Origin of the sequence: Streptomyces sp. NPDC058145 (assembly GCF_042884245.1) — a bacterium.
In the GTDB taxonomy this organism is placed as follows: Bacteria; Actinomycetota; Actinomycetes; order Streptomycetales; family Streptomycetaceae; genus Streptomyces.
In genome coordinates this window covers 1-42,040 of the sequence record NZ_JBHVUH010000011.1, presented here as the reverse complement: position 1 = coordinate 42,040, position 42,040 = coordinate 1, and the positions used below count along the sequence as shown (strand labels likewise).

The 42,040-nt window shown below is 71.7% G+C and carries 32 protein-coding genes; 18 read left to right on the top strand and 14 right to left on the bottom strand.

Features of this window, described 5'->3' with window-relative positions; genetic code table 11:
• Positions 1-152 precede the first annotated feature (152 nt).
• The 3 genes from ACFVVO_RS24770 to ACFVVO_RS24760 form a co-directional block, all read right to left on the bottom strand.
• On the bottom strand, positions 153-422 hold the full coding sequence (locus ACFVVO_RS24770; RefSeq protein ID WP_390057787.1) for a hypothetical protein: 270 nt from the start codon (positions 420-422) through the stop codon (positions 153-155).
• 135 nt (positions 423-557) lie between these two features.
• A complete protein-coding gene (locus tag ACFVVO_RS24765) occupies positions 558-2,318 on the bottom strand; it encodes a M28 family peptidase (protein ID WP_390057786.1) in 1,761 nt (586 codons plus the stop codon).
• Positions 2,319-2,392: 74 nt separating this feature from the next.
• The gene (locus ACFVVO_RS24760; protein ID WP_390057785.1) at positions 2,393-4,726 is read right to left on the bottom strand and encodes a M4 family metallopeptidase; all 2,334 of its coding nucleotides are present in this window, start codon (positions 4,724-4,726) and stop codon (positions 2,393-2,395) included.
• A 332-nt stretch (positions 4,727-5,058) separates the two neighbouring features.
• On the opposite strand from ACFVVO_RS24760, the gene ACFVVO_RS24755 reads away from it, so the two are divergent.
• Complete coding sequence (locus ACFVVO_RS24755) at positions 5,059-6,066, top strand: LuxR C-terminal-related transcriptional regulator (protein ID WP_390057784.1); 1,008 nt, start codon at positions 5,059-5,061, stop codon at positions 6,064-6,066.
• Positions 6,067-6,166: 100 nt separating this feature from the next.
• Here the strand turns inward: ACFVVO_RS24755 and ACFVVO_RS24750 are convergent, their stop codons facing one another.
• Complete coding sequence (locus ACFVVO_RS24750) at positions 6,167-6,652, bottom strand: DUF3293 domain-containing protein (protein ID WP_390057783.1); 486 nt, start codon at positions 6,650-6,652, stop codon at positions 6,167-6,169.
• 246 nt (positions 6,653-6,898) lie between these two features.
• On the opposite strand from ACFVVO_RS24750, the gene ACFVVO_RS24745 reads away from it, so the two are divergent.
• Positions 6,899-7,930: a phosphatidylinositol-specific phospholipase C domain-containing protein gene (locus tag ACFVVO_RS24745; RefSeq protein ID WP_390057782.1), complete on the top strand. Its 1,032-nt coding sequence runs from the start codon at positions 6,899-6,901 to the stop codon at positions 7,928-7,930.
• A 92-nt stretch (positions 7,931-8,022) separates the two neighbouring features.
• The gene (locus ACFVVO_RS24740) at positions 8,023-8,577 is read left to right on the top strand and encodes a GH25 family lysozyme (protein WP_390057781.1); all 555 of its coding nucleotides are present in this window, start codon (positions 8,023-8,025) and stop codon (positions 8,575-8,577) included.
• A gap of 16 nt (positions 8,578-8,593) precedes the next feature.
• Here the strand turns inward: ACFVVO_RS24740 and ACFVVO_RS24735 are convergent, their stop codons facing one another.
• The 3 genes from ACFVVO_RS24735 to ACFVVO_RS24725 all read right to left on the bottom strand — a co-directional run bounded on the left by ACFVVO_RS24735 (position 8,594) and on the right by ACFVVO_RS24725 (position 10,615).
• Positions 8,594-9,280 (bottom strand): NADPH-dependent F420 reductase, encoded by a 687-nt coding sequence (locus tag ACFVVO_RS24735; protein ID WP_390057780.1) that lies wholly within the window; start codon positions 9,278-9,280, stop codon positions 8,594-8,596.
• Positions 9,281-9,431: 151 nt separating this feature from the next.
• On the bottom strand, positions 9,432-9,644 hold the full coding sequence (locus ACFVVO_RS24730; protein WP_390058014.1) for an EF-hand domain-containing protein: 213 nt from the start codon (positions 9,642-9,644) through the stop codon (positions 9,432-9,434).
• A 59-nt stretch (positions 9,645-9,703) separates the two neighbouring features.
• Positions 9,704-10,615, bottom strand: coding sequence for a MerR family transcriptional regulator (locus ACFVVO_RS24725; protein ID WP_390057779.1), 912 nt, complete (start codon positions 10,613-10,615; stop codon positions 9,704-9,706).
• A 49-nt stretch (positions 10,616-10,664) separates the two neighbouring features.
• On the opposite strand from ACFVVO_RS24725, the gene ACFVVO_RS24720 reads away from it, so the two are divergent.
• On the top strand, positions 10,665-11,297 hold the full coding sequence (locus ACFVVO_RS24720) for a GNAT family N-acetyltransferase (protein ID WP_390057778.1): 633 nt from the start codon (positions 10,665-10,667) through the stop codon (positions 11,295-11,297).
• 11 nt (positions 11,298-11,308) lie between these two features.
• Here the strand turns inward: ACFVVO_RS24720 and ACFVVO_RS24715 are convergent, their stop codons facing one another.
• The 6 genes from ACFVVO_RS24715 to ACFVVO_RS24690 all read right to left on the bottom strand — a co-directional run bounded on the left by ACFVVO_RS24715 (position 11,309) and on the right by ACFVVO_RS24690 (position 17,742).
• A complete protein-coding gene (locus ACFVVO_RS24715) occupies positions 11,309-12,493 on the bottom strand; it encodes a beta-propeller fold lactonase family protein (protein ID WP_390057777.1) in 1,185 nt (394 codons plus the stop codon).
• Positions 12,493-13,293 carry a polysaccharide deacetylase family protein gene (locus tag ACFVVO_RS24710; RefSeq protein WP_390057776.1) on the bottom strand — a complete coding sequence of 267 codons (801 nt, stop codon included), beginning with the start codon at positions 13,291-13,293 and terminating at the stop codon, positions 12,493-12,495. Before ACFVVO_RS24710 ends, ACFVVO_RS24715 begins: the two co-directional genes overlap by 1 nt.
• Before the next feature lie 95 nt (positions 13,294-13,388).
• Entirely contained in the window at positions 13,389-14,009 is a 621-nt protein-coding gene (locus tag ACFVVO_RS24705; protein WP_390057775.1) for an ATP-binding protein, read from the bottom strand.
• A 182-nt stretch (positions 14,010-14,191) separates the two neighbouring features.
• The gene (locus tag ACFVVO_RS24700; protein ID WP_390057774.1) at positions 14,192-14,959 is read right to left on the bottom strand and encodes an enoyl-CoA hydratase/isomerase family protein; all 768 of its coding nucleotides are present in this window, start codon (positions 14,957-14,959) and stop codon (positions 14,192-14,194) included.
• A gap of 157 nt (positions 14,960-15,116) precedes the next feature.
• Positions 15,117-16,361 carry an Ig-like domain-containing protein gene (locus tag ACFVVO_RS24695; RefSeq protein WP_390057773.1) on the bottom strand — a complete coding sequence of 415 codons (1,245 nt, stop codon included), beginning with the start codon at positions 16,359-16,361 and terminating at the stop codon, positions 15,117-15,119.
• 157 nt (positions 16,362-16,518) lie between these two features.
• Positions 16,519-17,742: an Ig-like domain-containing protein gene (locus ACFVVO_RS24690; protein WP_390057772.1), complete on the bottom strand. Its 1,224-nt coding sequence runs from the start codon at positions 17,740-17,742 to the stop codon at positions 16,519-16,521.
• A 240-nt stretch (positions 17,743-17,982) separates the two neighbouring features.
• Between ACFVVO_RS24690 and glgX the strand changes: the two genes are divergently transcribed.
• From glgX to ACFVVO_RS24625, 13 genes are all read left to right on the top strand, one after another.
• Positions 17,983-20,229 (top strand): glycogen debranching protein GlgX, encoded by a 2,247-nt coding sequence (gene glgX / locus ACFVVO_RS24685; protein WP_390057771.1) that lies wholly within the window; start codon positions 17,983-17,985, stop codon positions 20,227-20,229.
• Between the two features lie 110 nt (positions 20,230-20,339).
• The gene (locus tag ACFVVO_RS24680; protein WP_390057770.1) at positions 20,340-20,846 is read left to right on the top strand and encodes a SigE family RNA polymerase sigma factor; all 507 of its coding nucleotides are present in this window, start codon (positions 20,340-20,342) and stop codon (positions 20,844-20,846) included.
• Between the two features lie 11 nt (positions 20,847-20,857).
• Positions 20,858-21,352 carry a hypothetical protein gene (locus ACFVVO_RS24675; protein WP_390057769.1) on the top strand — a complete coding sequence of 165 codons (495 nt, stop codon included), beginning with the start codon at positions 20,858-20,860 and terminating at the stop codon, positions 21,350-21,352.
• Between the two features lie 71 nt (positions 21,353-21,423).
• On the top strand, positions 21,424-22,236 hold the full coding sequence (locus tag ACFVVO_RS24670) for a dolichyl-phosphate beta-glucosyltransferase (RefSeq protein ID WP_390057768.1): 813 nt from the start codon (positions 21,424-21,426) through the stop codon (positions 22,234-22,236).
• The gene (locus ACFVVO_RS24665; protein ID WP_390057767.1) at positions 22,233-23,477 is read left to right on the top strand and encodes a hypothetical protein; all 1,245 of its coding nucleotides are present in this window, start codon (positions 22,233-22,235) and stop codon (positions 23,475-23,477) included. The genes ACFVVO_RS24670 and ACFVVO_RS24665 overlap by 4 nt, the downstream gene beginning before the upstream one ends.
• 124 nt (positions 23,478-23,601) lie before the next feature.
• Positions 23,602-25,392: an ABC transporter ATP-binding protein gene (locus ACFVVO_RS24660; protein ID WP_390057766.1), complete on the top strand. Its 1,791-nt coding sequence runs from the start codon at positions 23,602-23,604 to the stop codon at positions 25,390-25,392.
• The gene (locus ACFVVO_RS24655; protein WP_390057765.1) at positions 25,389-27,254 is read left to right on the top strand and encodes an ABC transporter ATP-binding protein; all 1,866 of its coding nucleotides are present in this window, start codon (positions 25,389-25,391) and stop codon (positions 27,252-27,254) included. The genes ACFVVO_RS24660 and ACFVVO_RS24655 overlap by 4 nt, the downstream gene beginning before the upstream one ends.
• Positions 27,255-27,281: 27 nt before the next feature.
• The gene (locus tag ACFVVO_RS24650; protein ID WP_390057764.1) at positions 27,282-29,024 is read left to right on the top strand and encodes an ABC transporter transmembrane domain-containing protein; all 1,743 of its coding nucleotides are present in this window, start codon (positions 27,282-27,284) and stop codon (positions 29,022-29,024) included.
• Positions 29,021-30,784 (top strand): ABC transporter ATP-binding protein, encoded by a 1,764-nt coding sequence (locus tag ACFVVO_RS24645; protein WP_390057763.1) that lies wholly within the window; start codon positions 29,021-29,023, stop codon positions 30,782-30,784. Before ACFVVO_RS24650 ends, ACFVVO_RS24645 begins: the two co-directional genes overlap by 4 nt.
• A 353-nt stretch (positions 30,785-31,137) precedes the next feature.
• Entirely contained in the window at positions 31,138-33,177 is a 2,040-nt protein-coding gene (locus tag ACFVVO_RS24640) for a M4 family metallopeptidase (protein WP_390057762.1), read from the top strand.
• A 246-nt stretch (positions 33,178-33,423) separates the two neighbouring features.
• A complete protein-coding gene (locus ACFVVO_RS24635; protein ID WP_390057761.1) occupies positions 33,424-35,085 on the top strand; it encodes a M4 family metallopeptidase in 1,662 nt (553 codons plus the stop codon).
• 343 nt (positions 35,086-35,428) lie between these two features.
• Positions 35,429-37,087, top strand: a complete 1,659-nt coding sequence (locus tag ACFVVO_RS24630) for a M4 family metallopeptidase (protein ID WP_390057760.1) — start codon at positions 35,429-35,431, stop codon at positions 37,085-37,087.
• Positions 37,088-37,157: 70 nt separating this feature from the next.
• The gene (locus ACFVVO_RS24625; RefSeq protein ID WP_390057759.1) at positions 37,158-37,679 is read left to right on the top strand and encodes a DUF1990 domain-containing protein; all 522 of its coding nucleotides are present in this window, start codon (positions 37,158-37,160) and stop codon (positions 37,677-37,679) included.
• A gap of 31 nt (positions 37,680-37,710) precedes the next feature.
• Here the strand turns inward: ACFVVO_RS24625 and ACFVVO_RS24620 are convergent, their stop codons facing one another.
• Complete coding sequence (locus ACFVVO_RS24620) at positions 37,711-40,329, bottom strand: glycosyltransferase family 1 protein (protein WP_390057758.1); 2,619 nt, start codon at positions 40,327-40,329, stop codon at positions 37,711-37,713.
• A 362-nt stretch (positions 40,330-40,691) separates the two neighbouring features.
• On the opposite strand from ACFVVO_RS24620, the gene ACFVVO_RS24615 reads away from it, so the two are divergent.
• Positions 40,692-42,040: maltotransferase domain-containing protein (locus ACFVVO_RS24615; protein ID WP_390057757.1), on the top strand; the 1,349-nt coding region annotated here is incomplete at its 3' end.

Sequence of the window (42,040 nt, the reverse complement as noted above, 5' to 3'; positions counted from 1 at the left end):
ATCTCTTGCTTCTTGCAGCGGTGCGGGGGGGGGGGGGGGTGGCCGTCTAACCTCTCCTGCCCCCCCCCCCCCGGGGGGGGGGGGCCGCGGGCCCCCCCCCCCCCCCCACGACGGGTTCGTGGCCCGTCAGGGCCACTGACTGAGCTCGTCCGTCACTTGCCGCTGAGCTCCCGGTATTCCTTCATGCCGCGAACGAAGCGGCACTCCCCCGATTTCTCGTCGACCAGGATGGGCATGTTTCCGCCCACTCTCATCGGCCTCCCGAGGGAATCCAGCACCGTGGGTCGCCACGAGAACGCGAAGCACCCACTGAGGTTGGGCGGCGTCCAGTTCCTGAGTTCGCACCGCCACTCACCCCATTGCCGGACCATGGAGCTGCCGAACTCCTCGGCCAGGACTTTCGCCTCTGTCTCTCCGAGCATTGAACCTGCCTCCGCACATCCCGGTGACATCGCAGCTCAGGCCAGACGTAGCGGCGTGGCGTCATTATTCATGAACAGAGGAAGGGGGAGGCGGGCTGGAGCGCCGCCTCCCCCTCGGGTCCTTTCGTGCGGTACTCAGCCGGTCGTCAGGGTGACGTCGTCGACGACGAAGCTGGTCTGGAGGCTGGAGTCCTCGGAGCCCGTGAAGGTCAGCGTGATCTGCTGGCCGATGTACTGGCTCAGGTCCAGGGTGCGTTCGGTGTAACCCGTGGCCGCGTTGGCGTTGGAGTACGTCTGCTTCGCGGTCCCGTTGACCTTGACCTGGAAGGTGTCGTACGCCGTGGAGCCGGACTCGCTGGTGTCGATGTGCAGCCAGTACTTCAGGGTCGCCCTGGTGCAGCCGGCCGGGATCGTCACCGTCTGGCTGACCGTGTCGGTGGCCGTGGAGCCGTAACCCGCCAGCCACGCGTACCGGGTGCCGGAGTGCGCGGACTGGCCGCTGAACGCGCCGATCGCGCCGGTGTCCCCGGTCCACGGCGAAGTGCCGCTCTCGAAGCCGCCGTTGGTGACCGCCTGCGAGGCCGTGCAGCCGCCCGCGCCGGTGACGGTCAGCGTGTACTGCGCGGTGTGCGTGGTGGAACCGGCGCCGGTGATGGCCAGGTTGTACGTGCCCGGCGCCACGGAGGAGCCGACGGAGACCGTCGCCGTGGACGAGCCGCCGGAGGTCACCGAGGCCGGGCTGAAGGAGACCGTGACCCCGGCGGGGGCGCCCGAGGCGGACAGGTTGACCGTCTGGGCCGAGCCGTTGGTCGTGGCGGTGGACACGGTGGTGGTCAGCGAGGTGCCCGGGGCGGTGCTGCCCGTGGCGGGGCTCGCCGAGAGGGAGAAGTCGTCGGCCGGGACGGTGGCCGAGACCGCCTGCGACCACAGGGTGTAGGCGACGCCGTCGGCGCTGCGGTTCAGCCCGGTGGCGTTGATGTTGCTCGTGGTGTCGCAGGCGGAGTGGTAGCAGCTGTCGTACGCGGCGCCTGACGTGCCGCCCCACTTGGTCGCCTGCGCCGAGGTCTTGCGGGCGCTGGCGCCCATGGCGTAGCCGGAGGTGGGGATGCCGTAGTTCTCGAAGGAGTAGTCGTCGGAGCGGCCCGCGCCCTCGGTGTTCTCCTCGGGCTGCAGGTTCAGCGAGTCCCAGTACGCCTTCATCGGAGCGGCGGCGGCCGAGGTGATGTGGTTGATGAAGTAGCCGCCGTTGGGCGAGGCGACCATGTCGAAGTTGTAGTACGCCTTGATCGCCGAGCGCTGGGCGGAGGTGAGTGAACGGACGTAGAAGTCGGAGCCGTTGAGGCCCTGCTCCTCGTCCGTCCACCAGCCGAAGCGGACGCGTCCCGCCATCGACGGGTTGGTCTCGGCGAGTTTCAGCGCCACCTCCAGGAGGGTGGCGCTGCCGGAGCCGTTGTCGTTGATGCCGGGTCCGGCGGAGACGCTGTCGAGGTGCGAGCCGAACATGTACACCTTCGACGCGTCGCCGTGCGGCCACTCGGCGATCAGGTTGGGTCCGGCGCCGCTGGCACAGCCGGAGGTGCATGCCTGCTCGGTGACCGTGTAGCCGGCCGCCTGGAGCTTGCCCTTCACATAGGCGACCGAGTCGCGGTAGCCCTGTCCGGACGACTTGCGGGTGCCGCCGTTGCGGGTCGCTATGGCGTTCAGTTCGGTCAGGTGCGCCTGGACCTTGGTGACGTCGATGTCAGGCGCGGCCGCGGTGAGGGTGGCCGGAGCGGCCGCGGTACCGGTGCCGGCGGGGGCCGGCGCGGCGCTCGCGGGGAGCGCCACCAGGCCCAGTGCGGCGGCCAGGGTGACACCGGTCAGGGACAGGCCGGTGGGGGAGATTCTTCGAAGCACCGTGTCTCCTTTGTGGGGTGGGAGGAAACGGGAGGCGGGGCGTGGTGGTGCCGCGCCTCCCGGTCGATGCGGTGTCAGCTCGTGGTGAGCGTGGCGTCGTCGACGACGAAGCTGGTCTGGAGGCTGGAGTCCTCGGTGGCCGTGAAGGTCAGCGTGATCTGCTGGCCGATGTACTGGCTCAGGTCGAGCGTGCGCTGGGTGTAACCCGTGCCGGCGCTGACGTTGGAGTACGTCTGCTTCGCGGTCCCGTTGACCTTGACCTGGAAGGTGTCGTAGGCCGTGGCGCCGGACTCGTCGGTGTCGATGTGCAGCCAGTACTTCAGCGTCGCGGTCGTGCAGCCGGACGGGACCGTCACCGTCTGGCTGAGCGTGTCGGTGGCCGCGGAGCCGTAACCCGCCAGCCACGCGTACCGGGTGCCGGAGTGCGCGGACTGGCCGGCGAACGAGCCGATGGCACCGGTGTCACCGGTCCAGGGCGAAGTCCCGCTCTCGAAACCGCCGTTGGTGACCGCCTGCGAGGCCGTGCAGCCGCCGGCGCCGTTGACCGTCAGCGTGTACTGCGCGGTGTGGTGTGCCACACCGTCACCCTGCACGGTGATCGTGTAGGTGCCGGGGGTGGCCGACGACGTGGTGGTGACGGTCATGGTCGAGCTGCTGCCGGAGGTGACCGAGGCGGGGCTGAAGGAGACCGTGACACCCGACGGGGCGCCGGTGGCGGTCAGGTTGACCGTCTGGGCGCTGCCGCCGGTGGTCGTGGTGGCGACCGTGGCGGTCGCCGAGGCACCCGGGTCGACGCTGCCCGTGGCGGGGCTGACCGACATGGAGAAGTCCTGGCCCGGGGTGCCGGAGCAGGTGGGGTCGCCGGTCTGCGCGGGCACGCTCACCGCGTCCCAGGCGGCCTTGGTCTTGTTGAACAGACCGCAGGTGGCGTCGAGGTTCTTCGCCGCGGTCAGGGTCGCGGTGCGGTACTTCTTGTACGTCATGCCGCTGGTCTTCAGCAGCATGCCGCCGTAGAAGACCTTGCCCGCGCTCTGGATGCCCATGCCGGTGACCGTGGAGCTGTTGCAGGTCGGGCTGGACGGCTTGCCGCCGCCGGGGCTGGAGCCCTCGGACATCAGGTAGAACCAGTGGTTCAGCGGACCGGCGGCCGCGTGCACCTCGGTGCTCGGGATGGAGGAGGAGTAGCAGTTCGGGTCGCCGAGCTTCGAGGGGTCGTACATGTTGCGGATCGGGCCCTGGCCGACGAGGTTGATCATCTCGCCGACGAGGTAGTCGCCCGGGGTGTCGTACGGGGAGGGCTCGTTGGCGTAGGCCTCGGTCAGTGCGCCGAAGATGTCGCCGGTGCCTTCGCCCAGGCCGTTCTCGTTGTTGGAGCCGCCGGGTGTGTACTGGTCGATGCCGTGGCCGAACTCGTGGGCCACGACGTCCATCGCGGCGATCCACTCGTTGGCATTGTTGTGGCCGATGGAGATGCTGGAGCCGTCCCAGTAGGCGTTGACGTCGCCCAGCCCGACCTTGACCGGCCAGCTGCGGCCGTTGCCGTCATGGCCGTTGCGCCCGAGCCAGTTCTTGAGCATGTCCCACTCTTTTTGCGCCCCCCACATGGCGTCGACGCAGCCGGTCTCCTTGCTGGTCGGGTTGCCCGTGCCCCAGGAGTCCGTGGACTTGCTCATGACGGTGCCGGTGCTGAAGTCGGCGCAGGTCAGACCGGGGCGGTTCGGGTCACGCAGGGAGTACGAGCCACCCGACGCGGTGGTGTCGATGCTGAGCGGGCCGGGGCCGTTCCACTTGCTGTTGCCGGTGCCGGCCGCCACGTCGTCGTGGGTCGCCAGGACCTTGCCGTCGACGGCGTCCACCCAGACGTGCAGGTGGCTCGGCGCCTTCCTGGTGGCACCGGTCAGCACGGTCTCCCAGGCCAGGCGCGCCTTGTTGCCGGCCACGTGGACGACGAGGCGCGGTGCCTCGGCCTTCTCGACCGTCTTCAGCCGCGCCCGGCTGGTCTTGGCGGCCGTCGCCTTGCTGACGCGGGCCCTGGTCGGAACCGCGATCTTCGCCCTGGTGGCCGACGAGGTGGCGCGCACCCGGCCCTTGCCGTCGGCGAGGACGACGGCGTCGCCGCCGACGACCGGCAGGCCGCGGTAGGTCCGCTCGTAGGCGATCGAGTAGAGGCCGTCGACCCAGGGTGTGACCTGCTTGCGGTCGTACTGCTCCGAGGGGCCCTTGGCCAGGGCGTCGAAGCCGCTGGTGGCCGCCTTGTCGGCGGCGGATATCGCCTGGCTGCGGGGGCTGGGCGCGGGATCGGCCTCGGCCGGTGCGGATGAACCGGCCGCGGCGGCGGTGGCGGGCAGGGCCGCCACACCGAGGGTCACCGCCAGCGCGACGCCGGCGATGGTGAGTCTTTGGGGCACCGTGGCTCCTAGTGGGGTTGGAATCCAGGTGGGCGGGTCCGCATCGCCGAGATAAGCATGCGCATGTCAAGCGCACGTCAAGCCTCGACGGGCGAAACCGGCCGGAACTGTGAGCTGCGCCCGCCCCCTCGACAGCCGTCGGCGCAGTGCGGACAGGGAGGCGCACCGTGACCGCGAGGAGTAGGGCGGGCGGCGACGAGATTAACCACAGGGTGGTCCGTCCGTTCCTGTCCGATTCCGGCACGTCCGCTTTCGGCCAGTGCGGTTCCGGTGCATATGCGACTGAAGTGACCTCTCTGGCCTCCTGGGAGAGCTGCCCGTATCGTGCGCGCATGCATTCGGCAGAGAACCCCCCGCACGGCCGGCGACTGAGAGCCTCCAAGGCAAGAGAGGCCTATCTGGCCCTCGTTGAGCGGATCGCCGCGTCGGGAGCAGGGGACCTCACCGCCGAGCGGGAAGAACTCAAAGGCATGTCCGCCGAGTTGTTCCGATGGCTGGAGGAGCGGCGGCTACTGGACCCGAGCGGTGAGCGGCTCAGCCCGCCGGAACAGGCTCTGCGGCACATCGTTCTGGAGCACGGGCGCCGTCTGCGGGAGGCGGCCGAGGGACTCAGCCGGGACGCCGAGACGCTGGAGGACGTGGTGTCCGTGCTGGCGGCCCCGCGATCCGAAGAACGGGAAGCCGTGGAGATCGAGTACTTCACGGACCGCTCGCGCACCCGGCAGCGGCTCGAGGAACTGGACTCGCTCGGCATGGACGAGTTCCTGGTGATGCGCAACGGCTTTCCCGACGCGCAGATCCTCGAGGCCAGCCTCGCCGGGGACCTGGACATGCTGGCGAACGGCGTCCAGATGCGCATGCTGACGTCCCAGCAGGCCGTCCGCTCACAGGCGTCGGCCCGCTACCTGAACGCGCTGACCGACGCCGGGGTCGAGGTGCGGGTCGCTCCGACGGTGCCGCTCCACATGAACATCCTGGACCGGGCGATCGTCATCATCGGGGCGGGGCCCGGGCCGCAGGGAGAGGGCGGCGACGTCATCCTGCACAGCACGCCCGTCGCGCAGTGCTTCTGCAAGGTCTTCACCCACGCCTGGGACCTCGCCCGGCCGCACACCGAACGCCAGCCCGGGCGCGGGCGCACCGGCTGCGAACTGTCCGCGCAGGAACGCGAGGTGCTGGCCCTGCTGGCCACCGGCGCCAAGGACGAGACCATCGCCCGCCGGCTGGCCTGCTCGGACCGCACCCTGCGCCGCCTGATGAACCAGATCATGGAGAAACTCGGCACCTCCAGCCGCTTCGAGGCCGGAGTCACCGCCGCCCGCCTGGGCCTGGTGAACTGACCCGGAACCCGTCGGCGTCGGCCCGCCCGGAGCCTCGCGGCAGACGGCCGAGATCACGCGCGGCCACGCGGTACGCGCCGGTGCACCGGTGGGGAGCCGCTCACCGCCGGACCCGATCCGAGGCGTGCCACCCGCCTACGACCACGTCGGGGACCGCGTCCTCGCAGGCCAGCAGCCGCCAGGAGGCCGACGACCACGCGAACACGGCGTCCTGGCCGAACCGCCGTCCCAGCGAGCGGACCTGAGTGTCGCTCAGGCCGGTCAGGGCCACGCTGATCTCGGCATGGGCACCGGCCGGGTCACGCCCGACGGCCGGCCACCACCGCAGACCGCGCCGGGCGACGATCCGCAGCAACTCCTCCTGCGCCCGCAGATTGGCCCGCACGCCGGCCTCGCGGCCGCCGGGGTTGAAGGCCGTGACGATGTGGATCGTGCGCCCGCTGCCGAGCGGGTGGGGAAGGCTGGGCACGTCGCCCTGACAGCCCGGCACGACATGGACGCCGCGCGCGGTGAGGGCGATGTCCACGACTGCGCCCAGATAGTGCGGCCACTGCGCGGACTTGGGGAAATGGACGACGGCAGGCACAGGCGTCTCCTTCGAAAGGGGACCCCCTTACCTGCCGGCAGGGAGATCTCGGGCCCGCTGGGCGGGCCGGCTGCTATTCCGGGTGCCGAGCACCGGACGCCGCGATGCTGCCACACGACCGGGCTCCAAGTCGAGCGCCCGCACGACCGCCCCTCGCGGGGATGATGTTCCTCCGGGGGCTACCCAGCGGTAACCGCTCACTTCTACGCTTCCGCCAACTTGACCGCACTACACGGGAGTTGACGGATGCGCGGAGTGAGACGGGTGGCGGCGTCCATCGGGGCCGCCGCTGTGCTGGCGGTGGGGGCGGGCAACGCGGGGGCGGCGGCGCCGAAATTCTCCGGGGTCACGGCGATCGGGACGCACAACGCGTACGAGAAGGACAAGTACCCGTACTTCGCGCAGGCGCTGGACTCGGGGGCCTCGCTGCTCGAGCTGGACGTGTACGTGGACAGCCTGAGTCACCGGTGGCGGGTCAGCCACAGCAACCCGTTCGGCAACGACAACAACTGCGAGGCCGCGAAGAGCCCGGACGAGCTGTACGGCAAGAGCCGCAACCAGGATCTCGGCAGTTGCCTGGACAACATCGCGGCCTGGAACCGGCTCCACCCCGACCACCCGCCGATCGTCTTCAAGGTGGAGATGAAGGTGGGCTTCAACGACCGGGCCGGGATGGGTGCGGACGAGTTCGACACGCTGGTGTCGCGCAAGCTCGGCGGCAGCGTGTTCCGGCCGGCCGACCTGCTGGGCGGCACCCACTCCACCCTGGACGCGGCCGCCAGGGCGGACGCCTGGCCCTCCCGGGACGCCATGCAGGGCAAGTTCCTGTTCGAGCTGATCCCGGGCACGGTGGAGCAGTCCAACCCGTTCGACCACTACTGGACGGACAAGGAGTACGGCGACCACTTGCGGGACCTGTCCGCGGCCGGGCAGATCTCCGAGGCCCAGGCGTTCCCGGCGGTGCTGGGCGCCGAGAACGGAGACCCGCGCACCGGCCGGTACGACGCCTCGATCCGGCCGTGGTTCGTGTTCTTCGACGGGGACGCGGCGACGTACGTGAACAAGGGCTACGACACCTCGTTCTACTCCGCGAACCACTACATCCTGATCGCCACGGGCGCCGACGGGGTGTCCCCCGCGATCTCCTCGACCGACCCCGCGGACGCCGAAGTCGCCGCCCGGCTCGCCCTGCTGGCCAGGAATCACGCCAGCGTCATCACCTCGGACTGGGCCGCCAAGCCGGCCTCGGTACTGGGCTCGGTGACGACCCGGGGCTGATGCGGCACGGCGGACCCGTGGATCTCTCGTGCCGGACGGGGCATATATGAGTCGACTCCTGTAACCCCACGGCACCCCAGGGGGGTCCCCCCATGCTGCACGGCATCGACGTGAGCGCGTACCAGTCCTCGACCTACGGTACGGACGGCCTCTCCTTCGTCTTCATCAAGGCGACGGAGGGTCGTTCGTACGTCAACCCCCGGCTCTCCGCGCAGACCAAGCACGGCCGCGACGCGGGTCTGGTCGTCGGTTACTACCACTTCCTGTGGCCGGGGCACATCACCGCCCAGGCCGAGTACTTCGTCCGGCACGCCCCGGAGAAGGCGGGCGAACTGCTCGCCGTCGACTGGGAGACCACCAGCGAGGGGAATCACGCGAGCAACGCGGAGAAGGACCTGTTCATCCGGACGGTGAAGCAACTGCGCCCGCACCACAGGGTGCTGCTGTACACCAACCGGGACTACTGGCTGAACAAGGACCACACCTCGTACGCCGGTGACGGCCTGTGGATCGCCGACTACGTGAGCGCGGGCCACCCCCGCATCAAGGCCAAGTGGCGCTTCCACCAGTACAGCAGCGAGCCCCACGACAAGGACGTGGCCGCCTTCGCGGACAAGGCCGCCCTGCGGAAGTGGGCCACGCCCTGACGATGCCGCCGGCGGGTCAGCCGCGGAAGGCCGCCGGCCGCTCCGGGGAGGCCTCCGCGAGGGCCTTGCGGACCGCCTCGGCGCCCGCCCGCAGGCCGTAGACCGGGGTGTCCGGCTGCTGGCGCCAGGAGTCGTCGATGCCGCCCGCGTCGACCGTGTCGAAGCCCAGCTCGTCGATGAGGTCGCGGACGACCCGCTTGGCGGCCTCGTCGTCACCGGCGACCGGCAGCGCCATCCGCTCCGGGTCACCGGCCGGGCGGGGGCGGTCCAGGATGTCCTGGGCGTAGGTGCCGTTGAACGCCTTGATCACGGGGTGCCCGAGGTGCCGCTCGGTCCAGCGGCTCTCGGTCAGGCCCTCGTCCTCGATCCCGGCGATCCGGCCGTCCCGCTGCTGCGGGTAGTAGTTGCCGGTGTCGATCACGGCCACGCCCTCGGCGGCGCCGGACAGCAGGCCGGAGGAGAGGCCGGGGACCGCCTTCAGGGGGACGGTGACCACGACGACCTGGGCGCCCTCGGCGGCCTCCGCCGCCCGTACCGCCATCGCGCCGGTCTCCTCGGCCAGTGCCTTCAGGGTCTCGGGGCCCCGGGAGTTGGCCACGGACACGTCGTGCCCGAGTGCGGTGAGCCGCCGGGTCAGATTGCCGCCGATGTTGCCCGCGCCGATGATGCCGATCTTCATGACAGACCTTCCCAGTCCATGCATGTGCATGCTTCTGACCTGGGCGACAACCCCGGGCGGCGCCGGGCTATTCCGGCCGGTAGGGCGAATGGGGGACGCGGGCGCCCGGGGGCCGGTGGCGCTCATGACGAAGGGGGTGCCGTCCCGCTGCGGGACGGCACCCCCTTCGGGCACGTCACTTGCTCAGGTAGGCCCAGAACTCGTCGAACGACAGGACCTTGTCGCCGTTGATGTCACGGGTCCGGATGACGGCCTCCGCCACCGTGTCGGTGACGTTCCAGTCACCCCCCTGGGCGAGGGCGGACTTGAACTCCGCCGCGGTGATGAAACCGTCACCGTCCGCGTCGATCCGCTGGAACTGCTTGCGTGCTTCCTCGATGTCCGCCACCGATCCGCCCCTTATGTTCGCGTTACTCATGCCGTGCTGGCGTACTGACGCTGGTCAGATTAACGGTCCGTGTGCGCCTCCAGTGCGGCGACCACCCAGGCGAAGTCCTCCTCGTGGGCGGAGACGGGCGCTCCCTTCAGCACGCCGAGCAGTTCCCGGTAGCGGGCGAGCCTGGGATTGTGGGAGGCCTTCATGCGTTCGAGGACGGCCGCCCGGTCGGCGTTGCCGAGCAGATCCCGCAGCACCTGCCCGGCCTCCGGCGCCTCGGGGGCGACACCGCGCTCGCGCGCCTGCCCCACCAACTGGACGAGCCGCTTGAAGAACCACATGGACGCCCCGCGCGGTGCGTCCTGTCCCCGGTCCGCGGCGTTGAACTCGGCGGCGCCGCGCATCTGCGCCCGGAACCGGGGGTCCTGGACCATCTCGGCCAGCTCCACCCAGGCGTCCACCTGCTCCGGCGTCGGGTCGTCCGGCAGGTTCAGCGCGGTGTCCCGCATCCGCTCACGGATCTCCGGGTCCGCGGTGTCGAGCCCGTGGAACGTCTCCTCCACGAACTCCGCCATGATCCGCCTCCGCTCGCCCGCCGAGAGCCGGGCCAGTCTGTTCATCAGGGTCGTCTCCTCCGCACCAGAACCGCGCCTCGCCACGGACGACAGCACCGCGCGGGTCACCTTCAGCGACCGGATCTGCGCGTCCAGGGCCGCCGCGTGGGTGGCCGCGACCTCGGCCACGGTCCGCTCCCCGGACAGCACCCGGTGCACGTCCCCGAGGCCGAGCCCCAGCTCGCGCAGGGTGCGGATCAGCTCGAGGCGGGCGGCCGAGGCGGCGTCGTAGAGCCGGTAGCCGCCCGCTGACCGGGCCACCGGGGGCAGGACGCCCTCGTCGGACCAGTAGCGGATGGTGCGAACCGAGAGGCCGGTGGTCCGCGCCGGCTCGCCGATGGTGAGAAGTCCGGTGCCGTCGTCGATCACGTCTGCGAGTCTGGGCCTTCCAGTCGGTGGAGACTCAAGGAGCGGTGGGTTGGAGACCCTGCGGAACATACTGGACGCGGTGGCGCGCGGGGTGTTCCCGCCGGCCGACGGCCGTACGACGGTCGTACCGCAGCACCGGGCGCGGGACGCGGGGGTGCTGGCCTTCACCGCGCACTCCGTCGTCTTCACGGACGAGGACCCGCGGTGGGTGCGCGAGACGCTGGACGCCGTGGACTGCGATCCGCTGTCCGCCGCGCTGAACCCCGTCTTCCTGGCCTCCCTCCTGGCCCGGACCGGGCGCCGGGCCGAGACCGTCGACGCGCTGCTGGTCGGATCACCCCTGCCCGGCGCGCCGCCGCTCGCGCTGACCGAGATCGAGGACGCCGGCCACCCTCGCATCGCCTACGCCCGCCGCCGGCGCGACGAGGTGCGGGCGTGGACGGCGGACGGCGGGGTGCTGGTCATGGGGCGCGGGGTCGGCGGGCGGCTGGAGGTGAGCGTCGAGGTGGACGAGGGGGCGCGGCACCGGGGGCTGGGCCGGGCCCTGGTGACGACGGCCCGGCATCTGACGGCGGAGCCGCTGTGGGCGCAGACGGCGCCGGGGAACGCCCGCAGCTTGCGGGCGTTCCAGGCGGCCGGCTATCGCGTGGTGGGCGCGGAGGCGCTGCTGCTGGCTTCCTGAGCCCCTGCGGCTCAGCGGAAGACGCCGGTGTGGCCGAGGGAGTAGCGGCCCGGCTGGGGGTAGACGGCGAGTCCGTGCGGGCCGCTGCCGACCTTGATGCGGGCCAGTTCGGTTCCGGTGCGGGTGTCGATGGCGTACACCTCGGCGTTGTAGCGGCCGGAGAGCCACAGCACCTTGCCGTCGGCCGAGACGCCGCCCATGTCGGGGCTGCCACCGCCGGGCAGGTGCCACTTCCTGGTGAGCCGGTTCTGGGCGAAGTCGAAGACGGAGATGGAGCCCTCGCCGCGGTTGGAGACGTACATCTCGCGGGAGTCGCGGCTGACGTACAGGCCGTGCGCCCCCTTGCCGGTGGCGAGGAACGTCGGTTTGCCGAAGGTGTCGCCGTCCAGGATCCACAGGCCGTTGGCCATCATGTCGGCGATGTAGAACCGCTTGCCGTCGGGCGAGATCTTCACGTCCTGCGGCATGGCGCCGCGCACGTCCAGCTTCTGCCGGCCGAGGACCTCCATCTTCGCGGTGTCGACCTTGAGCAGTTCGCCGCTGAACTCGCAGGAGACGATGAAGTAGCGGCCGTCGATGGAGAAGTCGGCGTGGTTGACGCCGGCGCAGTCGACCGGGACGGCCTTGACCTGCTTCATGGTGTGCGCGTCGCGGAAGACCAGCCGGCGGTCCTTGGAGGCCATGACGACGGCGTACTTGCCGTCGGGCGTGAAGTAGAGGTTGTACGGGTCGTGCACGTCGACCGGCTTGCCGGCCTTGCCGGTCCCCGGATCGATGGGGGTGAGGGAGTTGCCGAGGTCGTTGTTGACCCACAGCGTCCTCAGGTCCCAGGAGGGCACGACGTGCTGCGGCTGGCGGCCCACCGGGATGGTCTCGATGATCTTGTACGTCTTGGGGTCGATGACCGTGACGGTGTCGGAGTTGGTGTTGGGGACGTAGATCCGGGAGGGGAAGCCCTCGACCACCGGGGAGAGCTTGCCCGGGCGGTCGGCGGCGTAGATGTCGGTGGGGTCCTCCACCGGCGGCATCCCCGGCAGCACGTCCACCTGTGGCTTCCTCACCTGCGGTGCGACCGGCGCCTTGCTGCCGATGGCCTCGTTCTCGCGGTGCTGGGAGCCGCCGCACGCGGACAGCAGGGTCAGGGCGGTGAGGGCGGCTCCGGCGGCCAGGAGGCGGGCGGCTTTCGTGGTTCGCATCAGCTGAGCAGCTCCGTGGTGGTGACCGCGCGCAGTCCGCGGCGGTCGAGTTCGTGGAGTACGGCGGGGAGGGCGGTGACCGTGCCGGGGTAGCCGAAGTGCAGGCTCACCACCGAGCCGGGGCGCACCTCGGCCGCGACCTTTCGGGTGATGGCGTCGGCGCCGGGCCGGGTGTAGTCGAGCGAGTCGACGTCGTACGACAGCACGTGCGGGTAGCCCGCGGCGCGGGCCAGTGCGGCGACCTCCGGGGAGGCGGTCGGGGAACGGGAGGGCCGGAACCAGGTGCCGATGGATCCGGTGAGCCGCTGGAGCCGGTCCGCGCAGTCGGTGATCTCCTTGCGGGCGGCGGCCGGTGACATGGCGTTGACGGCGACGTGCCGCTGGGTGTGGTTGCCGAGGTCATGGCCGCCGTCGAGGATGCGGCGGGCGAGGTCCGGGTGCTCGTCCAGCCAGGTGCCGACGGCCAGCACGGTCAGCCGGGCACCGTGCCGTTCGGCCGCGCCGAGCAGGGAGGTGGCGAGTTCCGGATCGCCCTGCCCGTGGAAGGTGAGGGCGACCCGGGGGCGGCCGCGCGGGCCGTGGGTGATCTGGGCGGGCTGCCCGGGATAGGAGCGGGGGGCGGGGACGGTACGGGAGGTGGCCGCGGGGTGGCCGGACGCGCGGGCGGACGGGTCGGCGGAGGCGGTGGCGTTCGGTTCGGCCGGAGCGCCCGCGCAACCGGCGGCGAACGCGCCCCCGGCGACGAGCCCGGCGCCCGCACGCAGCACCTCGCGACGGTTGGTCGTGGTCACCCGCACCATTTAAGGGGTGAAGGGTAAGAAAACGCCCGATTGGCCCGATCGGAGGAAGATGTCGGGTCGCGTCGGCCGGGAGGGGGGTGGCGGTCGCGGTGGTCTCAGCGGCCGGTCTCGCGCTCGGCGACGCGCATCTCGAACCAGGTGGTCTTGCCGCGCGGCAGCAGGTCCACGCCCCAGCGGTCGGCCAGTTTGTCCACCAGGAACAGGCCCCGGCCGCTGACGTCCATCTCCTGAACCGGCATCAGACAGGGCAGTCCGCGGGAGGGATCACGGACCTCCACGCGGATCCAGCCGCGACGCCGGCGCATCCGCAGGCCGAAGACCCGGGCCCCGGTGTGCCGTACGGCGTTGCCGACGAGTTCGGAGACGAGCAGGACCGCGTCCTCGGTCATCTTGGGGGTGAGCCCCCAGTGCCGCAGGACGACGACCTGGGCCAGCCGGCGCGCGGTGGCCGCGGACTCGGGGCGGGACGGCAGCGGGACCTCCGCCTCCGTCGGGTTGCCGAACAGTTCGAGCGCCTTGAGCGCCCGTTCGTCCTCGACCGCGGGCGACCAACGCGCCGCGGCCGCACGGCTGTGTCCCCGCGGCTGTCCGATGCCCTCCAGCCCCGCCATGCCCCCATGATGGCCGTCCGGAGCCGCCTCCGTGGGCGTTCCCGAGGAATACGCCCCCTGCGCGCTCCCGTCCCGCTCCAGCCCTCCGGCATATGCCGAAGGCATTACAGGGTCGACGACAGCCCGTCCGAGCTGCGGAGACGACTCACTTCCGGGCAATCGTCAGGCTCCCTCGACGAGGCAGGCTTAAGGTTGATTTAAGGCTCCCATAAACCGCCCCATCGAGGGACCCGGATCAGACAACGCGTCAATTGCAAGAGCCTGTGCGGCAGTTCATACTTCCGAGGTCACAGGAACTTGGCCTTGCCCGGCCCCTCCTCCACGAAGCTGCGCATGCCGCGCTCGCGGTCCTCGGTGGCGAACAGGCCCGCGAACCAGTTGCGTTCGACGGCGAGACCGGTGTCGATGTCGGTCTCCAGGCCGGTGTCGACGGACTCCTTCGCCGCGCGCAGCGCGATCGCCGGCCCCTGCGCGAGCCTCGCCGCCCACGCGTGCGCCTGCTCGTACACCTCGGCGGCCGGGACGACCCGGTCCACCAGGCCGATGGCGAGCGCCTCGTCGGCCTTCACCTGGCGGCCGGTGAAGATCAGGTCCTTCGCCTTGGAGGGGCCGACCAGCCGGGGCAGGCGCTGGGTGCCGCCGGCGCCCGGGATCAGGCCGAGCAGGATCTCGGGCTGGCCCAGCTTGGCGTTGTCGGCGGCGATGCGGTAGTCGGCGCAGAGGGCCAGTTCGCAGCCGCCGCCGAGCGCGTAGCCGGTGATGGCCGCGACGACGGGCTTGGGGATGCGGGCGACGGCGGTGAAGGAGTCCTGCAGGGCGCGGGCGCGCAGGACCATCGCGGTGTGGTCCATGGCCTGCATCTCCTTGATGTCCGCGCCCGCCGCGAACACCCGCTCGCCGCCGTAGATCACCACGGCGCGCACGTCCTCGCGGCGCGTGGCCTCCTCGGCGAGCTCCTTCAGCCGGTCCTGCGTGGCCACGTCCAGCGCGTTCATCGGCGGCCGGTCCAGGCGGATGGTTCCGACACCTTCGGCGACTTCGAGATTCACGGTCATGCCGAGCAGGTTAACGGGGACTAACGGCACCCATGGCGGTGCCGTCCGTCACATGCGCCCCGAAGGGGCGCGGGGAACTGCGCGACCAGCCACAGCGCACCCGCGCCCGGGAGCGGACCGGTGGCCCCGGGCTCTCACGGTGACGAAGAGCGGGGGCTCACTTCTTCCAGTCCTCCCACGACATGTTCCAGCCGTTGAGCCCGTTGTCCGGGGCCACCGTCCGGTCGTGGGAGCGCTTCACGACGACCACGTCGCCGATCATCGAGTGGTTGAAGAACCAGGCCGCCGGCACGCCCTTGTCGTAGCCGCCGCGCACGTCGCGCAGGCCGACACAGCCGTGGCTGGCGTTGTAGTTGCCGAAGGCGCCGCCGCCCCAGTAGTTACCGTGGATGAAGGTGCCGGAGTTGGTCAGGCGGATGGCGTGCGGGACGTCCTTGATGTCGTACTCGCCGCCGTAGCCCACGGTCTCGCCGTTCATGCGGGTCACGGCGAGCTTCTCGCTCATGACCATCTGGCCGTTCCAGGTGTCGTAGCCGGGCTTGCCGGTGGTGACCGGGATGGTCTTGACGACCTTGCCGTCCTGGGTGACCTTCATCGTGTGCTTCTTGGCGTCCACGACGGAGACCTGGTCGCGGCCGATGGTGAACTTCACGGTCTTGCGCTGCTTGCCGTAGACGCCGTCGCGGCCCTCGACGCCGTCGAGGTTGAGGTCGACGGTGACCTTGGTGCCTTCCTTCCAGTACTTCTCCGGGCGGAAGTCCAGGCGGTCGTTGCCGAACCAGTGACCCTCGACGTCGACGGCCGGCTCCGTCTTGATGCTGACGGCCTTCTCGACGTCCGCCGGGTTGGTGATGCCCCGGGTGAAGCGGACGGAGAACGGCATGCCCACCCCGACGGTCGAACCGTCCTCGGGGGTGAAGTAACCGACGAAGGTGTTCCGCGGGGTGAGCGTGGTGAAGCTGGAGTCCTCGGCGGCCTCACGGCCCGCGGAGTCCTTCGCGACCGCGTGCACGCTGTACTTGGTGCCGGCGGACAGGTGGGTCGACGGCTTCCAGGCGGCACCGTCGCCCGTGACGGCGCCGTCGATCTTCGCACCCTTGGCGTCCTTGACGGTCACCTCGGTCAGCTTGCCCTTGGTGACGCTCACCTTCAGGGCGCCGCTGGTGTCGACGCCGGTGGCACCGGACTTGGGCGAGATGCTGACGGCGGCCGTGGACTGCTTGCCCTGCCGCGTGCCGGAGTCCGGGCCCTTTCCGTTCCCGGATCCGGACCCGGACTCCGAGTCACCGCCCCCACCGCACGCGGTGACGGCCACGAGCAGAGCGCCGGATATCAGCACCAACCCCTTACGGCCGAACCTTCGGCCCCCCACCGATGCCCCCGATATCGGCCGCACGTTCACCTTGCACTCCCCTCGCCGGGCCAGGTCAGGCCCGCTCCCCACCACATTTGGTGTGCGCATGGTAACCGCAGGATTTCGAGCGGGGAGTCGGCCGAAGGTCACCGTTCCGTCGCAAATTCAACCGACCGCCGCGACCCGAACCCCCCGTCCGTTCCACTCACTTGCGGGAGCTGCCCGCTTTCCACTCCTTCCATGCCATGTTCCACCCTCCGAGCCCGTTGTCGGGAGCGACGGTTTTGTCCTTGCTGTTGACGACCTCGACGACGTCACCGATGAGGCTGCGGTCGAAGAACCAGCCCGCGGGCGTGTCCGAACCGCCGCCCTTGACGTCCCTGAGCCCGACGCAGCCGTGACTGACGTTCACGTTCCCCGGGGCGTCCGGTGACCAGTAGTTGCCGTGCAGGAAGGTGCCGGAGTCGGTGAGCCGCATGGCGTGCGGGACGTCGGGGATGTCGTACTCGCCGCCGAAGCCGACCGTCCGGCTGTTCATGCGGGTGACCTCGAGCATCTCCATCACCACCATCTTCCCGTTGTAGGTGGTGGTCTTCGGGGCGCCCGCGGTGATCGGCACGGTGGCCAGCAGCTGCCCGTCGCGCCGCACCTCCATCATGTGCCGGGCCGCGTCCACCAGGGAGACCTGGCCGCGCCCGACGGTGAAGGTGAACGTCTTGTCCTGCAGGCCGTAGACGCCGGGCGCACCCACCACGTCCCTGAGGCCGAGGTCGACGGTGACCTCGGTGCCGGGCTTCCAGTAGCGCTCGGGACGGAAGTCGAGCCGGTCCTTGCCGAACCAGTGCGGGCGGATCTCCACCGGCGGGTTCGCGGTCACGCGCACGGCGCGCTCCACGGCCGCGCGGTCGGTGATCTCCCGGTTGAAGGAGAGGGAGACGATCATCCCGATGCCGACGGTGGCCCGGTTCTCGGGGGTGACGTAGCCGATGAACCGCTCATCGGGCACATACGTCGTGAACGTGGTGTGCCGGGCCGAGCGGCGGCCTTCGGAGTCGAGGGCGACCGCGTCGACGGTGTACTTGGCGGCCAGCGCCAGCCGTCCGCCGTCCGGTTCCCAGCCCAGCCCGTCGGCGGTGATGTGCCCGGGAACCGGGGCGTCCTGTGCGTCCTGGGACATCACGACGCTCACCTTCTCCAGGCGCCCGTCGGAAACCCGGACCCGTAGCCGCTCACCGGGCCGGACGGCCGTGCTGCCGTCCCCCGGGGTGACCCGGATGGCGTCCTTCGGGGCCGGCGGTCCGCCGAGCATCCGGTCGATGTCCAGACCACCGGAGCCGCCCGCGGTGCAGCCGGCCAGTAGTCCCACCCATGTCAGTACGGCGGCCAGCGCGGCCCCCGCGCGCCGTGCGCGTCCTTGTGCGTGCCTCACGTGGGACTCAACGAGCGTGCACGCTCCGGGGAAACGTGAGTGCGACGCCCGTGCTGGGCAGAACAGTGGGGAGGACGACACGAAGGGCAGCCTTCCCCCCGCGGGGGAGGCTCCCCCAGCCCGCGTCGGAGCCGTCGGGGCGCGGCCGTACCGGGCGGCCGGGCGTGCGCCTGCGCGCGCCCGGCAGTTCGGCGCGGCGCGGTGCGCCCCGCGGGCGAGCCACGAAAGAGGGGCCGACTGGTGACGAGCGCAGCCGAGCAGCGGGCACGGGCCGAGGAGCCGGCCGCCGGGGGCGGGCCGGCGGCGGCCGCGGTGAGCGGCGCCCGTCGCGGCGTGCCGCCCGCGCCGCCCGTGTGGCCGGGTGCGCCGACCCCGCTGGGGGCCCGGTTCCGGGTCGGCCCGGACGGGGTCGCGGGCACCAACTTCGCGTTGTGGGCGGCCGGGGCGGAGGCGGTCCGGCTGTGCCTGTTCGACGAGCGGGGCCGGGAGACCCAGGTTCCGCTGACCGAACTGACGCACGAGATCTGGCACGGCTTCGTGCCCGGCGTGATGCCCGGGCAGCGCTACGGCTACCGCGTGCACGGCCGCTGGGATCCGTGGACCGGCGCGCGCTGGAACCCGGCCAAGCTGCTGCTCGACCCGTACGCGCGCGCGGTGGACGGGGAGTTCCGCCTGCCGCCGGAGGTCTACGGGCACGTCCGGGACTGGCCGGAGCAGCATGTCGCCGACACCGTCCGGGACGACCGGGACTCCGCGCCGCACGTCCCCAAGGGCGTTGTCGTCCATGACGACGACGACTGGTCCGACGACCGCCGCCCCAAGACGCCGTGGGCGGACTCGGTCATCTACGAGCTGCACGTGCGCGGCTTCACCAGGCTGCACCCCGGCATCCCCGAGGAGCTGCGCGGCACCTACGCCGGGCTCGCCCACCCAGCGGCGATCGAGCACCTCACCGGGCTGGGCGTCACGGCCGTGGAACTGCTCCCCGTGCACCAGTTCGCGCACGAGGACCACCTGCTGCGCCGGGGCCTGAGGAACTACTGGGGCTACAACTCCATCGGCTACTTCGCCCCGCACGCCGCCTACGCGGCCTCGGGGACGACGGGCGGTCAGGTCGGCGAGTTCAAGCGGATGGTCCGCGCGCTGCACGCGGCCGGCGTCGAGGTCATCCTCGACGTGGTCTACAACCACACCGCGGAGGCGGGTGAACTGGGGCCCACGCTCTCTCTGAAGGGCATCGACAACCGGGGCTACTACCGGCTCCAGCACGACGCCCGCCGGTACGCCGACTACACCGGCTGCGGCAACACCCTGCACGTGGTCCAGCCCCAGGTGCTGCGCCTGATCACGGACTCGCTGCGCTACTGGGTGACCGAGATGGGCGTGGACGGCTTCCGCTTCGACCTCGCGGCGGCGCTCGCCCGCTCGATGCACGACGTCGACATGCTGTCCCCCTTTCTGGCGGTTATCGCCCAGGACCCGGTGCTGCGCCGGGTGAAGCTGATCGCCGAACCCTGGGACATCGGCTCGGGCGGCTACCAGGTGGGCGCCTTCCCGCCGCTGTGGACCGAGTGGAACGACCGCTACCGGGACACCGTGCGGGACTTCTGGCGCCATGCGCTGCCCGACGTGAGGGAGATGGGCTACCGCCTGTCCGGCTCAAGCGACCTGTACGCCTGGGGCGGCCGGCGGCCCTACGCCTCCGTCAACTTCGTCACCGCGCACGACGGTTTCACCCTGCGCGACCTGGTCTCGTACGGCGGCAAGCACAACGCGGCCAACGGCGAGAGCAACCGGGACGGCACCGACGACAACCGCTCCTGGAACTGCGGGACCGAGGGGGAGACGAACGACGAGCGGGTACGGGCGCTGCGGCGCAGGCAGTCACGGAACCTGATGACGACCCTGCTGCTGTCCACCGGTGTGCCGATGCTGGTCGCCGGTGACGAACTGGGCCGCACACAGCGCGGCAACAACAACGCCTACTGCCAGGACAACGAGGTCAGCTGGCTGGACTGGTCCCTCCTGGACGACCCGTCCTGGCGCTCCCTGTCCGAGCTGACCTCCCGGCTGATCGCCCTGCGCCACCACCATCCGGTGCTGCGCCGCCGGGCCTTCTTCTCCGGGCGCGCCCACTCGGCGGCCGGGCTGCGCGATCTGGCCTGGTTCACCCCGCGGGGCGAGGAGATGACCGAGGGCGACTGGTACGCCCCTGCCGCCACGCTTGGCATGTATCTGTCCGGTCAGGACATCCCGGGCCGGGACGAGCGGGGCGCGCCGGTCCTGGACGACAGCTTTCTCGCGGTGCTGCACGCCGGCGACCGCCCGACGGCCTTCGTGCTGCCGGGGCCGCCGTGGGCCGAGCGCTACGAGGTGGTGGTCGACACCTCGCGCGAGGAGCAGTCCGAGGCGCCGGGCACGGTCCACCCGGCGGGTGCGCGGATCACCGTACCGGCGCGGACCGTGCTGCTCCTGAGGGCCGGCTGACGCGGTGTGACGTTCGCGCGTGACGCGGATCACGTGCGCCGGGTGCAGCGCGCGAGGGGGGCCAGGGCCTTTCCCCTTGTGTGGACAGCCGGCGAGGACGGGACCGTGGGATGGAGCAGGCTCGGGCCGGTGAGTACGACGCGTTCGTGGCGGCCCGCTGGTCGGTGTTGTTCCATCTGGCCCGTCTGCTCACCGGAGGGGATCGGCATCGGGCCGAGGATCTGTTGCAGGAGTCCTTGGTCAAGCTGTGGTTCGTCTGGCCGAAGGTCGCCGACGGGGCGCCGGAGGCGTATGTGCGCAAGGTGCTGGCCCGGGCCGCGGCCCGCTCGGCCCGCCGGCGCTGGTGGGGCGAGCGGCCCGTGGAGGAGCTGCCCGAGACGGCGGCGGCCGGTGACCTGTCGGCGGCCGTCGCGGAGCGGTCCCGGCTGGAGTCGGCGCTCGCCCAGCTGCCCCCCCGGCAGCGGGCCGCGGTCGTCCTGCGCTACTACCAGGACCTGCCCGACCACCAGGTCGCGACGACTCTGGGCTGCCCGGTGGGCACGGCCCGGTCGCACGCCGCGCGCGGGGTGGCCCGGCTGCGCCGGCTCCTGGCCGACGTCATCGAGCCGGTGGGGTGAGGGAAGAAGCCATGGATCACTTTGAGCGGCAGCTGGCGCAGCTGATGCACAGCACCCAGGAGCACCGCGCCTTCGAGGCCGGGCACCGGGAACGGCTGCGCGCGGGCGTGCGGACCCGGCGACGGGTCCGCACGGCGCGCAGGGCGGCCGGCTCCGTGCTGGCCGTCGCGGGGATCGGCCTCGGGCTGTTCCTGTGGCCGCACGCGCCGGGCCCGGAACGGCCGAGCGCTCCCCGCCCCCGACCCGTGATCAGCCCGGCGCCGACGCCGAGCTCCTCCCCGGGACCGGACGACTCGCCGAGCGCGCCGCCCAGTTCGCCACCGGCGACGCGAACCCCGAGCCCGCGCGGCACGACGGAGACCTCCCTGCCGCCGTCGGCGTCCGGAAGTTCCACTCCGGGCGGGCCGCCCACCGGCACGGCGACGGCCACCTTCCCCGGCACGGCCACCACAGAGCCGGTCACCGGGTCGGCGAGCCCGTCGTACACCTCCCCGGCGGCCGGCTAGCCCGCCGCCCCCCCTTCCGCCATCGGGTGCCTTCGGCACGCCTCGAACCAGAGAACACAAGGGATATAGTGATGAATCCCCACCCGGACCGGACGGCACCGGCCGGCACCCCGCTGTACCGGCGCGCGCCACTGCCCGCCCGGCACGTGGAGCCCGTGCTGGACGTGGCCGTGCCGGTGTTCAACGAGCAGACGGATCTGGAGCCGAACGTACGGCGGCTGCACGCGCACCTGCGGGACACCTTCCCCTACCCGTTCCGCATCACCGTCGCCGACAACGCCAGCACGGACCGCACCCCGCACATCGCCGCCCGCCTCGCCGACGGGCTGGCGGAGGTGGATTGGATACGGCTGCCCGAGAAGGGACGCGGGCGGGCGCTGCGCGCGGTCTGGTCGGGCTCCCGGGCGCCGGTGCTGGCGTACACCGACGTGGACCTGTCCACCGGGCTCGCGGCGCTGCTGCCGCTCGTGGCGCCGCTCATCTCGGGCCACTCCGACCTGGCCATCGGCACCCGGCTGGCGCCCGGTTCACGGGTGGTTCGCGGCCCCAAGCGGGAGGTCGTCTCACGCTGCTACAACATGCTGCTGCGCCATACGCTGGCGGTGGGCTTCTCCGACGCGCAGTGTGGGTTCAAGGCCGTGCGGCGCGATGTCGCCCAGCGGCTGCTGCCCCTGGTGCGGGACGGGGGGTGGTTCTTCGACACCGAGCTGCTGGTGCTCGCCGAGCGGGCCGGGCTGCGTATCCACGAGGTGCCGGTGGACTGGGTCGACGACCTCGACAGCCGGGTCGACATCCTGGCCACCGCGCTGGCCGACCTGCGCGGGATCGCCCGGCTGCGGCGCGAACCGGGCCGCCGTCGCCGCACCCGGGCCGGCGCCGTATGAGCACGACCCTGCACCTCGTTCCGGCGCCGGCGCGGAACCGCGTCCCCGTGCTCCGGCGGCGCCTGCGCGCCGCCGCCCACCGCCACGGACCGGTTCTCGTCTGCTACGGCACCCTGAAACTCGTCGGCTTCTGCTCGTTCATGTACCTGCTCGACTCGGCCGGCGACTTCCGCAGGAAGCACCCCCGGTTCGGCGGCGGAGCACACGCGTGGGACGTCCTGGCCACCTGGGACGGCTGGTGGTACCAGCAGATAGCGGTGCACGGCTACGACCCCAGGCTCGTGCACATCCCCGGCGCCACCGGCCTGATCACGCTGGAGGGCAACTCGGCGGCGTTCTTCCCGCTCTACCCGGCGCTTATGCGGCTGGCCTCCGGGGTGACGGGTCTGGGCTCGTACGGTGCCGGCCTGCTGGTCTCGATCGTCGCCTCGTTCCTCGCCGCTCTCGGGATCTACGCCGTGGCCGACCTGTTCGGCGGCCGGCGTGCCGGCCTCGCAGCGGCCGGCCTGTGGGCGGTCTGGCCGGGCTCCGGCGTGGAGTGGGCGGTCTACTCCGACTCGCTGTACGTCGCTCTCGCCGCCTGGACCTGCTACGCGGTCATGACCCGCCGCTGGCTCACCGCCGGAGTCCTCGCCTTCGCGGCGGGCCTCAACCGCCCCACGGCCGTGGCCCTGATCGCCGCGCTGGGGGTGGCCGCCCTCCTCGCCCTGCGCGACCGCCGCGACGGCGTGCTGCGTCCGCTCCTGGCCATGGTCCTGGCCCCGCTGGGCCTGCTCTGCTATCTGGTCTGGGTGGGGCACCGGATGGGTGACTACGGCGGCTACTTCACGCTGCAGTCGGGCGCCTGGGCCCACCGGTTCGACTACGGCGCGCAGACCCTCGACGTGCTCACCTCCGTCCCTGTGGGTCACTTCACGTACCTGTCGGCGTGGCCCTTCGCGGACGTCATCGCGGTCGGTGTCGTCCTGCTGGCGTTCGCCCTCGTCCCGCTGCTGCTCCGGCTCCGTCCCCCGGCGGTACTCGTCGTCCACACCGTCCTCACACTCGCCCTGGTCCTCGGCAGCCAGCAGATCTTCGCCAACGTCTCCCGCTACCTGCTCCCCTGCTTCCCCCTGTTCATCCCCCTGGCCGTCGCGCTGCGCCGCCTCCACCCGCGCCTGCTGTTCACCCTGTTGGGCGTCGCGGCCCTGGCCTCCGGCTCGTACGCCGGCTACGCCCTGTTCGAACTCGGGGTGCCTTAGCCGACCGGCGGGTGCGGCCGCGTCGTCCGGCCGTTCGAACGCGCTGGTCGTAGGACCAGCGGCTGAGGGGGGTCGGGCCAAAACTCGGTGGGCGTTGTCAGTGCCGGTCCGTAGGCTCGCGATGATGCCCACGACACGTGCAACCACCGAGGACCGCTCCGCCGTCCGTGCTCTGCTCAGGCTGTGGCCGTATGTCCGCCCCGTGCGGGCCCGGCTGTTCACGGCCGCGTTCGTCGCGGTCGTCGCCTCCTGTACCGGACTGGTGATCCCGCTCGTCCTGAAATGGATGGTCGACGGCCCCGTGGCCGACCGCGATCCGGGCGGGGTGTGGCTCGGCGCGCTGTGCCTGCTGCTGCTCGGCATCGCCGAGGCGGTCCTGTTCGGCATAAGACGCTGGCTGGTGGCCCGGCCGCTGTCGCACGTCGAGGCGGAACTGCGGGCGGCCCTGTACCGCCGGCTGCAACGGCTGCCCGTCTCCTTCCACGACCGGTGGGCGTCCGGCCAGCTCCTCTCCCGGGCCACGACCGATCTGATGCTGCTGCGCATGTTCCTTGCGTTCCCGCTGACCTTCCTGCTGGTCAACGGGGTGACGATCCTCGTCGGTGTGGTGATCATGCTGATGCAGGACTGGGTGCTCGGCCTGGTCGTCCTCGGACCCGCCGTTCCGGTGCTGTGGACCTGCGTGGTCTTCGAACGGCGCTACGCCGAGGTGGCGCGGCGCGCCCAGGACCAGGTCGGCGACCTGACCACGGTCGTCGAGGAGAGCGTGCTCGGCATCCGCATCATCAAGGGCTTCGGCCGGCACCGCAGCCAGGCGCGGGCGTTCCACGAGCTGTCGGGCAGGCTGCGCGGTACGGAACTGCGCAAGGCGCGGCTGCTGGCCGCCATCTGGGGCGTCATCGTGACCCTCCCGGAGATGGCGATCGGCGCCGCGCTGGTGGTCGGCGCACTGCAGGTGGCCGACGGCGAGCTGTCCGCGGGCACGCTGGTCGCCTTTCTGAGCACGGCGCTCGCCCTGCGCTGGCCGGTGGACTCCATCGGCTTCCTGCTGGCCATGAGCCAGGAGGCGGCCACGGCGACCGAGCGGTACTTCGAGGTGATGGACGAGGACCCGGAGAGCACGGGGGCGTCCGTGGGTGACGACGGCGCCGGGTCCGAACCCGGGCTGCGCTTCCACGACGTCCGGTTCCGCTACCCCGACGCGCCCCCCGACTCCCCGCCCCTGCTCGACCGCGTCGACCTGCACATCCGCCCCGGTGAGTCCATGGCCCTGGTCGGGGCCACCGGCAGCGGCAAGACGACCCTGACCGCGCTGGTCCCCCGGCTGCACGAGGTCACCTCGGGGCGCATCAGCCTGAACGGCGTGGACATCGCCGCCATGCCCCGTGAGGAGCTGCGCGCCCGGGTCGCCGTGGCCTTCGAGGAACCCACGCTGTTCTCGGCGTCCGTCGGCGAGAACGTGCTGATGGGCGCGGCGGACGGCGCCGGCGAGGCGGACCTGGACCGGGCGCTCGCGGTGGCCCAGGCCGAGTTCGCGCACGCGCTGCCGCAGGGCACCGGCACTCAGGTCGGCGAGCAGGGGCTGAGCCTGTCCGGCGGGCAGCGCCAGCGCCTGGCCCTGGCCCGCGCGGTGGTCGGCCGGCCGGAGTTCCTGGTGCTGGACGACCCGCTGTCCGCGCTGGACGTGCACACGGAGGCCGCCGTGGAGGCCGCGCTGCGGCAGGTGCTGGCCGACACCACCGCGCTGATCGTGGCCCACCGGCCGTCCACGGTGCTGCTCGCCGACCGGGTCGCCCTGCTGTCGGGCGGCCGGATCACCGCCGTCGGCACCCACCAGGAACTGCTGCGCACGAACGCCGAGTACGCGCACCTGATGTCGGGCGCGGCGGCCGGGGAACGGGAGGACCACCGATGACCACCACGACGACCGCCGCCCCGGCCACGGAGGACGACGACCGGCCGCCACGGGCGCGGGACACCGGCGACGGCGACCCCTTCGACCACGACGTCCTGCCCACCCCGCCCGGGGCCACGGGCGCGCTGCTGCGCTCGCTGCTCGCGCCCATGAAGTCCCGGGTCGCCGTCACCACGCTCCTGCTGCTGCTCCAGCAGGCGGCCGTGCAAGCGGGCCCGCTGCTGGTGGCGTACACCATCGACAGGGCCGTTCCGGCGTTCCGGGACCACGACCACGGGCCGCTGATCGCGGTGGGCGCGGGCTATCTGCTGTGCGCGCTGCTCTCCGGCGGGCTGCAGTTCGCGTTCATCGAGGCCTCCGCGCGGGTCAACCAGGACGTGCTGCTGGATCTGCGGGGCCGGATCTTCCGGCACGCGCAGGCCCTCAGCGTCGACTTCCACGAGCGTTACACGAGCGGTCGCCTGATCTCCCGCTCCACGACGGACGTCGAATCGCTGCGCGAGCTCCTCGACGAGGGGTTGCAGGAACTGGTGACCGTCGTGCTGTCCTTCGTCTACATCTCGGCGATGCTGCTGTGGCTGGATCTCGGCCTCGGCGCGGTCGCGGTGGCCTCCTTCGTGCCGCTGTACCTGCTGGTGCGGATGTACCAGCGGCGCGCGGGGCGGGTGTACCGGGCGCGGTCCACGGCGATCGCGTCGGTGATCGTGAAGTTCGTGGAGACGATGAACGGCATCCGCCCGGTGCGCGCCTTCCGCCGGGAGGCGGCGAACGACGCCGAGTTCGCCGTGCTGAACCAGCGGCACGAGCGCACCAACGGCGACGCCCTGCTGGAGATGGCCCGGTACGTGGTCGGCTCCCGTCTGGTGGCCAACACGGCGGTCGCCGGGATCGTGCTGTGGGGCGCCTACCGGGTGGCGTCCGGCTCGCTGGCGCTGGGTGTGCTGGCGGCGGCCGTGCTGTACCTGCGGCGGCTGTACGACCCGATCGACCGGCTCGGCATGTTCCTCAACTCCTACCAGTCCGCGGCCGCGTCCCTGGAGAAGATCGCCGGGCTGCTGGCGCAGACGCCGTCCGTGCCGGAGCCGTCGGCGCCGCGCGAACTGCCCTCGCTCAAGAGTGACTTCCCGGGCCGCGAGGTGGTCTTCGACGGGGTCCGCTTCGCCTACCGCACCGGCGGCGAGGTGCTGCCCCGCTTCGATCTGACGCTCCCGGCCGGGCAGACCCTCGCCGTCGTCGGCTCCACGGGAGCGGGCAAGTCGACGCTGGCCAAGCTGCTCGCCCGGTTCTACGACCCCTCCGACGGGCGGGTGCTGCTCGACGGGGTCGACCTGCGCGAGCTGGGGACGCCCGAGCTACGGCGCGGGGTGGTCATGGTGACGCAGGAGGCGTTCCTCTTCTCCGGTACTGTGGCGGACAACATCGCGATCGGCCGCCCCGATGCCACGCGTGAGGACATCGAGCGGGCCGCCAAGGCGATCGGCGCGCACGAGTTCATCAGCGCCCTGCCCGACGGCTACGACACGGACGTGCGCAAGCGCGGTGGCCGCATCTCGGCCGGCCAGCGCCAACTCGTCGCGTTCGCCCGCGCGTTGCTGGCCGATCCGGCGGTGCTGATTTTGGACGAGGCGACCAGCTCCCTGGACGTCCCGGGCGAGCGGGCCGTGCAGCGGGCCATGGCCACGGTGCTGCGCGGCCGTACCGCCGTGGTGATCGCGCACCGGCTGTCGACCGTGGAGATCGCCGACCGGGTGCTGGTGATGGAGCACGGGCGGATCGTCGAGGACGGCAGCCCGGGCGAACTCATCGCGGGTACCGGCAGGTTCGCGGATCTGCACAAGGCGTGGCGGGACAGTCTGGCGTAGCGGGACGGACAGGACGGGGGCGGCAGGTTGATCGACGCGTACGAGGATCCGGGCACGCCCGACATTCGCGGCGGCTGGCACTATCTGAGCTGGCTGGTGCTGCGCCAGCAGGTGCGGTCGCTGGTGGGCGCGCTGCTGGGCAGCACGTGGATGCTGCTGCTGGCCGCGCAGCCGTATCTGATGGCGCGGGCGGTGGACGACGGTCTGGTGCCCGGCCGGACAGGGGTGCTGGCCGGGTGGGCCGGCGTGATGTTCGTGGTCGGCGGGGTGAACGCCTGGGTGAGCATCATGCGGCACCGCACCATGACCCGGGTGCGGATGGACGCCAATTTCCGCACGGTGAAGCTGGTCGTGGAGCACGCGGCCCGGCTGGGGGCGGCGCTGCCGCGCCGGGCCGGGGCCGGGGAGGTCGTCACCATCGGGGTCGGTGATGTGCAGACCATCGCGCAGGCGCTGACCGTGGTCGGGCCCGGGGTGGGCTCGCTGGTGGTCTACGTGGTGGTGGCCGGGGTGCTGCTGTCCATCTCGGCGCCGCTCGCCGCCGTGGTGCTGCTCGGGGTGCCGGTGATCGCGCTGCTCACCGGGCCGCTGACGCTGCGGCTGCAGGGCGCGGAGGGCGAGTACCGGGAGCGGCAGGGCGTGCTGGCGGCCCGCATCGGGGATCTCGCGGGCGGGCTGCGGGTCCTCAACGGCTTCGGTGGCAAGGGGCTGTTCGCGGACGCCTTCCGCGGGGACTCGCAGCGGCTGCGCGCCCAGGGGTACCGGGTGGGGGCGGTGGCCAGCTGGGTGCAGGCGCTGGGCATGGGTGTGCCCACGCTGTTCCTGGCGGTGGTGACCTGGCTCGCGGCGCGGCAGGCGGCCGAGGGCGGCATCAGCATCGGTGAGCTGGTGTCGGTGTACGGCTATGTCGCGGTGCTGATCGTGCCGGTGGCGTTCTTCATCGAGCTGATCTACCAGCTGAACCGGGGCGTGGTGGCGGCCCGCCGGGTGGTGGCGCTGCTGCGGCTGGAGCCGGATCCGGACGAGGGCTCGCTGCCCGCGCCGGACGGGCCGGCCGAGCTGCACGACCCGGCGTCCGGGGTGCGGGTGCCGGCCGGCCGGCTGGTCGCGCTGGCCGCCGCGCGTCCCGCCGAGGCGGCGGCGGTGGTGGACCGGATCGGCCGGTACGGGAGGACCGACGCCACCTGGGGCGGGGTGCGGCTGGACGCGGTGCCGCTGGCCGAGGTGCGGTCCCGGATCCTGGTCGCCGACAACGAGGCGGATCTGTTCGCCGGGCCGCTCAGGGAGATGGTGGCCGCCGCGGAGCCGTCCGGCGATGCCGCGCTGCGCCGGGCGGTGCACGCGGCCGCCGCCGAGGACGTCGTACGGGGGCTGCCGGACGGGCTGGACTCGGCCGTCGCCGGGCAGGGCCGCAGTCTCTCCGGCGGTCAGCGGCAGCGGATCCGGCTGGTGCGGGCGCTGCTGGCCGACCCCGAGGTACTGCTCGCCGTGGAGCCGACCTCGGCGCTTGACGCGCACACGGAGGCCACGGTCGCCGAGCGGCTGCGGGAGGCGCGCGAGGGCCGTACGACGGTGGTGACGAGCACCTCTCCGCTGATGTTGGACCGCGCCGACACGGTGCTGTTCCTGGCCGACGGCAAGGTGGCGGCGAGCGGCCCCCACCGGCGGCTGCTGGCCGAGGAGCCGGGCTACCGGGCGCTGGTGGCGCGCGACGTCGAGGACACCGAGCACACCGAAAACACCGAGGACACCGAGGAGGCCGTACGGTGACGGCGGGCGAGAGGCTGCTGCCGGTCGCGGACCGGGCCGGGGTACGGCGGGCGACCCTGCGGTTGGTGCGGACCGACGGACGGGCGTTCGCCGCCGCGCTGGTGCTCAACGCGCTGGCGGCCGCGGCGGGGCTGGCCGGGCCGTGGCTGGTCGGGCGGATCATCGACGAGGTCCGGGCCGGGCACGGGGTCGACGCGGTGGACGGGCCGGCGCTGCTGATCCTGCTGTGCGCGCTCGCCCAGTTGCTGCTGGCGCGCTGGGCGCGGTACGTGGGGCACCGGTTCGGGGAGCGGACGCTGGCCCGGGTGCGCGAGGAGTACGTCGACCGGGTGCTGGCGCTGCCCGCGTCGACGGTGGAGCGGGCCGGCACCGGGGATCTGACCGCGCGTGGGACGGCCGATGTGGCGACGGTCGGCACCACCCTGCGGGACGTCGGCCCTGAGCTGCTCGTCAGCACCGTGCAGGCGCTGTTCGTGCTGGGCGCGGTGTTCGCGCTCGATCCGCTGCTTGGCCTGTTCGGCGTGGTGTGCCTGACGCCCATCTGGCTGGTGCTGCGCTGGTATCTGCGCCGGGCCCGGGACGGTTACCTCGCCGAGGGAGCGGCCAACTCCGAGGTGGCCGAGATCGTGGCGTCGACGGCGGCCGGGGCACGCACGGTCGAGGCGCTCCGGCTGCGCGGGCGGCGGATCACCGCGAGCCGGAACGCGCTGGAGCGATCCCGCCGGGCCCGCTTTTACACCCTCCACCTGCGGACCGTGTTCTTCCCGGCGGTCGAGGTGACGTACACCGTCCCCGTGGTGGGCGTGCTGCTGCTCGGCGGTTGGCTGCACCAGCGCGGTGCGGTGGGGATCGGCGCGGTGGTGGCGGCGGCCCTGTATCTGCGGCAGTTCACGGAGCCGCTGGACCAGATCCTCATGCGGGTGGAGCAACTCCAGAGCAGCGGGGCCTCGTTCGCGCGTGTGGAGGGTCTGGCGCAGGCCCCTCGGACGGATGCGGAAGGCGCCTGCCCGGCCCCTGCGGACGACCGGATCGACGTGCGCGGGGTGCGGTACGCCTACGAGCGCGGCGGGGAGGTGCTGCGCGGGGTGGACCTGACGGTGCGGCCGGGTGAACGGCTGGCCGTGGTCGGCCCGTCCGGCGCCGGTAAGACGACTCTCAGCAGGCTCCTCGCGGGCATCGACACCCCCGGGGCGGGCTCGGTGACGGTCGGCGGGGTGCCCATCGCGTCCCTGGAACCGGAACTGCTGCGCCGCCAGGTCGTCCTGGTCACCCAGGAGCACCACGTGTTCCTCGGCACGGTCCGCGACAATCTGCTGATCGCCGAGCCGGACGCCACGGACGACACGCTGTGGGCGGCCCTGACGGCGGTGGGCGCCGACGACTGGGTGCGCGCTCTGCCCGCCTCGCTCGACACCGTGCTCGGCCCGAACGGCCACCCCACCGACGGCTCCCAGGCCCAGCAGCTGGCCCTGGCGCGTGTGGTGCTGGCCGACCCACACACCCTGATCCTCGACGAGGCCACGGCCCTGCTCGATCCCACCACCGCCCGCCACGCCGAACGCGCCCTGGCCGCGGTCCTTCAGTCCCGCACGGTCATCGCCATCGCCCACCGCCTCCACACCGCGCACGACGCGGACCGGGTGGCCGTGATGGAGGACGGCCGGCTCAGTGAACTGGGCACGCACGAGGACCTGGTACGGGCCGACGGAGCGTACGCGTCCCTGTGGCGGACCTGGCACGGGGACGGCGCGGCGGACTGATCCGGGACGCGGGCGGCCCGTGCTCCGGTACGCGCGGCTCGGACGGCCCGCGTCCCGGTACGGCACGCGCTGCCCTGTCCCGTCACGCGGCCAACGGTTCGTATACCGAACATGAACATCCGGACTACGAACGATTTCTGGCCAAGTTCGTGACGTGGTCCTGACAGGCAACGTGATCCCCTGTCACCCTTCACAACGGCTGGCTCACAGCGAACGCACAGCTTCGCACGCACCGGGTGAGCCCGCCGCGCACCTGCACGTGGTTCCGCGTAACGCCCTGATCTGCCCGGACGTCCCAACCCACCGTCCGGTCTCCCCTGGCCGCGCGACCCGCGGTCATGCAGAAGGAGTCAGTGTTGAGCAGCACCTCTCGCAGACGCACCCCCCACACCGGGCACCACCGCACCGCCACCGTCGCCCTCGCCGGCGTCGCCGCCCTGATCGCCGCGGCCGTCCAGTCCGGCGCCGCGACCGCCGCCCCCGCCAAGCCGCAGGCCGGCAAGGTCAATCCGGCACATGTGGCCCTCAAGCTCACGCCGTCGCAGCGCACCGAGCTGATCCGGCACGCCGACGCCCAGAGGTCCGCGACGGCCAGGGCGATCGGTCTGGGCGCCGAGGAGAAGCTGGTCGTCAAGGACGTCGTCAAGGACGCCGACGGCACCCTGCACACCCGCTACGAGCGCACCTACGCCGGCCTGCCGGTGCTCGGCGGCGACCTCGTCGTCGACACCGCCAGGTCCGGTGCCACGAAGTCGGTCGTCAAGGCCACCCGGGCCACACTGAAGATCGCGGACCTCACCCCGGCCGTGTCGAAGGCCGCGGCCGAGAAGCAGGCCGTCGAGCGGGCCAGGACCCTCGGCGGCACCAGGTCGGCGGCGGACAGCGTACGGAAGGTCGTCTGGGCCGGCTCCGGCAAGCCCGTCCTCGCCTACGAGACGGTCGTCGGCGGCCTCCAGGACGACGGCACCCCGAACCAGCTCCACGTCGTCACCGACGCGGCCACGGGCAAGAAGCTGTACGAGTACCAGGGGATCAAGAACGGCATCGGCAACACCCAGTACAGCGGCCAGGTCACGCTGACCACGACCCAGTCGGGCTCGACCTACACGCTGACCGACGGGGCACGCGGCGGCCACAAGACGTACAACCTGAACCACGGCAGCTCGGGCACCGGCACGCTGTTCTCCCAGACCAACGACACCTGGGGCAACGGCACCACGTCCAATGCCGCCACCGCGGGCGCGGACGCCCACTACGGCGCCGCGGTCACCTGGGACTTCTACAAGAGCACCTTCAACCGCACCGGCATCAAGAACAACGGCGTCGGCGCCTACTCCCGCGTCCACTACGGCAACTCGTACGTGAACGCCTTCTGGGACGACGGCTGCTTCTGCATGACGTACGGCGACGGCTCCGGCAACGCCGACCCGCTGACCGCCCTCGACGTCGCCGGGCACGAGATGAGCCACGGCGTCACCTCCAACACCGCGAACCTGAACTACAGCGGTGAGTCCGGCGGCCTGAACGAGGCCACCAGCGACATCATGGGCACCGGCGTGGAGTTCTACGCCAACAACTCCTCCGACGTCGGCGACTACCTCATCGGCGAGAAGATCGACATCAACGGCGACGGCACCCCGCTGCGCTACATGGACAAGCCCAGCAAGGACGGCGCGTCCAAGGACAGCTGGTACTCGGGGATCGGCGGCGTCGACGTCCACTACTCGTCCGGCCCGGCCAACCACTTCTTCTACCTGCTGAGCGAGGGCAGCGGCGCCAAGGTCATCAACGGCGTCAGCTACAACTCGCCGACGGCGGACGGCCTTCCGGTCACCGGCATCGGCCGGGACAAGGCGCTGCAGATCTGGTACCGGGCGCTGACCACCAAGTGGACCTCCACCACCAACTACGCGGGCGCGCGCACCGGCACGCTCGCGGCGGCCGGCGAGCTGTACGGCACCACCAGCGCCGAGTACAAGGCGGTGCAGGACGCCTGGGCGGGCGTGGCGGTCGGTTCACGCTCCGGTGGCGGCGGAGGCGGCGGCACCTCGTACGAGAACACCACCCCGGTGTCGATCCCGGACAACGGCCCCGCCGTCACCTCGAGCATCACCGTCTCCGGCAGGAGCGGGAACGCGCCGAGCAACCTCCAGGTGAGCGTGGACATCACGCACACCTGGCGCGGCGACCTGGTGGTCGACCTGGTCGGCCCGTCGGGCGCCTCGTACCGCCTGAAGAACTTCTCCTCCTCCGACTCGGCGGACAACGTCCAGGCGACCTACACGGTCAACGCCTCCTCCGAATCGGCCAACGGAACCTGGAAGTTGAAGGTGCAAGATCAGGCCACGTATGACACGGGCAAGATCAACAGCTGGAAGCTGACCTTCCCGTAAACCGTTCGCCACGAGCCGGGAAACAGGGCGCCGTTCGGGGGTTCGCACCCTCGGGCGGCGCCCGTTTACATAACTGAAACGATTATCGGACAGTTGGTTTTGAGCCAACATCACTTCAGGGTCATGACATGTACGCACCCCTGATGCCACTCTTCCCTCACCGCCGCAGCAGCACAGCAACTTCCCATCACCACCTCCGGACAGTGACCCCACGCTGACCGGACTCCCCCACGAGAAGGAGCTTCTGTGAGCCCCCTCTACGCGCGTCGCAAGCGCACCACTCTGGCCGTCGCCACCGCTGTCGCCGCCGGAGCCCTGCTCTCCACTGGTCTGACCACCAGTGCCAGCGCCCAGAACGCGGCCGAGGCCGCCGCCGCGAAGCCGCTCGCGGCCGCCCCGACCCAGCTCTCCGCCGCGGCGCGCACCACGCTGATCCAGCAGGCCCAGGCCGGCGTCGCCGACACCGCGCAGGAGATAGGCCTCGGCGCCAAGGAGAAGCTGGTCGTCAAGGACGTCGTCAAGGACGCCGACGGCACCCTGCACACCCGCTACGAGCGCACCTACGCCGGACTGCCCGTCCTCGGCGGCGACCTCATCGTCCACACCGCCAGGTCCGGCAAGGCCGAGGGCGTCACCAAGGCCAACAAGGCGGCCGTGAAGGTGGCCTCGCTCAAGCCGCAGATCACCGCCGCCAAGGCGGAGAAGCAGGCCGTGGGCGCCGCCAAGACGCTCGGCTCCGCCAAGACCACGGCGGACGGCGCGCGCAAGGTGATCTGGGCCGGCTCCGGCAAGCCGGTCCTCGCCTACGAGACGGTCGTCGGCGGCCTCCAGGACGACGGCACGCCCAACCAGCTCCACGTCATCACCGACGCGGCCACGGGCAAGAAGCTCTACGAGTACCAGGGCATCGAGAACGCGACCGGCACCGGCAAGACCCTGTACTCCGGCACCGTCAGCCTCAACACCAACCTGTCGGGGTCGACGTACCAGCTGTACGACACCTCGCGCGGTGGCCACAAGACGTACAACCTGGCCCGCGGGACCTCCGGCACCGGCACCCTGTTCACCGACGCCGACAACGTCTGGGGCACGGGCACGGCCTCCAGCTCCTCCTCGGACCAGACGGCCGCCGCGGACGCCGCCTACGGCGCCCAGGAGACCTGGGACTTCTACAAGAGCACCTTCGGCCGCAACGGCATCAAGAACAACGGCGTCGGCGCCTACTCCCGCGTCCACTACGGCAGCGCCTACGTCAACGCGTTCTGGGACGACAGCTGCTTCTGCATGACCTATGGCGACGGCTCCAGCAACACCCACCCGCTGACCTCGCTCGACGTGGCCGGCCACGAGATGAGCCACGGCGTCACCTCCAACACCGCGGGCCTCAACTACAGCGGCGAGTCCGGCGGCCTGAACGAGGCCACCAGCGACATCTTCGGCACCGGCGTGGAGTTCTACGCCAACAACTCCTCCGACGTCGGCGACTACCTCATCGGCGAGAAGATCAACATCAATGGCAACGGCACCCCGCTGCGCTACATGGACAAGCCCAGCAAGGACGGCGGCTCCGCCGACTACTGGTCCTCCAGCGTGGGCGGCAAGGACGTGCACTACTCGTCCGGTGTCGCGAACCACTTCTTCTACCTGCTGTCCGAGGGCAGCGGTTCGAAGACGATCAACGGCGTGACGTACAACTCGCCCACCTACAACGGCGCCGCGGTGACCGGCATCGGCCGCGCCAAGGCGCTGCAGATCTGGTACAAGGCGCTCACCACGTACATGACGTCGACCACGAACTACAAGGCCGCCCGCACGGCGACCCTGAGCGCTGCGTCCGCGCTGTACGGCTCCACCAGTGCCGAGTACAAGGCGGTGGCCGCGGCCTGGACGGCGGTCAACGTCAGCTAGTCGCACCGCAGTCGGACGAGGGCGGTACCGGGGCGGACGCCCGGGTACCGCCCTCCCCCTTTGCCCCGACTCCGTGGCCGGAAGCCGACGTTCCCCGAGCCGAACGTTTCGCATCGCACACCGGGCACGGCCCGGAGGTTCGCACCTCCGGGCCGTGCTCGTACGTATTTCCGAGGCCGTTACCGGACAGCCGTTTTACGGCCAACATCACTCGGGGGCATGACATGTACGCGCTCTCCACGTCAGGCTGTCCCCACCGCCGCGGCACCACAGCACCTTCACAGCACAACACTCCTGTCGGCCCCCACGCCGGCCGGAAGCCCCCCACGAACAAGGAGCTTCAGTGAGCCCCGTTCACGCGCGCCAAAAGCGCACCAAGCTGGCCATCGCCACCGCGGTCGTAGCCGGCGCCCTGATCACCACCGGTGTGGCCCTCAACGCCAACGCCGACACCTCCCACGAGTCCACCACCGCCGGCTCCCTGTCGGCCGCCCCGACCCGGCTCTCCGCCGGGGCCCGCACCACGCTGATCCAGCAGGCCCGGGCCGGCGCCGACGACACCGCGCGGGAGATGGACCTCGGCGCCAAGGAGAAGCTGGTCGTCAAGGACGTCGTCAAGGACGCCGACGGCACCCTGCACACCCGCTACGAGCGCACCTACGGCGGACTGCCCGTCCTCGGCGGCGACCTCATCGTCCACACCGCCAGGTCCGGCAAGGCCGAGGGCGTCACCGAGAGCACCAAGGCCCCCATCGAGGTCGCCTCGCTCACGCCGAAGGTCGCCACCGGCAAGGCCGAGTCGCAGGCGCTGACCGCGGCCAAGGCGGCCGGCTCCGAGAAGACGGCCGCCGACACGGCACCGCGCAAGGTGATCTGGGCGGCGGGCGGCAAGCCGGTCCTCGCCTACGAGACGGTCGTCGGCGGCCTCCAGGACGACGGCACGCCGAACGAGCTGCACGTCGTCACCGACGCCAACACCGGCAAGAAGCTGTTCGAGCACCAGGCCGTCGAGACGGGGTCCGGCAAGACCCAGTACTCGGGCACGGTGACGCTCGGCACGGCCAAGTCCGGCTCCAAGTACCAGCTCAAGGACACCTCGCGCGGCGGTCACCAGACGACCAACCTGGCCCGGAAGACCAGCGGCAAGGGCACGCTGTTCACCGACGCGGACGACGTGTGGGGAACCGGCACCGCCTCTTCCTCGCCCACCGACCAGACGGCCGCCGCCGACGCGGCCTACGGCGCCCAGGTCACCTGGGACTTCTACAAGAGCACCTTCGGGCGCAGCGGCATCAAGAACGACGGCAAGGCCGCGTACTCCCGCGTCCACTACGGCAGCAACTACGTCAACGCCTTCTGGGACGACGGCTGCTTCTGCATGACCTACGGCGACGGCGAGGGCGACAACCACCCGCTGACCGCGCTGGACGTGGCCGGCCACGAGATGAGCCACGGCGTCACCTCCAACACCGCCGGCCTCGAGTACAGCGGCGAGTCCGGCGGCCTGAACGAGGCCACCAGCGACATCTTCGGCACCGGCGTGGAGTTCTACGCCAAGAACGCCACCGACAAGGGCGACTACCTCATCGGTGAGAAGATCGACATCAACGGCGACGGCAGCCCGCTGCGCTACATGGACAAGCCCAGCAAGGACGGCGGCTCCGCCGACTACTGGTCCGCCGGCGTCGGCGACAAGGACGTGCACCTGTCCTCGGGCGTCGCGAACCACTTCTTCTACCTGCTCTCCGAGGGCAGCGGCGCGAAGACGATCGACGGCGTCAAGTACGACTCGCCGACCTCCAACGGCTCCAAGGTCACCGGCATAGGCCGGGACAAGGCGCTGAAGGTCTGGTACAAGGCGCTCACCGAGTACATGACGTCGACCACCGACTACAAGGGCGCCCGCAAGGCGACGCTGAGCGCGGCGTCGGCCCTGTACGGCGCCTCCAGCACCGAGTACAAGACGGTCGCGGCCGCCTGGGCGGCGGTCAACGTCAACTGACGACGGCCCGGTGAAGCTGGGCGGTACCCGGTCGGAGGTCGTCCCGGGTACCGCCCTACCCTTTTGACTCATGTCCCAGGCGCCCTTCACCTACGAGCCGGTCGGCGCGACGCGCGACGACCTGACCGGCTGCCCGCCCGGCTTTCGACCGATGCTCGTCCGCACCCGCCTCGGCGAGGGAACGGCGGTCTTCAGCCGGGCCGCCGAGGCGGTCCTCACCTGGGAGATGCACCGCGCCATGGGCGTCGGCATCGACGCCGGCGCCGACCGCGCCGCCCCCGGCGTGGACGTCACGGTCACCCTGGCCGGTGTCATCAAGGCCCCCTGCCGTGTCATCTGGACCACCGAGGAACCCCGGCGCGCGGGTTGGGCCTACGGCACCCTCGAAGGCCACCCCGAGTGCGGCGAGGAGGCCTTCGTGGTCGACCGTACGGGTGACGGCACGGTCTGGCTGACCGTCGCCGCCTTCAGCCGGCCCCAGAAGTGGTACGCCCGCGCCGGCGGCCCCGCCACCCGGGGCTTCCAGCACGCCTACGCCCGCCGCTGCGGCACCGTCCTGAAGCGCCTGTGCGCCGAGTACGACGAGGCCTGAGCGACGCACGGCCCGCCGGACCCGCACGTCCTCAGCGCAGCAGCACCCCCGCTCCCTCCGCCGTGTCCTGCGAGGGCACGGTCACCAGGCCCAGTTCGGCCGCCGAGGTGAGCAGACGGTGCGCCGGGAGGATGCGCACGGTGTAGCCGTAGGGGCCGGTGCGGTCCAGGGAGAGCGGGCCCTCGTAGAGGCGGCGGCCCTCCAGGTCGGGGGTGCCGGTCGGCTTCAGCGGGACCGCCGTGGCCTCGGTGATCCGGTCCTCCGCGTCCACCCGGCCCGAGACCGCCTGCACCTCCACGTCGTCCGGCTCCAGCTCGCCCAGTCCCACCCGCACCCGCAGCCCCACGGTCGTGCCCAGTTCCGCGGTGGCCGTCGTGGCCGTCGTCTCCACGTGGTCGACGCTCACCCCCGGCCAGGCGGCCCGCACCCTGGCCTTCCACGCGGCGAGTTCACGGGCCGTGTCCGGGGTCAGCGCCCGGTGCGACTGGGCGGCGGGGGCGTACAGGCGGTCGACGTACTCCCGGACCATGCGGCCCGCCAGCACCTTCGGGCCGAGCCGGCCCAGGGTGCGGCGGACCATCTCGATCCAGCGGTCGGGCAGCCCGCCCCGGCCGCGCTCGTAGAAGCGCGGGGTCACCCGCTGTTCCAGCAGGTCGTAGAGGGCGGCGGCCTCGATGTCGTCACGGCGGTCGGGGTCGGTGCCGGCGCCGTCCGCGGTCGGGACGGCCCAGCCGAAGTCCGGCTGGAACCATTCGTCCCACCAGCCGTCCAGCACGGACAGGTTGAGGCAGCCGTTGAGCGCCGCCTTCATCCCTGAGGTGCCGCAGGCCTCCAGCGGGCGCAGGGGGTTGTTCAGCCAGACGTCGCAGCCCGGGTAGAGCTTCTGCGCCATCGCCATGCCGTAGTCGGGCAGGAAGACGAGGCGGTGGCGCACGCGCGGGTCGTCGGCGAACCGCACCAGCTCCTGCACCAGCCGCTTGCCGCCGTCGTCCGCCGGGTGCGCCTTGCCCGCGACGACGATCTGGATCGGCCGCTCCGGGTGCAGCAGCAGCTCCATCAGCCGGTCGCGGTCGCGCAGCATGAGGGTCAGGCGCTTGTACGACGGGACGCGCCGGGCGAACCCGATGGTGAGCACGTCGGGGTCGAGGACGCCGTCGATCCAGCCCAGCTCCGCGTTCCCGGCGCCGCGCTGCCGCCAGGAGGCGCGCAGCCGCTCCCGCACCTCGGACACGAGCTGTTCGCGCAGGGTACGGCGCAGCTCCCAGATGTCCTGGTCCGCGATGTCCGCCACCGAGTCCCAGCGCTCGGAGCCGCCGACGGTCAGCGCGTCCTCGGCCCGCTGGGAGCCGATCTGCCGGGCGCCGAGCCGGAGCACCTCCGGGGCCACCCAGGTCGGGGCGTGCACCCCGTTGGTCACCGAGGTGATCGGCACCTCCTCGGCGTCGAACCCCGGCCACAGGCCCGCGAACATCTCCCGGCTGACCTGCCCGTGCAGCAGGGACACCCCGTTGGCCCGCTGGGCCAGCCGGAGCCCCATGACGGCCATGTTGAACAGGTTCGGCTCGCCGCCCGGGTAGGTCTCCATGCCCAGGGCCAGGACGCGCTGCACGTCGATGCCGGGGAGTTCGGAGTCCGGGCCGAAGTGCCGAGCGACCAGCTCCCGGTCGAACCGGTCGATCCCGGCCGGGACCGGGGTGTGCGTGGTGAACACGGTGCCGCCCCGCACGGCCTCCAGGGCCGCGTCGAAATCGAGCCCCCGCGCGCACAGTTCGGCGATCCGCTCAAGACCGAGGAAGCCCGCGTGCCCCTCGTTGGTGTGGAACACCTCGGGCTCCGGGTGGCCGGTGAGCCGGCAGTAGGTGCGCACGGCCCGGACACCTCCTATGCCCAGCAGCATCTCCTGCAGCAGCCGGTGCTCGCTGCCGCCGCCGTACAGCCGGTCGGTCACCCCGCGTTCGCCGAGGTCGTTCTCCTCCACGTCCGAGTCGAGCATCAGCAGCGGCACCCTGCCGACCTGCGCCAGCCAGATCCGGGCGTGCAGCGCCCTGCCCCCGGGCAGCGCGAGCGAGACCTGGGCCGGGGTGCCGTCGGCCTCCTTCAACTGGGTGACGGGCAGTTCGTGCGGGTCGAGCACCGGGTAGTGCTCCTGCTGCCAGCCGTCCCGGGACAGGCTCTGGCGGAAGTAGCCGTGCCGGTACAGCAGCCCCACCCCGATCAGCGGCACCCCGAGGTCGCTGGCCGCCTTGAGGTGGTCGCCGGCGAGGATGCCGAGTCCGCCGGAGTACTGGGGCAGCGCGGCCGTGATGCCGAACTCCGGCGAGAAGTAGGCGACCGCGGCGGGCAGTCCGTCGCCCTGGTGCTGGTACCAGCGGTCGCCGGTCAGGTAGTCACCGAGGTCGTCCACGACCGCGGTCAGCCGGCGCAGGAACCGCCGGTCGCCGGCCAGCTCGGCCAGCCGGGCCGGGCGCACCCCGCCCAGGAGGCGCACCGGGTCGCCCTTGGCCGCCGCCCACCGCTCGGGGTCGACGGACTGGAACAGGTCGCGCGTTTCCGCATGCCAGGACCAGCGCAGATTGCGCGCCAGGTCGCTCAGCGGCCGGAGGGGTTCAGGGAGAACGGGACGGACGGTGAACCGACGGATCGCCTTCACATCTCACCTCGGACGCGTTGCGTGGTGTGAGACGCACGGCGCTGTACGTCTCGTCGTCCCTGTCGACGGTAGTGGTTACCGGGGGGTCGGTGGGGACGTACCGGGGCGGGTGTCGGGGCGCGCCGGGGTCACACGGCGGGTGGTGCCGGGGGCGTGGAGCCGCGGTCGGCGGGCACCCGGAAAGAGGGCCGGTCTTGAACGTAGACATACGCGCGAGTAGTTAACAAAGTGCCGGATTGCCCACCCGATACGGATGGGAAGGCTCCCCCGGTACGCCCCACAGCGGCACCACAGCACGAACGCAGGACCCACCTCCCCATATTCATCCGCCCACACCCACGTTGACGCGGACAGGAGCGGTCATGCCCGCCACGCACCACTCGTCAGCACCACCGACAAGCAGGACAGCCGGCAAGAAGACGTCGGGCAGGAAAGCCGGGAAGCCGGCGGAGAACCTCCACGATCCCGGCCCGCCCGAGCAGCGCCCCGCCCCGGCCGGGTCCACGGCCGTCGGGCGCATCCCCGTCCTCGACGTGCGCCCCGTGGTCCAGCACGGACGCCGGCCCGCCAAGGCCGTGACCGGCGAGGCGTTCGAGGTGTCGGCCACCGTGTTCCGCGAGGGACACGACGCCGTCGCCGCCAACGTCGTGCTGCGCGACCCGGAGGGCCGGCCTGGCCCCTGGACCCCGATGCGCGAACTCGCCCCGGGCACCGACCGCTGGGGCGCCACCGTGACGCCGGGCGAGCCCGGCCACTGGACCTACACGGTGGAGGCCTGGTCGGACCCGGTCGGCACCTGGCGGCACCACGCACAGATCAAGATCCCGGCGGGCATCGACACGGACCTGGTCCTGACGGAGGGCGCACAGCTGTACGAACGGGCGGCCGCCGGTGTGCCGGAGGAACGACGCGAGACCGTCCTGGAGGCCGCGGCGGCGCTCCGGGACGAGAGCCGTCCGGCCGCCTGGCGGCTGGCGGCGGCGCTGTCTCCGGAGGTGGCGGCGGTGCTGTCCCGTTATCCGCTGCGGGAGTTGGTGACGGCGTCGGAGGCGATGCCGTTGCTGGTGGAGCGGGAGCGGGCGCTGTACGGCTCGTGGTACGAGTTCTTCCCGCGTTCCGAGGGCACGGTGGAGCGGCCGCACGGCACGTTCCGCAGCGCCGAGCGGCGTCTCGAGGCGATCGCGGGGATGGGCTTCGACGTCGTGTATCTGCCGCCGATCCATCCGATCGGCACGACGTTCCGCAAGGGCCGCAACAACACCCTCACCGCCGGGGTCGAGGACGTCGGGGTGCCGTGGGCGATCGGCTCTCCCGAGGGCGGGCACGACGCGGTCCACCCCGACCTGGGCACCCTGGAGGACTTCGACCACTTCGTCGCCCGGGCCCGGGAACTGGGGCTGGAGATCGCCCTGGACTTCGCCCTGCAGTGCTCCCCCGACCATCCCTGGGTGCACAAGTACCCGGAGTGGTTCCACCACCGCCCCGACGGGACGATCGCCTACGCGGAGAACCCGCCGAAGAAGTACCAGGACATCTACCCCGTCGCGTTCGACGCGGACATGGACGGCCTGGTCGCCGAGACGGTGCGCGTCCTGCGGCACTGGATGGACCACGGGGTGCGGATCTTCCGCGTCGACAACCCGCACACCAAACCGGTGGTGTTCTGGGAACGGGTCATCGGCGAGATCAACCGCGCCGATCCCGACGTCGT

Coding starts and splice junctions, on each gene's coding strand:
- ACFVVO_RS24740 (WP_390057781.1), top strand. CDS start 8,023: ATGCTGCACGGCATCGACGTGAGCGCGTACCAGTCCTCGACCTACGGT.
- ACFVVO_RS24625 (WP_390057759.1), top strand. CDS start 37,158: ATGTCCCAGGCGCCCTTCACCTACGAGCCGGTCGGCGCGACGCGCGAC.
- ACFVVO_RS24670 (WP_390057768.1), top strand. CDS start 21,424: ATGAATCCCCACCCGGACCGGACGGCACCGGCCGGCACCCCGCTGTAC.
- ACFVVO_RS24755 (WP_390057784.1), top strand. CDS start 5,059: ATGCATTCGGCAGAGAACCCCCCGCACGGCCGGCGACTGAGAGCCTCC.
- ACFVVO_RS24660 (WP_390057766.1), top strand. CDS start 23,602: ATGCCCACGACACGTGCAACCACCGAGGACCGCTCCGCCGTCCGTGCT.
- ACFVVO_RS24770 (WP_390057787.1), bottom strand. CDS start 422: ATGCTCGGAGAGACAGAGGCGAAAGTCCTGGCCGAGGAGTTCGGCAGC.
- ACFVVO_RS24710 (WP_390057776.1), bottom strand. CDS start 13,293: ATGGTGCGGGTGACCACGACCAACCGTCGCGAGGTGCTGCGTGCGGGC.
- ACFVVO_RS24705 (WP_390057775.1), bottom strand. CDS start 14,009: ATGCCTTCGGCATATGCCGGAGGGCTGGAGCGGGACGGGAGCGCGCAG.
- ACFVVO_RS24665 (WP_390057767.1), top strand. CDS start 22,233: ATGAGCACGACCCTGCACCTCGTTCCGGCGCCGGCGCGGAACCGCGTC.
- ACFVVO_RS24655 (WP_390057765.1), top strand. CDS start 25,389: ATGACCACCACGACGACCGCCGCCCCGGCCACGGAGGACGACGACCGG.
- ACFVVO_RS24745 (WP_390057782.1), top strand. CDS start 6,899: ATGCGCGGAGTGAGACGGGTGGCGGCGTCCATCGGGGCCGCCGCTGTG.
- ACFVVO_RS24700 (WP_390057774.1), bottom strand. CDS start 14,959: ATGACCGTGAATCTCGAAGTCGCCGAAGGTGTCGGAACCATCCGCCTG.
- ACFVVO_RS24680 (WP_390057770.1), top strand. CDS start 20,340: ATGGAGCAGGCTCGGGCCGGTGAGTACGACGCGTTCGTGGCGGCCCGC.
- ACFVVO_RS24675 (WP_390057769.1), top strand. CDS start 20,858: ATGGATCACTTTGAGCGGCAGCTGGCGCAGCTGATGCACAGCACCCAG.
- ACFVVO_RS24715 (WP_390057777.1), bottom strand. CDS start 12,493: ATGCGAACCACGAAAGCCGCCCGCCTCCTGGCCGCCGGAGCCGCCCTC.
- ACFVVO_RS24735 (WP_390057780.1), bottom strand. CDS start 9,280: ATGCATGGACTGGGAAGGTCTGTCATGAAGATCGGCATCATCGGCGCG.